The 57,671-nt window shown below is 51.5% G+C and carries 58 protein-coding genes and 1 pseudogene (1 of these 59 running past the window's edge); 15 read left to right on the plus strand and 44 right to left on the minus strand.

Translation table 11 applies throughout. The features are described 5' to 3' along the window. Positions 1-155, plus strand: a pseudogene (locus tag CCB157_RS18480) (IS256 family transposase); the annotation flags it as partial. A 956-nt stretch (positions 156-1,111) separates the two neighbouring features. On the opposite strand, the gene CCB157_RS12785 reads toward CCB157_RS18480, so the two are convergent. Continuing rightward, positions 1,112-1,555 carry a GNAT family N-acetyltransferase gene (locus CCB157_RS12785; protein ID WP_077616270.1) on the minus strand — a complete coding sequence of 148 codons (444 nt, stop codon included), beginning with the start codon at positions 1,553-1,555 and terminating at the stop codon, positions 1,112-1,114. Between the two features lie 20 nt (positions 1,556-1,575). Next, complete coding sequence (locus CCB157_RS12790; protein WP_158077312.1) at positions 1,576-2,766, minus strand: YbfB/YjiJ family MFS transporter; 1,191 nt, start codon at positions 2,764-2,766, stop codon at positions 1,576-1,578. Positions 2,767-2,886: 120 nt separating this feature from the next. On the opposite strand from CCB157_RS12790, the gene CCB157_RS12795 reads away from it, so the two are divergent. Next, entirely contained in the window at positions 2,887-3,771 is an 885-nt protein-coding gene (locus tag CCB157_RS12795; protein ID WP_077616272.1) for a LysR family transcriptional regulator, read from the plus strand. Positions 3,772-3,925: 154 nt separating this feature from the next. Here CCB157_RS12795 and CCB157_RS12800 read toward each other — a convergent pair whose 3' ends face one another. From CCB157_RS12800 to CCB157_RS12810, 3 genes are all read right to left on the minus strand, one after another. Then, positions 3,926-4,432, minus strand: coding sequence for a GNAT family N-acetyltransferase (locus CCB157_RS12800; protein ID WP_077616273.1), 507 nt, complete (start codon positions 4,430-4,432; stop codon positions 3,926-3,928). Positions 4,433-4,580: 148 nt separating this feature from the next. Next, positions 4,581-5,366: a PhzF family phenazine biosynthesis protein gene (locus CCB157_RS12805; protein ID WP_077616274.1), complete on the minus strand. Its 786-nt coding sequence runs from the start codon at positions 5,364-5,366 to the stop codon at positions 4,581-4,583. Positions 5,367-5,612: 246 nt separating this feature from the next. Next, on the minus strand, positions 5,613-6,251 hold the full coding sequence (locus CCB157_RS12810) for a hypothetical protein (protein WP_077616275.1): 639 nt from the start codon (positions 6,249-6,251) through the stop codon (positions 5,613-5,615). 453 nt (positions 6,252-6,704) lie between these two features. On the opposite strand from CCB157_RS12810, the gene CCB157_RS12815 reads away from it, so the two are divergent. Both CCB157_RS12815 and CCB157_RS12820 read left to right on the plus strand, forming a co-directional pair. Next, positions 6,705-7,124 carry a MarR family winged helix-turn-helix transcriptional regulator gene (locus tag CCB157_RS12815; protein ID WP_077616346.1) on the plus strand — a complete coding sequence of 140 codons (420 nt, stop codon included), beginning with the start codon at positions 6,705-6,707 and terminating at the stop codon, positions 7,122-7,124. 21 nt (positions 7,125-7,145) lie between these two features. Then, positions 7,146-8,126, plus strand: a complete 981-nt coding sequence (locus tag CCB157_RS12820; protein WP_077616276.1) for a ring-cleaving dioxygenase — start codon at positions 7,146-7,148, stop codon at positions 8,124-8,126. A gap of 454 nt (positions 8,127-8,580) precedes the next feature. Here the strand turns inward: CCB157_RS12820 and CCB157_RS12825 are convergent, their stop codons facing one another. From CCB157_RS12825 to CCB157_RS12860, 8 genes are all read right to left on the minus strand, one after another. Beyond that, positions 8,581-9,420, minus strand: a complete 840-nt coding sequence (locus CCB157_RS12825) for an alpha/beta hydrolase (protein WP_158077313.1) — start codon at positions 9,418-9,420, stop codon at positions 8,581-8,583. Between the two features lie 439 nt (positions 9,421-9,859). Then, positions 9,860-10,318: a ferritin-like domain-containing protein gene (locus CCB157_RS12830; protein WP_077616278.1), complete on the minus strand. Its 459-nt coding sequence runs from the start codon at positions 10,316-10,318 to the stop codon at positions 9,860-9,862. A 289-nt stretch (positions 10,319-10,607) separates the two neighbouring features. Further along, on the minus strand, positions 10,608-11,627 hold the full coding sequence (locus CCB157_RS12835; protein ID WP_238594709.1) for a C45 family autoproteolytic acyltransferase/hydrolase: 1,020 nt from the start codon (positions 11,625-11,627) through the stop codon (positions 10,608-10,610). Then, positions 11,627-12,418: a MerR family transcriptional regulator gene (locus CCB157_RS12840; protein ID WP_077616280.1), complete on the minus strand. Its 792-nt coding sequence runs from the start codon at positions 12,416-12,418 to the stop codon at positions 11,627-11,629. The genes CCB157_RS12835 and CCB157_RS12840 overlap by 1 nt, the downstream gene beginning before the upstream one ends. A 405-nt stretch (positions 12,419-12,823) precedes the next feature. Next, positions 12,824-15,301, minus strand: coding sequence for a hypothetical protein (locus tag CCB157_RS12845; protein ID WP_077616281.1), 2,478 nt, complete (start codon positions 15,299-15,301; stop codon positions 12,824-12,826). Further along, a complete protein-coding gene (locus CCB157_RS12850) occupies positions 15,298-15,966 on the minus strand; it encodes an ABC transporter ATP-binding protein (protein WP_077616282.1) in 669 nt (222 codons plus the stop codon). The genes CCB157_RS12845 and CCB157_RS12850 overlap by 4 nt, the downstream gene beginning before the upstream one ends. Before the next feature lie 224 nt (positions 15,967-16,190). Beyond that, on the minus strand, positions 16,191-17,165 hold the full coding sequence (locus CCB157_RS12855) for an ABC-2 transporter permease family protein (RefSeq protein ID WP_077616283.1): 975 nt from the start codon (positions 17,163-17,165) through the stop codon (positions 16,191-16,193). Next, positions 17,137-17,802 carry an ATP-binding cassette domain-containing protein gene (locus tag CCB157_RS12860; protein ID WP_077616284.1) on the minus strand — a complete coding sequence of 222 codons (666 nt, stop codon included), beginning with the start codon at positions 17,800-17,802 and terminating at the stop codon, positions 17,137-17,139. Before CCB157_RS12860 ends, CCB157_RS12855 begins: the two co-directional genes overlap by 29 nt. Before the next feature lie 161 nt (positions 17,803-17,963). On the opposite strand from CCB157_RS12860, the gene CCB157_RS12865 reads away from it, so the two are divergent. Beyond that, on the plus strand, positions 17,964-18,623 hold the full coding sequence (locus tag CCB157_RS12865) for a histidine phosphatase family protein (protein WP_077616285.1): 660 nt from the start codon (positions 17,964-17,966) through the stop codon (positions 18,621-18,623). A 212-nt stretch (positions 18,624-18,835) separates the two neighbouring features. On the opposite strand, the gene CCB157_RS12870 is transcribed toward CCB157_RS12865, so the two are convergent. From CCB157_RS12870 to CCB157_RS12880, 3 genes are read right to left on the minus strand one after another with little or no spacing between them, the layout of a single operon-like run. After that, positions 18,836-20,056: a DUF4129 domain-containing protein gene (locus CCB157_RS12870; protein ID WP_077616286.1), complete on the minus strand. Its 1,221-nt coding sequence runs from the start codon at positions 20,054-20,056 to the stop codon at positions 18,836-18,838. Next, positions 20,046-21,230 carry a DUF58 domain-containing protein gene (locus tag CCB157_RS12875; RefSeq protein WP_077616287.1) on the minus strand — a complete coding sequence of 395 codons (1,185 nt, stop codon included), beginning with the start codon at positions 21,228-21,230 and terminating at the stop codon, positions 20,046-20,048. Before CCB157_RS12875 ends, CCB157_RS12870 begins: the two co-directional genes overlap by 11 nt. After that, entirely contained in the window at positions 21,227-22,171 is a 945-nt protein-coding gene (locus CCB157_RS12880) for an AAA family ATPase (protein WP_077616288.1), read from the minus strand. The genes CCB157_RS12875 and CCB157_RS12880 overlap by 4 nt, the downstream gene beginning before the upstream one ends. A 595-nt stretch (positions 22,172-22,766) precedes the next feature. Here CCB157_RS12880 and CCB157_RS12890 point away from each other — a divergent pair. Beyond that, on the plus strand, positions 22,767-23,594 hold the full coding sequence (locus CCB157_RS12890) for a MerR family transcriptional regulator (RefSeq protein ID WP_158077314.1): 828 nt from the start codon (positions 22,767-22,769) through the stop codon (positions 23,592-23,594). Between the two features lie 242 nt (positions 23,595-23,836). Here CCB157_RS12890 and CCB157_RS12895 read toward each other — a convergent pair whose 3' ends face one another. After that, a complete protein-coding gene (locus tag CCB157_RS12895; RefSeq protein ID WP_077616291.1) occupies positions 23,837-24,778 on the minus strand; it encodes a ketopantoate reductase family protein in 942 nt (313 codons plus the stop codon). Positions 24,779-25,513: 735 nt separating this feature from the next. On the opposite strand from CCB157_RS12895, the gene CCB157_RS12905 reads away from it, so the two are divergent. Then, entirely contained in the window at positions 25,514-25,957 is a 444-nt protein-coding gene (locus CCB157_RS12905; RefSeq protein ID WP_077616293.1) for a DUF4395 domain-containing protein, read from the plus strand. A gap of 77 nt (positions 25,958-26,034) precedes the next feature. Further along, on the plus strand, positions 26,035-26,691 hold the full coding sequence (locus tag CCB157_RS12910; RefSeq protein WP_077616294.1) for a type 1 glutamine amidotransferase domain-containing protein: 657 nt from the start codon (positions 26,035-26,037) through the stop codon (positions 26,689-26,691). A gap of 265 nt (positions 26,692-26,956) precedes the next feature. On the opposite strand, the gene CCB157_RS12915 is transcribed toward CCB157_RS12910, so the two are convergent. The 13 genes from CCB157_RS12915 to CCB157_RS12985 form a co-directional block, all read right to left on the minus strand. Continuing rightward, positions 26,957-27,733, minus strand: coding sequence for an SDR family oxidoreductase (locus CCB157_RS12915; protein WP_077616295.1), 777 nt, complete (start codon positions 27,731-27,733; stop codon positions 26,957-26,959). 72 nt (positions 27,734-27,805) lie between these two features. Next, positions 27,806-28,216 carry a MaoC/PaaZ C-terminal domain-containing protein gene (locus tag CCB157_RS12920; RefSeq protein WP_077616296.1) on the minus strand — a complete coding sequence of 137 codons (411 nt, stop codon included), beginning with the start codon at positions 28,214-28,216 and terminating at the stop codon, positions 27,806-27,808. Further along, entirely contained in the window at positions 28,213-28,665 is a 453-nt protein-coding gene (locus tag CCB157_RS12925) for an FAS1-like dehydratase domain-containing protein (protein WP_077616297.1), read from the minus strand. Before CCB157_RS12925 ends, CCB157_RS12920 begins: the two co-directional genes overlap by 4 nt. Positions 28,666-28,682: 17 nt before the next feature. Beyond that, entirely contained in the window at positions 28,683-29,444 is a 762-nt protein-coding gene (locus tag CCB157_RS12930; protein WP_077616298.1) for an SDR family NAD(P)-dependent oxidoreductase, read from the minus strand. A gap of 535 nt (positions 29,445-29,979) precedes the next feature. Then, positions 29,980-31,644 (minus strand): hypothetical protein, encoded by a 1,665-nt coding sequence (locus CCB157_RS12935; RefSeq protein WP_077616299.1) that lies wholly within the window; start codon positions 31,642-31,644, stop codon positions 29,980-29,982. A gap of 260 nt (positions 31,645-31,904) precedes the next feature. Continuing rightward, the gene (locus CCB157_RS12940) at positions 31,905-32,618 is read right to left on the minus strand and encodes an MBL fold metallo-hydrolase (RefSeq protein ID WP_077616347.1); all 714 of its coding nucleotides are present in this window, start codon (positions 32,616-32,618) and stop codon (positions 31,905-31,907) included. A 252-nt stretch (positions 32,619-32,870) separates the two neighbouring features. Then, positions 32,871-33,359 carry a hypothetical protein gene (locus CCB157_RS12950; protein WP_143287045.1) on the minus strand — a complete coding sequence of 163 codons (489 nt, stop codon included), beginning with the start codon at positions 33,357-33,359 and terminating at the stop codon, positions 32,871-32,873. A gap of 369 nt (positions 33,360-33,728) precedes the next feature. Next, on the minus strand, positions 33,729-35,147 hold the full coding sequence (pnpS, locus tag CCB157_RS12955; RefSeq protein WP_077616302.1) for a two-component system histidine kinase PnpS: 1,419 nt from the start codon (positions 35,145-35,147) through the stop codon (positions 33,729-33,731). Next, positions 35,144-35,836, minus strand: coding sequence for a winged helix-turn-helix domain-containing protein (locus CCB157_RS12960; RefSeq protein ID WP_077616303.1), 693 nt, complete (start codon positions 35,834-35,836; stop codon positions 35,144-35,146). The genes pnpS and CCB157_RS12960 overlap by 4 nt, the downstream gene beginning before the upstream one ends. Before the next feature lie 170 nt (positions 35,837-36,006). Then, positions 36,007-36,819, minus strand: a complete 813-nt coding sequence (gene pstB, locus CCB157_RS12970) for a phosphate ABC transporter ATP-binding protein PstB (RefSeq protein WP_077616305.1) — start codon at positions 36,817-36,819, stop codon at positions 36,007-36,009. Between the two features lie 12 nt (positions 36,820-36,831). Then, positions 36,832-37,716 carry a phosphate ABC transporter permease PstA gene (gene pstA, locus CCB157_RS12975; protein ID WP_077616306.1) on the minus strand — a complete coding sequence of 295 codons (885 nt, stop codon included), beginning with the start codon at positions 37,714-37,716 and terminating at the stop codon, positions 36,832-36,834. After that, positions 37,713-38,669, minus strand: coding sequence for a phosphate ABC transporter permease subunit PstC (gene pstC, locus CCB157_RS12980; RefSeq protein WP_439951329.1), 957 nt, complete (start codon positions 38,667-38,669; stop codon positions 37,713-37,715). Before pstC ends, pstA begins: the two co-directional genes overlap by 4 nt. Before the next feature lie 73 nt (positions 38,670-38,742). Continuing rightward, positions 38,743-39,648, minus strand: coding sequence for a phosphate ABC transporter substrate-binding protein (locus CCB157_RS12985; RefSeq protein WP_077616307.1), 906 nt, complete (start codon positions 39,646-39,648; stop codon positions 38,743-38,745). Between the two features lie 257 nt (positions 39,649-39,905). On the opposite strand from CCB157_RS12985, the gene putP reads away from it, so the two are divergent. Then, positions 39,906-41,414, plus strand: coding sequence for a sodium/proline symporter PutP (gene putP, locus CCB157_RS12990; RefSeq protein WP_077616308.1), 1,509 nt, complete (start codon positions 39,906-39,908; stop codon positions 41,412-41,414). A 65-nt stretch (positions 41,415-41,479) separates the two neighbouring features. On the opposite strand, the gene wrbA is transcribed toward putP, so the two are convergent. Next, a complete protein-coding gene (wrbA, locus tag CCB157_RS12995; RefSeq protein WP_077616309.1) occupies positions 41,480-42,097 on the minus strand; it encodes an NAD(P)H:quinone oxidoreductase in 618 nt (205 codons plus the stop codon). 221 nt (positions 42,098-42,318) lie between these two features. Beyond that, complete coding sequence (locus CCB157_RS13000; protein WP_077616349.1) at positions 42,319-42,750, minus strand: MarR family winged helix-turn-helix transcriptional regulator; 432 nt, start codon at positions 42,748-42,750, stop codon at positions 42,319-42,321. Positions 42,751-42,958: 208 nt separating this feature from the next. On the opposite strand from CCB157_RS13000, the gene CCB157_RS13005 reads away from it, so the two are divergent. From CCB157_RS13005 to CCB157_RS13015, 3 genes are read left to right on the plus strand one after another with little or no spacing between them, the layout of a single operon-like run. Beyond that, positions 42,959-43,216 carry a DNA alkylation repair protein gene (locus CCB157_RS13005; protein WP_077616310.1) on the plus strand — a complete coding sequence of 86 codons (258 nt, stop codon included), beginning with the start codon at positions 42,959-42,961 and terminating at the stop codon, positions 43,214-43,216. Positions 43,217-43,256: 40 nt separating this feature from the next. Then, positions 43,257-43,691, plus strand: a complete 435-nt coding sequence (locus tag CCB157_RS13010; RefSeq protein WP_077616311.1) for an Hsp20/alpha crystallin family protein — start codon at positions 43,257-43,259, stop codon at positions 43,689-43,691. A 5-nt stretch (positions 43,692-43,696) separates the two neighbouring features. Beyond that, a complete protein-coding gene (locus CCB157_RS13015; protein WP_077616312.1) occupies positions 43,697-44,242 on the plus strand; it encodes a hypothetical protein in 546 nt (181 codons plus the stop codon). 102 nt (positions 44,243-44,344) lie between these two features. Here the strand turns inward: CCB157_RS13015 and CCB157_RS13020 are convergent, their stop codons facing one another. Together CCB157_RS13020 and CCB157_RS13025 are read right to left on the minus strand one after the other, a co-directional pair. Continuing rightward, positions 44,345-44,548, minus strand: coding sequence for a hypothetical protein (locus CCB157_RS13020; protein ID WP_077616313.1), 204 nt, complete (start codon positions 44,546-44,548; stop codon positions 44,345-44,347). A 236-nt stretch (positions 44,549-44,784) separates the two neighbouring features. Beyond that, positions 44,785-45,645 carry a DUF421 domain-containing protein gene (locus CCB157_RS13025; protein ID WP_077616314.1) on the minus strand — a complete coding sequence of 287 codons (861 nt, stop codon included), beginning with the start codon at positions 45,643-45,645 and terminating at the stop codon, positions 44,785-44,787. Positions 45,646-45,730: 85 nt separating this feature from the next. On the opposite strand from CCB157_RS13025, the gene CCB157_RS13030 reads away from it, so the two are divergent. Next, entirely contained in the window at positions 45,731-46,078 is a 348-nt protein-coding gene (locus CCB157_RS13030) for a DUF4363 family protein (protein ID WP_158077315.1), read from the plus strand. Between the two features lie 223 nt (positions 46,079-46,301). Here CCB157_RS13030 and CCB157_RS13035 read toward each other — a convergent pair whose 3' ends face one another. The 4 genes from CCB157_RS13035 to CCB157_RS13050 form a co-directional block, all read right to left on the minus strand. Then, positions 46,302-46,532: a DUF1657 domain-containing protein gene (locus CCB157_RS13035; protein ID WP_077616316.1), complete on the minus strand. Its 231-nt coding sequence runs from the start codon at positions 46,530-46,532 to the stop codon at positions 46,302-46,304. A gap of 50 nt (positions 46,533-46,582) precedes the next feature. After that, positions 46,583-46,960 (minus strand): YppE family protein, encoded by a 378-nt coding sequence (locus CCB157_RS13040; protein ID WP_143287047.1) that lies wholly within the window; start codon positions 46,958-46,960, stop codon positions 46,583-46,585. 63 nt (positions 46,961-47,023) lie between these two features. Next, positions 47,024-47,329, minus strand: coding sequence for a hypothetical protein (locus tag CCB157_RS13045; protein ID WP_077616317.1), 306 nt, complete (start codon positions 47,327-47,329; stop codon positions 47,024-47,026). Positions 47,330-47,472: 143 nt separating this feature from the next. Continuing rightward, a complete protein-coding gene (locus CCB157_RS13050) occupies positions 47,473-48,462 on the minus strand; it encodes a DUF2515 family protein (protein ID WP_077616318.1) in 990 nt (329 codons plus the stop codon). A gap of 239 nt (positions 48,463-48,701) precedes the next feature. Between CCB157_RS13050 and recU the strand changes: the two genes are divergently transcribed. Continuing rightward, a complete protein-coding gene (gene recU, locus CCB157_RS13060) occupies positions 48,702-49,301 on the plus strand; it encodes a Holliday junction resolvase RecU (protein WP_077616320.1) in 600 nt (199 codons plus the stop codon). Positions 49,302-49,377: 76 nt separating this feature from the next. Further along, positions 49,378-52,101: a penicillin-binding protein 1A gene (locus CCB157_RS13065; RefSeq protein ID WP_077616321.1), complete on the plus strand. Its 2,724-nt coding sequence runs from the start codon at positions 49,378-49,380 to the stop codon at positions 52,099-52,101. 68 nt (positions 52,102-52,169) lie between these two features. On the opposite strand, the gene CCB157_RS13070 is transcribed toward CCB157_RS13065, so the two are convergent. From CCB157_RS13070 to CCB157_RS13095, 6 genes are all read right to left on the minus strand, one after another. Next, the gene (locus CCB157_RS13070) at positions 52,170-52,979 is read right to left on the minus strand and encodes a DODA-type extradiol aromatic ring-opening family dioxygenase (RefSeq protein ID WP_238594711.1); all 810 of its coding nucleotides are present in this window, start codon (positions 52,977-52,979) and stop codon (positions 52,170-52,172) included. Between the two features lie 151 nt (positions 52,980-53,130). After that, entirely contained in the window at positions 53,131-54,411 is a 1,281-nt protein-coding gene (locus CCB157_RS13075; protein WP_077616323.1) for a glycoside hydrolase family 18 protein, read from the minus strand. A 233-nt stretch (positions 54,412-54,644) separates the two neighbouring features. Continuing rightward, positions 54,645-55,295, minus strand: coding sequence for an endonuclease III (gene nth / locus CCB157_RS13080; RefSeq protein ID WP_077616324.1), 651 nt, complete (start codon positions 55,293-55,295; stop codon positions 54,645-54,647). 37 nt (positions 55,296-55,332) lie between these two features. Beyond that, a complete protein-coding gene (locus CCB157_RS13085) occupies positions 55,333-56,028 on the minus strand; it encodes a DnaD domain-containing protein (RefSeq protein WP_077616325.1) in 696 nt (231 codons plus the stop codon). Between the two features lie 196 nt (positions 56,029-56,224). Then, positions 56,225-57,517 (minus strand): asparagine--tRNA ligase, encoded by a 1,293-nt coding sequence (gene asnS, locus CCB157_RS13090; protein ID WP_077616326.1) that lies wholly within the window; start codon positions 57,515-57,517, stop codon positions 56,225-56,227. Between the two features lie 24 nt (positions 57,518-57,541). Next, positions 57,542-57,671 carry the end of a pyridoxal phosphate-dependent aminotransferase gene (locus CCB157_RS13095; RefSeq protein ID WP_077616327.1) on the minus strand. It continues 1,055 nt past the right edge of the window, so 130 of the gene's 1,185 nt are visible here — the last part of the coding sequence; the start codon falls outside the window, past its right edge; it ends in the stop codon at positions 57,542-57,544.

Below are 57,671 nucleotides of genomic sequence, written 5' to 3' on the forward strand. Positions count from 1 at the left end.
GCCTCGTAGGCGCCGTGTTGATCGAAATGGACGAAAAATGGATATCGGGACGCAAATACCTGGATATGTCCGACTATTGGCAGTGGCGGAAAACGAAAAGTCAAGAAGTTCAAACGATGAACGAGGAAGTTTCCACGATCAAGAAAGTGGGATAATGACTTTGTCGTGTCAAGGGGAACGTGGAATACCGCAGCGAAGCGAGGATATGCCGCGAAAGCGCCTTGACACGCCTGTTCATTGACAACATGATTGTTTGTCCGGCAAGTCTCCCTGCCGGTCGCCTTGCCGGACTTACCTGCCATCCATCAAGTCATCAGGTCCATGTTTCTATCAAAGGGAAATTTACACAATAAAATGGACTTGACCATCGTTGGGCGGGATGGTAAAAATCCGTTTGTTGCGAGTTTATGTACATGGTTTAATAGATCTTTTCATCACTGGAATCAGTTTTATTAATTTTACCATTTTACCGTCTATTCTTTAATAACAATTTTCCCCTTTGATAAGGAAATATTCAAACAGACCATTTATGTTGTCCAACGGAACCATTCATGAATCCGTTCAGTTTAAATAGAACCAATATTCTCTTATTCAAAAGTAATCCGGTTAAATTTTCTGAACCAACTGGTTGCCTTCATCTTCACAAATAAACAACTTACGTATGCTGTTCTCTAAGTTCTCTTGAACGGTTCATTACGGCTTCTGCAAGCACATAATAATCCGATATTTTAAATTCATTTAAAAACAGTTACCCATCTATGTAACATGGAAGAAGAGATGCGAAATTGATCCATGATTTCACGCTTAGTCCATCCCTCATACAAATATTTCTTCACCACGTCTAATTTATATTCTTTACTGTAAGTTTTTCTGATATTGCCCATAAAAATATCCCCTCCATAGTAGACGGTACATCCCTTTCTTTTTTCTGTCTACTATAAGGGGATAATATCACTCTTCAAGTCCTTTTTACCGCGAAAATTCTCTTTAAAAATCGTTTGTCCATCGCTTGAAGACTGGGTTGATTTTGATATAAAAAACACCTGCCGGTTACTTTTACCTTCACTGATTGCGAAAGAATTTTTGTACTCACTTATATATTAAAAACACTTTACAACTTCTTGCCCATCACCATTCGATTGTGATGCACGGCATATCCGTTTTTTCGATAAAAGCTTTCGGCGGGCCCGCCATGGGAAGTCAAGAGATAAAGGCTCTTGACGTTGTTCTTCCTTAATTGTTCCTCTAAAAACCGGAGAAGTTGGGATCCATAACCTTTCCCTTGAATGGCATTATTGATGCATAACTCCGCTAAATAAAACGCCGGGCCTTGATCAGTGACTTTACGGTGGCCGGCGATAAAACCAATCGGCGTGCCATGGTTTTCCCAAAAAAACCCCATGAAATGAGGCGTATGCATCAGATCCGCAAGCCTTTCTTTGGCCGTTTCAGGCGTCCAGCTTTCATTCCAAGGCTCGCTATTAAATACTTTCATATAAAGTTCAACGCATGGCTCCAAATGTTCTGTGGACATGGGCACGATGGATTCTGCCATGCCAAAATGCCTCCTTTATGTCATGCATCCACGATTCTGTCTTTGCTGTTGGCGGTGATGATCTGGCCCGCGCCTAAAAGCAACATGCCGCAAACCAATACGGCGGTGGCGAAGATCAGGGAAGAATGATAGTTTCCCGACTTGGCAATCAAAACCCCTGCAACGGCAGGGCCGATCATTTGACCGATGCCATACACGCCGGTCAAATAGCCGATGGCTTGACTGCTTTGATGCGGCGCCAGATTGCGCCCCTCTGAGACGGTCAACGTCGTGATGCCCATGAATGTGGCCCCGAATAATAAGGCTCCGATTAAAGCGCCATAAGAATTAAAAAAGAAGATAGGAAGGATCACACCGACGATTTGGGTGAAAAAAGCGAGCTGCAAAGCCACAAGATGACGAAATGTTTTCGCGGCCAAGGCCCACACGATGCAAGATGGAATCGCCGCAACGCCGACAAACACCCAACTTAAAGCTGGATGATGTCCTAAAGAAGGGATTTTCTGGACGAGAGCCACCAAAAACGTGGCGCTCACGCTATACCCCATTCCTTCACAGCCGTAGGAAGCGATCAGCCACGGCAACATCCTTTGTTTCCGAGCGTTCCGGGGACGGGGTGATGAAGGCGATGGTTTGCCGGGTGACGCATGCTCTTTTAACCACAAGAATGGGAATATCCCTATAAATAGCGAAAGGAGGCCTAATCCGATCCAAGCCCCGCGCCAACTAAAATGGTGCTCCAAAACGGGAACGATAAGCCCCGTGAGGAATATCCCGATTCCAACTCCGCTGTAATACACGCCTGACCAAAGCGATGGCTTGGCGGCGGCGAGAACATCCAATACCATGCTTGAAGCAAGCACAAAGACGATCCCGCTTGTTAAACCGGAAATAAAGCGATAGAAACACCAAAGCCAGTCGTGCTCGGTCAAGCCCATGGCCAGCGTGGCCAAGATGTTGAGGACGAGAAAACTCCTTAAATAAAAGGTTTTGCCGTTCTTCCATTTGGAAAATCCTGCCCCCAAAGCGCCCAGCAAGTACCCGAGGTAATTGACCGAGGCGAGGAAGCCGGCCATCACATCGCTCAGGCGCACGGCTTTTTGAAAGTCCGGCAAAATCGGCGTGTAGGCGAACCGCCCGATCCCCATGACGACAATTAAAGCCGCCATGCCTCCCATAACCACGTTGATCGGCGATGATTTGTTGATCATAAGCCCCCCACCTAAAATTTCTTTTAGCTTTATCATACTGTTGATCTGATATTTGTTAATAATGATAAAAAACTATGGTTCATATTTAAAAAAACGATATCTGAAAAAGGGGAAAGCCGAATGGATATCGAGGATTTAAACGTGTTTCGGGTGGTAGCGAAACACGGGAATATTTCCAAAGCCGCTGAAGAGCTGAATTTTGTTCAATCGAGCGTCACATCCAAGATCCAAAAGTTGGAGGCCCATTTTCAAACCCCGTTGTTTCACCGGCACCGCTATGGCGTTTCATTGACGGCTGCGGGAAAAACGCTCCTCACGTACGCCGAGAACATCTTGCATTGCTTTGCGGAAGCCGAAAAGGCCATCATCTACTCCGGCACTCCCAAGGGGCCATTAGCCATCGGTTCCATGGAAACCACCGCGGCTGTCCGGCTGCCTTTGCCTTTATATTTCTTCAGCATGAATTATCCCGACGTCGATATATCATTAAAGACGGGGCCGACGGATGAACTCGTCGCATCGGTCCTTGCCTATGAAATCGATGGCGCCTTTGTCGCCGGACCGGTGCATCATAAAGAGCTCTCACAACAAGCCGTTTTTGAGGAAGAATTGGTGCTTGTTGCCCAGAAGAAGGGAGCGGCCGTAAACGATCGGCCAGATCTGAGCCGAAGCAGTTTATTGGTGTTTAAACAAGGGTGCACGTATCGAAAAAGATTGGAAGAATGGCTTCGTTCCGAAAAAATCATGCCCCACAAGATCATGGAGTTCGGTTCGTTGGATGCCATTTTAGGATGCGTCCATGCGGGATTGGGTATTACCCTGTTGCCCAAAAGCGTCGTCGATCGTTTTCAAGATCGCTATGCATTGGCCTGTTATGAAATACCTGAACAATTTGCGAAAGTCACGACTTTTTTCATTCAACGCAAAAACGCCGCCGCGACGCCCGCCATGCAAAAATTTCTGGAAACCGTGAAGGATGGTGCGGCCATGCGCCGTGCCGGATAAGCGGATATGTCATAGACGCAAGTTTTTGGAAGCCGGCGATGAGAAAGCGGCGCGAGCCCGTGCCGCTTTTTCTTTTCTCTTCATCGAAACCGGTTAATGCGGAAGCAGGCCGCTTTATCGGCCCGCCGATTTTCCCCGCTCGCCATTTCACCGCTTAACCTTCTTTAACGCCTGAGTAGATCGCATGGTTTTTGCCGAAAATAAAGACTTCTTTTTCCTTCGTGAAACCGATCTTCTCGGCCACGCGAATGGATGGCGCATTTTTCGGATCAATAATGCTGATCAGCTTATTTAAACCCAATTGATTAAACCCGTATGCCTTGCACGCCTTGGCCGCTTCCGTTGCGTACCCTTTCGACCAGTATTGTTTATTTATATGGTAACCGATCTCCACTTCGATCCGATCATCGACCATTTGTTTTACAAGACCGCAATCCCCTATGCATTCATTCGTTTCCTTCAAACAAACCGCCCATAAGCCAAAACCGTCTTTCCGATATCGCTCTTGATTCCGTTTTATCCAGTCACGGGTTTTCTGAAGGCTAAATGGGGCCGGATAATACTTCATGGTTTCCGGATCGGAAAAAATGCGATGCAGCGGGTCAAGATCTGCCTCTTCATACTCTCTTAAGATCAATCGCTCGGTTTCAATAACAAACATTACCACGCCTCCTTCCCCATTGGTGTCATCTCATTTTTAAATTAGATGTAAGACGAACAAAAGGCTGTTTCTTTCTGTCCCGTTCACCCACCATAAAATGCGCCTCGCCGCGAAAGATGGAAGCCCATTCGTTCTTCCGCGGAAGTTATTAAACTAATAGATTGCCTTCAAAGAGGATGACCGCTTTTCCTGACAACAAAACGATGTCATCCAAAACCTTGACTTTCAATATTCCCCCTCTTTCCGAAGCCTGGTACGCAGTCAAATCGCTTTTCTTCAACTTCCTTTTCCAATATGGACCTAAGCAGCAATGGGCTGAACCGGTGACATAATCCTCATCGAGACCTTGAGCCGGCGAAAAGAAACGGGAAATAAAGTCATATTTTGTTGAATTCGAACGGCTCGTCACGATCACGCCCCGGACCGGCAATTTTGCAATCAGGTTGATCGTGGGTTTTAAGTTTTTTACCGTGTCTTCTGATTTTACTTCAACTAAATAATCGAGTTGGCTTTTTCCAACATAAGCAGGCTCAACGCCTAAAGCTTCCATCAGTAAATCAGGAGCAACGGTCGCCTCCTGGTGAATGGAAGGAAACTCCAATTGAACCCATCCATCGACCAACCGGGATTTGAGAACACCGCTTTTGGTATGGTAGACGATGGCCTTCTCCCTGTCAACATATCCTTTTTCCCACAAAAAAAACGAACTGGCCAGCGTTCCGTGTCCGCAAATCGGGATTTCGGACAAAGGGGTGAACCAGCGCAAATGGTATTCATTTTTAAAGCCCGTTATAAACGCCGTCACCGGCACATTGATTTCTTTCGCAACACTCTGCATCCAACGATGATCTTTTTCCTCGCTTAACAAACAGACGGCGGCAGGATTGCCCTTAAAGGCTTGATCCGTAAAAGTGTTTAAAATGGAAAAATGCATTTTACTCCCCCCTTAAGCCACATTTTTCGCATTGATGATGATTGCCTGAGTACTTCATAAATCGCTAATCGTATTCCGGCCCTTTAGACAGCTATGAAGTACGCTTCATTACAAATGATGAAAACAAATTCATCCTCCGGGAAACTAAACGAACGGGTTGGTCTCATCAAGAACAAGGGAAATAAGTTATTTATGTATATTTGTTAAGGGAAGTACCAACTTTAAACAAATAGGAGCAGTAATTATTTACATACTTTCTATTCTCACTAAAAGAAATTTAAACTTTCCATAACGCTCCCCATCGAAATCGGAAAAATCATTCCACTCCAACCGATATGTACCTAAAATATTTAAAGCAGATTCTCTTCCTTTCTTTGTCCCTTCCCCGGTATTTGGCCCCCAATCCAACTTCCCTTGAAGAACTCGCCCTTCATGAATGCGAAAATGGATATCATTAGGTATTTTGTTCCGTTTTACGGCAGGACGCCATAATGAGCTTTCATTTGCTAATAAAAGGGCATAGCCGTTCAAATTTGCTTGATTTGCAACCACTTTTTCCAAACGCGTGATATCTTTTATAAAGTCGTACCTAGCTAAATCCAATGCATCATGACTCTTTAATTCAAACTTTTCTCCATCAACATCTACATGTATTTTTTTCGTAATATACTTGAGTTCAATAGCTGTATAGTAATGGTTATTTGAAACCCATAAATCCAGGTACATTCTGTCATTGACAAATGGGGGATTATATTCGAGTCTAATTTGACAGTTCGGATATTTAAGATGGATTTCCCACGCCAGAGCATGTTGGAAATCTGCCTCCGAATGAAAAATCGGCCGTTTGCTTGATAGTTCCCTCATGACGTTATGAATATCAATCAATACAATCCTCTCCCGCTATCATGCCAAGGAATTTAGACGCGAAAATTGGTTAAAGCCCTCAAATCCTTATTAGGAAAAAATGAAATACGAACGCATCCCTAAATGGTAATAAAAATTGGATGAGACGATCGCCGATTCTGCAATCCGGTTTGTAAAATTGACCGCCGACGTCAGGTGAAATCAACATTCATTCATAGCCTTTTAACCGCCTGATGTATTTCCTCAGCTCATTTGAACGCGTTACATTCAAAATATTCAACGCGATATTCTGTTATCCCCCTCCTGCCAATACGATCGGACAAATCCCTAGCATACATTTGTAATATACAATATTTTCATGAACCTACGACAGATGCTTCTTGATTGACAAACCGACACTTTAGTTCTAAAGTATAGGAAACCTTGGAAGGGGGCATGAGATTGGCGCAACCAAACGGCGAAAAGACGCAACACATGAAAGGCGTTCAGAAAACCGGGCTTTTGATTTGGTTTCGTTTGGCCCGCGTCTACAACCACCAATTGCGAAAATCTGCGGATCATCTAAAAAAGTGGCATTTGAGCGTTTCCCAATTCGACGTTTTAGCGCAAATCGGTTCCAAAGAAGGGCTCACACAAAAACAACTCGCTGACCGCCTTTTCGTCACCCAAGGCAATATCACGCAGCTCCTCGATAAAATGGCGGCACAAGGCTTGATCGCTAAAACGAAAGAAGGGCGGTGCAATTACCTTTTTCTCACCCCTAAAGGACGGGAATTATACTTAGAAGTCGTCCCGAAACAGGAACAATTCCAGTCTGAACAATTTGATGCGCTCACAGATGACGAGAAACACCAATTGCTCAAACTGCTCAGGAAGCTCGATCGTCAAAAATAAACGATTTAGGAGGAAAACAGGATGGAATTAAAAGGCATCCATCACGTCTCGGCGATCACCGCAAACGCCGAAAAAAACGTCCATTTTTACACCAAGACGCTCGGTTTGCGGTTGGTCAAAAAAACGGTGAACCAAGATGATACGTCTTCCTATCACCTTTTTTATGGGGATGAAATGGGAAACCCCGGAACCGAACTCACGTTTTTTGATATACCGTTTGCCGCACGCACATACCCCGGCGTAAGCAGTATTTCAAATCTTTCTTTGCGCGTCCCGTCCGATCGCGCTCTCGAATATTGGCAAATGCGTTTCGAAGACTTGGGCGTCGAGCATGATCCGATCCAAGTACGCGCAGGCAGAAAAACCTTGCCATTTCGGGATTTTGAAGGCACCCGCTTCGTCCTTGTTTCCGATGAAGGCGTGCAAGGCGTTGCTGGCGGGCGCCCATGGGCGAAAAGCCCCGTCCCCTTTGAATACGGGATTCGCGGCTTAGGGCCGGTGACCTTAACCGTCCGCCATGCGGAGAAAACGGCCCGCGTGCTGACGGATATCCTCGGTTTTCGCGAAGAAGGCCATTATGCCTCATATGTTGAAGGGCAACCGGATATTCTAGTTTTTGCAACGGGTGAAGGCGGTACGGGAGCTGAAGTGCATATCGAAGAACGCCATGATCTCCCTCCGGAACGCCTGGGCCGCGGCGGCGTGCACCACGTCGCTTTTCGGGTCCCTAACGAGGAAGAATACCTTGCATGGCACGATCGCTTGGAAAGCGCGGGATTCCGTACGTCCGGCCTGGTGGATCGCTATTATTTCAAATCGATTTACTTCCGCGAGGCGAACGGCATTTTATTTGAACTGGCGACCGACGGCCCGGGTTTTGCCACGGACGAAGACCCGGAACATCTCGGCGAAACATTGGCGCTTCCGCCCTTTTTAGAGCCGCTACGCGCAAGCATTGAAGCGAAATTAAAACCGCTGGATACGTCCAATTTATACGGATGAAAACGCGCGCAGAACAGCTCCGAAAGAATCGCAAAGAGTCGTCGCTCGCCCTGTTCCGGCAGCGGCGGGAAATTGAACGACCATTAAAGAAATTTTAGCGGCTTTCACGGCTTGGCGGGCAAAAACTCCTTTAGTGCAGCAGGCTTTTCGCCGGCGGGTAAAGAAGCATGACTCACCAAAAGAGGGACGGCCTCGATTTATCAAGGCCGTTCCGCTTTTTATTTATGAGGCCCTAAAAAATTTACTCAGGTTTAATTAGGGATTGAACTTCTCTTGATCCAGCTGCATCCGCCGATGTTTTTTGTCATCGACTCTTGCCCTTGCCACTCTCCTTTGTACCGCTCTGAAAAGGAGCGCTAGAAACCAGGCCGTCTCCGATCGGGGAATACGGATCATTGGTTCAGCGATCAGTCTCATAATTAAGCCTGGCGGCGGAGATGGCGAACCCATGATATTAATGGATGGATGGAGCCTTTTCATTTGAGGAGGAAATAGTACCCCGCAAAAATTCTTTAATCTTTTCTATACAACGCTCATCCGCCCAATGAACATAATGATGGCTATTGATCGCGCAAAGCGACAATCCGTCTCTCTTTTTTAATCTAAGAATCGCCTTTTTCGTTTTATGCGCTTCCTTCGGATCCACACGCTCATACGAGGCATAAATCAAAAGACACGGGACGGACAAACGGTTGAGCAGCTTAGGCAAATTTAAACGATAATAGCCGAACATCAACCGAAGACCCTCTTTAGTAATCTCCACATTTTCCTCGAAAGCCCTTTTTATGTAATCGGTTGCTTTCAAACCGTATTTTTCACAAAAAACCTTTACTTGCTTCTCAATGTTTGCTTCAGGGGCTTCACCGTCGGATGACAGCAAAAACCTTTCAATCCTTTTCACGAATGAATGGCCCCATATATATTCCAGTCCATTGATCAGCGGCGCCGCATACCCTAAAGGTCCAAATTCGCTTGTGGGAAAACGCGGAATGCGCTTATGCCCTTGATCCAATAACACCAACTTTTCAACATGATTCGGAAAGAGAGAGGCAAAACACAAGGCCAGCCCGCCGCCCATCGAATGCCCAACGAGCGTGACCTTCTCCATTTCATTCCTCTCAATGTATGCCTTCACCCATGCGGCGATCTTGCTTAAAGTGACTCTCCCTTTAATCCCTTCACTTCTGCCCATTCCCGGCAAGTCCAATAGATGGCATTCATAATGATCGGCCAAGGCTTCCGCAATATTTAACCCTTCTAGCCCCGAGAAACCGCCGGCTGGAAGAAAAATCAAGGGCCTGCCCTTCCCGACAATGACCGCATGATACTTTCCCAATGGATCGTCACCGCCCCATTTCTTGTTTTCCGAATCGTCGAGGATACGCTTGACCTTACTGATAAGCGAAAAATAACTGATTAATAATATATTAGCAAAAAATCGCTCTTGGGTGGGAATCCGCTCTTCTGAAAATGAATCAACAAAGGACGGGGCAATATTCCCCTAAAATGATGGCTTAAAGATGATTGTCGGCGTTTAACCAAAGAAGAATCAGAAGGCTTTGACAAGAATCGAAGAAGCGCACCGAACTCGCTTCAAGACCCAAAATCGGGGTTTAACCCGAACGACGGCAAAAGAACGGGGTCCACAGTAAATAGCGTGTGCCCCCCTTCTTTTTGGCCGTGAAAAAAGGCACCGCAACCAGCGCGTGCCCCTTTTAACGGTCTATGGCGACCTACCTCTTGTTCCTGGTGAATATCCAATTAAAGTATCCGGCGTGCTTGATTTCATCGGTCATGATTTCAAACAGCAAATTTTTATACATGGGAGAGATGCGAAGGTAAAGGTCGCGATATTTTTCAAATGCCATCAGCTCGCCCAATATGGCTTTTTCAACACCTTCAAGATAGCTCCGGGGCCGGTTCTCCGTAACTTGGTTCGACGCAGGCGGCTGATAACCGGTCGATTTCACATACATTTGCCGGAACATGATTGCGTGTTTCCGTTCATCATCGCGAATTTTGGCAATGATTTGCCGTTCGAGCGAAGTGGGAGCGAGCGCCGCCAAAGCGTCATAGAATCGCGCATCTTCCTGTTCATCCGCGATGCTCTCTTGAATGGCGCGCAGCATCGCGTCTTGACCATACATGCCCATGTCAGCGGGCATGGTGCTGGCATATTGGCCGTAATCCATGCCAAACCCTCCTGCGGATAAAGTCTCTTCCATGGCAGGATATTCATCACAGCGGCAAACGGAAACACCTCAAACATCATTTTTGTAAAAAATATAAATTAACAGAAATAAAAAGGCATAAAATCCGTACAACATGGCTGATCACACTCGTTTTCTTGCCAAATCATTAAACGTTTCAACGCGCAAAGATTTCATGATCAAAACGGCACCGCCACAACGGGGACCTTGGACGATCGGTCACCCCTTTAGAGTTGAGACAGCATAAGCCGTGTGGCCGCGCTTTTCTACATCAAATCGAATCCTCATATGAGATCGTGCCGGCGATCGTTTTCGGCAGAGGCAATCCACCGCGCAGCCATTCTTTAAAAGAAAAGATTCGCGGCGTGCTGTTTTGGCCGACGCCGATGATGACGGTCAAATCTTTCGGCGAATAGACGACCGTGTGCAAAGTGCCGAAATACTCTCTGTAACGATGGAAGAACAACGGGGAAGCTTCGTTATTGAATCGCTGAAAAAGGGCCAACGGATCCAAGCTTTCCTCCGATAAGCTTTGCAAATATTGCTTGCGGGCCACGGAACCTTGGATATTCGTCCGATTTTTCCTCTTCAGCTCTTCGGCCTCAAAATGATTGGTGCATCGCAGCGGTGCACTGCGTTGGATGACTTGTTGCTCCGGCGAGGCCTCGACCACGGCGCGATTCCCGTTCGCATCCAGCATGGAATAATTGTAACAATAGCCGTGCGGCACTTGAGCGATGAATGCAACCGCTTCTTCCGTGGTGGCGCACTGGTCGAGCAACATGCGGACGATGATCGTGGCCAAAAACCCTTCTTGGCGGTGCCCGTCATTCACAAAATGCAAGCCGATGACCAAGCCCTTTTCGTTCATACCATCAAGCCGACCGACAAGATGTTGGCTAAAACCGACGCTCGCATACCCTTCCTTGTTCTTGGGCCGGATCCATACGAGCCTGGAGTCGTATAATTCAGGGCTAAAATCATAATTCCGGACATAATAGGCGTCATTGGCGAATGCCGTACACCCCATCTCATGAAACAAGACGTCATAACCGCTATAGCTTGCCAAAACTTCCTCGAGCGGCCGATCCAACCCTTTGGCCAAGCCTTTTAACTCGTTGAATAAATGCGATGAGAACTTTTCCAAAAGATTTGCTGCTCTGTGATACGGGAAGTCTCGTCTCCTAGGCCGATTTAACCCATTCCCGTCTGCAATTATTGTTGATGTTAACCGGCGTCCCTGCTCCAAACCGATTTGAAAACGGCTGCCTTTCAACTCGACCACGTCCACTACAAGTCTCTCCCGGCGTGCCAAAAAAATCCCTCCCTTTCCATGTTTCCGATATGAGCGACCGGCATGATCAAATCCACATCTTTAAAGCGTTCTCCGCGATACCATTCCATGATGGGTCCGGCCGGAATGAACTGATGATCGATCGCGTAATTCATCAATTGCACGTAGCCTTTTCGTATTTCCGTGATCGGTGAGGTGTACGGCAAAGCGATGCAGAGACAGGCCGGCAGCGTCTCAATGGCGGCGCCTTTGGATAAACCTTCTAAGTCCGCATCATCCGCGACGCCAAAACCGGTTTGCGCCCTGATGGTTTCCCTGCCGGATAAGTACCTGAAGTAGCCGCTGTGAATGCGAATAGCCAAACGGTCGAGCTCCTTTTTTCTTTGTTCGAAGTGCTGCCCGAATCGGCCGGGCTGCGCTTCGGCAACAAACCAAACCACCTTCTCCGCTTTCTTTTCCAACAGGTACACTCGGTCGTCTTTTTGGTAACCTTCCAGAAAACGCAAGCCGATTTCTAAAAGGCGGCGTTTTTCCCGCAATGTTTTCAGCCAATGGTCAATCATTTTCCGGCGGGCGGTTTCGCCTTCTTCCAAGAATCGTTGAATATCCCTTATGGACACACCGGCCAGGCGCAGGCCGGAAATCATTTTCGCCGTTGTGATTTGACCCTCCGAATAAAGCCGGTAACCGTTTTCCTTTCGGATCGGCCGCAGCAACTGCACGGATTCGTAATATCTCAAGGCGCTTTTGGCTATCCCGGTTCTTTCGGAAAACGTTTGAATCGTCATGAGCTCCTCTCCATGGCGGCACCTCCCTACAAGAAAAACTACACCTTAAAGCCGCTTGAAGGTCAAGAAGCGTTTTCAAATGAAGGAGGGTTGTTTGCGGTTTCGGACTGTTTTCAGCCACTCATCCATGCGTCGCTTGGCGTTCGTCTCATTCTATCCAATCGTAAAATGCAATCACGGTAAAACGGGGCCAAAACGTTGGCTTCTCCGAAGATGAAAAAAAGGGGCGTGCAACCGATCATCACGCCTCCATGGAGAACGCCAAAAGCATCTTTGCGGCATTCATGTCCAGTCCTTTGTATCAGTCGAACTTCACTCCTTGGCTAAAAATAGAGCGCCGGACTGATCGCGGATATTCATCCCCGCTGCATGGTTGAATCCCATTCAGCGAGTTGGAATCCCCATCTAAAATCTGAACCTTATCGTCAAATAGGAGACAAGAAGCACTAAAACATAAAACGTTGCGCTCATGAAAATGGTGTAGACGGTGAGCGATAAATAAAAGGCGAAAACAAGATGGCAAACCACCAAAGCGATTGCTGTCCCGAGGAGAATAGCGGCGCCGGCCCAAATGGCCATTTCCATGAGATACAACTTTACAATATCCTTAACCGCCCACCCAATTGAAATGAAGTTCCGCGTCTCGGTGCTCCGGACCTTCAGCAACGTCATCTGGCCTTCCATCATCGTGAGCACGGCCAATAAATACGCCCCGAGTATAAAGATGATGTGATAGGTTGAGGCATGGAGGTTGATGTATTGCCCCAAACTCGTTAAGTTCGTTTTCTTGACGGTGGCGACGATGACCAGGAAGGAAAAAGCGGAAACAAAAGTCGTCATTAGAATCTGCACAAAAGGCAGCCGAATGTACGCTTTATAATAATGGAGGTTTTTGCGAAGCAAACGGCTGCTTTTGATTTTGGCGGACGGCTTCCTTTTTCCAAGTTTGAATGGTGAAAACAAGATAATAAAAAGCGTGACCAAAAGGATGGCTGATTGTACCGCCAGAGCTTGGATGATCGAACCGAAAAGGATTTCTCGAATAATCATCGTCACCAGCACACTCAAAACAAAAGCGGCGAACGTCAAAACGACCAATTCAAACTTGGCCTTCTTTTGTATATCCTTTTCTTCCCATCCCAGTTGGGTCAATAATAAATTCTCTTTTTGTTTATCGACTCTCCAAAACGCCAACCTCGTAAACAGGTAAAGGCCCCCAATGATGGCAAAGGATATCATTAACATTACGGCAAGGCCATTCCAAGAATTGTGGATGGTGACGGCCGCTCCAAGTGTCGTCCACGGTTCCAAGACATGACCGGTCCCTTCCACATCGACATCCATTTTTTGATAAGAAGCCCCCGCGACGATATCCACATCAAACCCTAAACTGGCGATTTTACCCGCCACATCCCGAATTTTCTTTTCTGCCGCTTCATTATAATCATGAATGCCGCCCACCCGAATCCTGATCGCGTCGATCGGCTTTTCGCCTTTTATGAGCTGAGCGGCTGCCAATGTCGTGACTCCGCTTGCCGGCGAAGAAACATAACTGCCCGGCAAAATGGTGGGATGGACGGTTTTGCCCGTTTCTTTGGATACCGTGGGCGTTAAACCATAAATGCCCAGCGGACTGGCGGTCAGTTTGTTGATCTTCATTTTCTCGGAGTAGGATCCCACGGGATTAAGGACGAAAGGAACTTTATCGGATTCGCTTCTTGCGACACCCATTTTTTTCGTTTCACGATAAACCGGAATTTGGCCGATCTTTCCGAGCTCACGAACGGCTAACAGCCTCTGAATTGCGTTTTCTATTTCATAGCTGATATCGCTGGTTTTGTAATAGACGGAGGTGTTCCCTGCATCTTGTAATATAGCAACTTCGGTATTCGTTTTAATATGATCATTTTTGTCAATCATTAACGGATTGGATAAAAATGGATCTAAATATTTCGATAAATCAACCGTGTAAGTCCGCTTGTTTCCTGAAACATAATGATCAAAGTCGTTCAACAACTTTTTATAGGTGTCTTCCCCTTGTTTCAATACTTTCGCAAAACGTTGGTCTTCTTTTATCCCATACTTTTGTTTTAAAGCAGAAACGGTCGATGGGTCCGTCCGAAGATCTTCCACCTCAATGTTTGCCGATAAAGGGACGACGGCATCCGTCAATTTCATAACCGGGAAAATCGGAACATTTCCAAATGTGAGCTTATCATAATAAAAAGGGCGATTTTTCGTTTTCAGTTTTTTAAATGAAATGCCCGTCAATTTTTCTTCGCTATCCGGATCTATGGCAACCAATAAATGATAGGTTTGAGGTATTAAAACCGAGGGATTCCTCGTGCTCATAAAGGCGTTGAAAATATGAAAATCCGCAAGTTTGTCAAAGGAATCCGAACTGCTATCTTTGATAAAATAACCCGTCCCCTTCGGGCCAACAGGGTAACGGTGGATGCCATCCGATGTGTAAAACTGGACACGGATTCGCTCGGAACGATCCGGCATGGGCAATACGATGGCTCGCGAGATACCGGTAAAATATCCTAATGAGGCAATCGGCGCGGCGATGTCTACGCCGTCAAGGCTTTTGATTTTTTCGTAATCGCGGATGGATATGCCGCCTTGGCCGATCCCCAAATAGTTTTCTTCAACCAAACCGTATTTCTTTTCTATGTCGTTTCGGCTCCCCGCGGGGCGCACCAAAATGTCATACGTCCCCCGATAATTCTTTTGTATATCTGAATCGATCAGCGTTTGCGTTTTGATCAGCGTTCCGTATAAAAACGGTATCATGGTAAAAATGACGCCAAGGGCTACAATAAACATGGCCGCCAGTTTTTTCCGTCTTAACAAACCGCTTGTCATCAACGGTTTCATCATCTTGGAACCGACTCCCGCAGCACCCCATCCCGCAAGTCATACCGCTTATGCCCGTTTTTCGCCAGTACGGGATCATGGGTCACTAAGAGAATGGTTTTGCCTCTTTTTGAAAGGTCATTGAGAATTTCGACAATGATGTCTCTGTTTCCGGCGTCCAAGTTTCCGGTCGGTTCATCGCAGAGCAAAATCGGCGGGTCGTTGATCAGCGCTCGGGCGATAGCAGTCCTCTGCTTTTCCCCGCCCGAGAGTTGTTCGGGCGTTTGGTTTAAACGATGTTCCAAGCCCAAGTTTTTAAGAATTTGCATCGCTTTTTCCTTTAGTCCATGAGGTTGATACGGAATTAACGGCAGCATCGTATTTTCTAAAACCGTATATTGAGGGAGCAGGCGGAAATCTTGAAAAATATACCCTATATAGTTGCGTCGATACCGTCTTTTCTCTTTTTCGGACAGTTGAGCCAAATCAAATTCTCCGACCGTGATCATACCCGCAGTCGGCGCGTCCATGCCGCCGATCAGATTCAGCAAGGTCGTTTTCCCCGATCCGCTCGGACCTAAAATATTGATCCATTCACCTTTTTCAATGAAAAGGTTGATGTCTCTTAGAGCAATAATTTCATCCTTATTCTGATTAAATTTTTTCGTTATGTTGTGTAACCGGATCATTGTTTTCCTCCAAAATTTGCATAAACTCCTCTAACTTTTTTAGAGGAGTTTATGCAACCCCAAAGTCTTTGAAAAGCCGCTCGTATTAAGGCAGCGAAGCGTCTCGCTAAAATATTTTATGGCGGTGACAAGGAAGAGCATTGAAAAACCCAAACCCACAAACACGGCAGCCAATCCTCTTCCCCCTTTATGAACCTTTCCTCTTTATATCTCTCAAAACCCTTTTAGAAATGGCCTTTCACGTATTTGCTCTGCTTCATCGCGATCCCATAAGCGGCAAGGGTGCACACGATCACGAAGACGATCGGAAGAACAATCGCCAAAGGAACCGGAACCGCCACCGGTTTAACCAATTGAAAATTGCCATAAAAGGAAAACACCTTGTGTCCCAAGACGGCGACCATATTCCGCAAATCATATTTCCCCAAAAAGGGAATGAGGAAATGATAAACGACAAAGAGGATGGCCGGCGCCGAAAAACGTTGAAAGACCACGCCGGCACAAAAACCAAGGGTGGAGAATAAAAAACAAATAAATAGGCTCAGCAAAAATTGCCAGAGCACATGGTGCTCCATCGGCACATTAAGATGAAAGTCGTGAATGGGAATGTTCCCGGAAATCCGACGGTAAAAGAACAGGCCGACGGGATAGGAAAGTGCCAAGGTGACGACGACGACAGCCAAGATGGACAAATAGACGGTCAATTGTTTGGCGAGCAAAAGATGATACCACGCGGTTTGCACGGCTTTTATCCGGTATGTTTTGTATTTAAAGTCATAGGTGGCCACATACAGCCCGTAAATCGTAAATATCAACGGGAAAAAGAAAAAGGACAGCCATTCCAATGTTTGCGTGAGGATTCGGTTCGCCCTCATAATCGTTAAAGCCTTCGAGACATTGTCATAATCATATTTAAGGACATTATCGACAAATTCAATTTCACTTCCGTTTCCATTTTCCTGTTTTTGCACATCTGACGGAGCATGCAAGGCTTTCTCAATATCCATGCCTTGTTTTTCATATTCCGCTCGGCTATGGAGATACTCCTGATAGTTGTTCTCCGCTTGTTTCATCTGAAGATATAAATTCCATACGGAAAGCGCCAAAACGGCGGTGAAGATCAAAAGCAAGGCATAAGAGTAAACGAGATATTTGAATTCCTTTCCGATGTTATTTAATATACTTTTTATAAGCTTCAATCAAATCACCGCCTTCTTCTTTAAAACGCTTCAAATGAATCAAGGATTTTTCTTTCAGTATGAAAAGTTCGTCAATGATGGGTGCATAAAACTCAAATTGATGGCCTGTGGCAATGATCGTCATTTGTTTAGCCCAATTTAACAATGTTTTCCGAAAATCTTCCATTGTATCATAATCCAAACCGTTTGAGGCTTCATCCAAAAATAAATATTTCGGTTTTGAAAGAACGGCCAGAATCAGGCCCAACTTTTTCTTTTGACCATAGGAATAGGTTTTGACTTTGGCTTTTAACACCTCGTCGGGCAGAAACGCATGCGCCGTTTCTTTGATTTGTTCGGTTTTCACGGGTCGGGCCAACAACAATTCAATATTTTTATAACCGCTGAGATTCAGATATAAGGGCACATCATCGTAAAGAATATGGACATCCCGGCGCACATCCTGTAACGGCTTCCCGTCATACCGTATTTCTCCGCGGTAGCTTTCCAGATTGAGCAAACACTTTAGCAGCGTGGTTTTCCCGGCGCCGTTTTCCCCCATAACAAAAGCAATCTTTCCATTCGGTATTTCGAAATGAACGTCCTTGAACACCACATGGTTTCCGTAAGATTTAGTCAGATGTTTCACGGTAATCATCGAAACGGCCCTTTCTCTTAAAAAAGTAAAATTCAAACTTTGCGTGTCCGCATGAAGCGCCCAAAATTCGTGATGTCAGTCCCTCACGCCATCTTCTCCAAGACGGTCGGCTACAATGTTGACGTTGACCCGCCCGATTCTTCAGCAAGGAGGTTTAAAAAATGGAAGTATGGTTGATCCGGCACGGCGAGTCGGAAGGAAACCGCTATCAAGTTCATCAAGGCTGGGGGGACTTCCCGCTCACCGACAAAGGGAGGCGACAAGCGGCGCTGACCCGAGAAGCGCTGCGGTTCGTCCCTTTCGATCTCGTCTATTCCAGCGATCTCCGAAGGGCTTACGAAACGGCGAGGATCATTTTTCCCGATCACGCCATTCAAACGTCCGATTGGTTAAGAGAAACGCATTGCGGCGCGTTATCAGGTTTAACCAAAGAAGAAGCCGTCCGGCGTTTCGGCGCCCTGTATACCGCCAACCCCGATCCGTTCGACTTGCGCCCTTTCGGCGGGGAACACGTAACGGACATGGAAAATCGCCTCAAACATTTCATGGCGCAACTGGAAAGCGCCGCCTACCGCTATGCCCGCATCGCCGTCGTCACGCACGGCGGGCCGCTCAAAGCGGTGACCGCCAGCCTTCTCGGGACGACGTTCACGGCCGTTTGCGACCGGCTCGTCTTTGACAATTGCGGCCTGACCCAATTGAAATTTCATGATTGCCGCTGGCAAATCGTCAGCCTGAACGGCACGATCCACTTAAAAAGTGCCCTGCCCGACCCGTTGAAGGAAGCGGCACGCGCTCGCGAAGGAGAACAAACTTCCTGAGAATGCAGCCGGCTGTCCACCTTAAAGGATGAATATCGCCGAATCCCGGCCGCCAAAAATACGGCCGATGCCCCCGGATCAAATACAGAACAATTCCCGCTCTGTCGAACGTGGAACCGAGGAACGAGCAACTCTTTAAACCAATAGATAAAATTGATGGCGAGCGGGGAAACCGCCCGCATGGACTGAATGGCGTTCACGCGCTTGATCGCTTAATGGCTCTTTTCGTCTTTCTCCCGCTTTTTCATCGCTTCAATGACGGCGTCGACCGCTTGCTTGTAACGGACCCGCTCGTCACGGCCAACGCTTTGATGGCCGTAGCGGACGGTTTCGTAGACGGACCGGATCAACGCCTTCTCCTCTGCGGCAACCGGAAGGCGCGCAAACCATTCGCCGATGGTTTCCCCCGCTCTTCGTCCTTTCTCCCCTTTCCCCAGCTCCGTTTCCATGCGAAAGAGACCATAACGGACGGGATCCTTCGGCGGCCTCGGCTTGCGCCGGCGTCCGGCGGCAATGCCGCGCCCGAGCGGAGCGGCATACGCTTCCCCCGCGAGTTGCCGGCGAAACGCCATGAGGCTTTTTCGCTCGTTCATCAGGTTGCGCACGTAAATGACGAGAAGCGCGATGATGAACAGCAGCAACCCCATTCCTACCCAAGTCAACCAACCGAAGGAATGATGCGGGTTCACGTCCGACCAATGTCGCTCTTTGGGATGGAAATTTCGATTGCGCAACCGTTCCAACTTTCCAGCATCCAGTGAGTCACCGCGCATCGCTTTTATTAGACCGAGCGCGCCCACATAGACATAGTAAATGACGTAAGCCGCTCCTTCCGCCACATAGAGAAATCCCGTGCGCAAGAAGGGCCCGACCAAAGCAAAGAGCACAACGGCCAAGGCGAGCACGGCAAAAGCCAGCGCATACGAGGCCGGGACTTTGCGCCACGCCTTCCCGCTGCGGGCCGCCTGGGCGAAGCGGAGCGCCAAGACGAGCACGGTTTGCATGGCAAACAACAGCATAAACAACGCCGGGTGCAGAAAGGACAGGTCAAAGAAACCGAAAATAAATGCATAAAAGAAAGCCACGCCGGCGGTGATCAAATAGATCGGCCAAAGATTCCGTTCGGTATGGCCGCGAAGCGCCGCCGCCGTCCGCCAAAAGAGCAGAACGGCAGCCGCCAAATCCAAACCGATCGCCACGCCGAGCAGCTTGCCGATGATAAAAGCGGCGACGGCGGCTCCGTAGTACAGCGGCATTTGGCCCGGTTTTGAAAAGAGGAAACCGGCCGCGATGACGGCCGCCATCGCGGCAAAAGGCTCCGCCAGCCGCCACGGCTGCTCCCCTCCGGCAAACGGAACGAGAAACAGAAAAATGACGAGGCCTTCGATGAGGACCGACAAAACACCGATCCAAACGCGGGCTTCATTTCGCAAGTCTATCACCCTCTGTCCACACCGATTGAAGAAAGCCGTCCGGATGAATGCGGTAAACGGCGTGGCCGTTTCGCCGCCACTTCCGGTAAAACCGCTCGGTTTCCGCCATTGAAGTGTGGTTGATCACCATGATCACGCGCGGGCGGTGAAACCCGCGGTCGATTTCCGCCAGCGCGTATGCCGGCCGGGTTTTTATATGATGAAATTGGATCAACGCCAAAAACTCAAGCGATTTGATGGAATGGGCACGGCCGCTCCCCGCGTCCAACCGGACAACGGAGGAACGTCCCATCGGTTTCGTGTTGGCAAACCATTCGACATCGATGTCCCGCTTGGCCGCTTCGGAACAAAGCGTCGCCGCACAAGCGAGTTCTTCTTCCAGATCGATCCGCCCTTGTTTCGTGATCTCGCGGTCCAATAGAATGATGATGCTCCACGTCATGCCGGACGTTTTTTCAAAAAGCTTCGTCTGCAGGCGGCCGGTGCGCGCGCTCGCCTTCCAATGGATGTGCTTGAACGGATCCGAAGGCGCGTATTCCCGCGTTCCGATCGGAGCTGTCAGATCTTGAAAGATCGAGCGTTGCCGTGGATGCGCGCCTTCGATCTGCAAGAACAGCTCCTCGAGTCCGGCCACCGCTTTTCGCTTCGGGTAGACGACGACTTCCTTCCGGAGGAAATCATAGGAAAGCGTCAAGCTCGCCAGCCGCAGCGGGTCGTACAATTTGACGCGCAAGTTTTTCATTTTTGCCAGCCCGCGGGAGACGGCTTTGACCGGAACGGCGAACGCCTCGGTCGCCCCCGCCCCGAGCGCCATCTCAAACTGATAAACGCCGCCGTACCACTGCCTGACTTCTTCGACCGCCACATAATCGTCCATGGAAAACTCGACTGTCGCAAAGACGACCGGCAGTTTTGCCCGATTGGCAAAAATGAGGTGCAAGCGGCCTTGTTCACCTTGGGACAGATAGATTTTTTCCGTCTCGTTCTGAAAAAAGAGACGGCTGCTTAAATAAGTCAAATACCATCGGGGATAAATGCCGAAGACGAGCAGGACGGCGCCTGCAGAAAACCAGAGGACGCTGCCCGATAACAAACTGAAGAGAACGAGCACGGCGCCGATCGCGGAAAAAAGATCGGTCCAGAGCGAGGCGCCGCGGAAGACGGACCACGTCATTTGTCCACGGCTCCCGCTTCCACCGGCGCTTCAATGCGGTCCATGATGCGGTGGATGAGCTGCGCTTTCGTCGTCCGCATTTCCCCTTCCATCGTCAGGACAAGGCGGTGCGAAAGGATAAAGGGCGCGAGCGCCTTGACGTCATCCGGGGTGACGAAATCGCGGTCGTAAAGGTATGCGCGCGCTTGCACGCCGCGCATGAACGCCAGCGTCCCGCGCGGACTGACGCCGGCTTCGACCCACTCGTCTTCGCGCGTGGCGCGCACGATGCGCAACAAATAATCTTCCACATCCTCGGTGATCCGGACGCTTCTCGCCTCCTCCTGCATGCGCAGGATATCCTGAAGGCTGAAAATCGCCTGAACCGTCTCGAGCGGTTCGCCGTTCCGGTAAAGGCGGAGCATGCGCTTTTCCTCCTCATAATCCGGATAGCCGACGGGGATTTGCATGAAAAAGCGGTCCATTTGCGCTTCCGGAAGCGGAAACGTGCCCTGCTGTTCCACGGGGTTTTGCGTGGCGACGACCATGAAAGGCGATTCGATCGGAATCGTCTCGCCTTCGATGGTGACTTGCCGTTCTTCCATGACTTCCAGCAATGCCGCCTGGGTCCGCGGCGTCGCCCGGTTGATTTCGTCGGCGAGCAAGATGTTCGTCAGAATCGGGCCGGGCTTGATTTCAAAGCGCTGTTCCTTCGGATTAAAAAATTGAATGCCGGTGATATCGCTCGGCAACACGTCGGGCGTCAACTGGACTCTTTTAAAAGTTCCCGCCATCGATTTGGCGAGCGCCTTGGCGAGCATCGTCTTGCCGGTTCCCGGAACGTCTTCCAGAAGGACGTGGCCTTTACCGACCAAAGTGATCATGAGCAGCTCGACGATGCGCTCTTTGCCGATGAGGACACGGCCGATATTGCTTTTTAGCTGTTCAAGTTCTTTTTTCACGATAGGCCCCCCCGCGAATCGATAAAAATATTGTTTTATTTTGTTCAATTATATATATTTTTTAACTATTAGTAAATGGAGATCAAAATTCGCTAAACGGTGTGGCCTTCCATACGCCTGACTGAACGTATTGAGGTATGAATGGATGACGAAAAAAACAAATACGGGCTGTCGAAACAGCCCGCAGTTGATCTAAATGCTTTTTATGGCTTTACTGATGATGTTGACGAGTTCGTTGCTGTATGTTTCCAAGTTGACTTTTTTTCTTAGAGCCCCGTTTCCCATATACTCTCCGCTGGCTCCTTGAACCAAGTTTCCCCTGCCCGCGCTTTGAATGCACGTTTTCCGGGAAAGCGCAAGAAAACGGATTTTGCACGTCTCCCTGGCGCGCATCGGAACATTGATTCATCCCAACAGGTGTCAACCCGAAAGTCCGGATCCCTTTTGTTTTCTTCATTTGGATAGAAACCGAAAAACTTCATCATGATTTTATGGAAATGAATGCACCCAAACCTTTCCCGAAAAAAGTGTTGAAAACCTCTTGAGTCTGACGTTACGTCATACTTTATACTCGCATCAGAAAGGAGGAAACACCTTGGATCAAACGTTTTACACGATCGGGCAATTTGCCCAAAAAGCCGCCGTATCCGTTCGCACCCTGCATTATTACGACCAAGAAGGGCTTCTGCCCCCATCAAAGGTGACGGAGTCGGGTTACCGGCTGTATACGGACCGCGACCTTGTCAAGCTGCAAAACATTCTCGCTTTGAAATATCTCGGCTTCACGCTTGAGGAAATCAAAGCATGTTTGCAAACCGGGCCGTCCCGGCTTCAGGACATGATCGCCCAACAAAAAGCGATGATGTTGGAAAAGCGGGCGCAAATCGATCGCATCCTCAGGGCGATGGAAGAAACCGAAAAACTCCTGCAATCGAACCGATGCGATTGGGAATCCCTCATTAAAGTGATCCGGGTGATGCAAATGGAACAGAAAAAAGATTGGGTGAACAAATATTTCACGCCCGAACAGCAAAAAAAATTGAAAGAGCTGAGCAACAAATCGTACTCCGAAGCGGCCAAACGGAAAATGGCGCAATGGGGAGAATGGACCGAAGAAGACCAAAAGCGGGTCGACGCGCAATACGCGGCGCTCGGCGAGACGTTGAAACGGCTGGTTGCGGAAGACGCCGATCCCGGCGATCCCGAAGCCCAAGCCGCCGCGAAGCTTCAAATCGATCTCCTCGCCCAATTCACCAAAGGGGATCCGGAAATCGAAGCTGGTTTAAAACGATGGTGGGAGCATTTTAACCAATTGCCCGATGGTGAAAAACCGCCGGTCGGCCCGCCGTGGGGCCCTGAAGAAGCCGCCTTTTTGAACCGGGCCATGGCGATTTACAAAGCGCGGAACCAAGAGGCGGAATAAATGAAGAAGGCGGGGGTATTCCCCGCCTTTAAGCAATCGCATTTTACCGATGGTCTTTAAAGCTTTTAACCCCCTCGGCGCACGCCGATCCGCGCGCCCGAGGGGTTATTCTGTCACATCGGCTCGGAAGGTCACCTCTTCGTGAATCGCTTGTTCCTGCCCGCCCGTCACGCCGTCCAAAGGCCTCCCCGGCATCCGCACCCAACCGGCGGAAAAAACGCCAGCCCATCCACGCCGCTTGGTTAGGCTCGGAAATCCCTGCTTAACGGATGAGGCCCTTTTTCATAGGGTTTCAGCAACGCATACAACGTTTCCACATGCGGCACATCGATGCCTTTTTGCGCGGCGATCCGCAAGGCCCCGCCCAGCAAATGATCCACTTCCAGCGGACGTCCATGGATCAAATCTTGATGCATCGAGGAAGTGGCTTCATCCGGAAAGGCGCGGAGCGTATCCAAACCGGCTGCGGACATATCCGGCAGAGGAATCCCAGACGCTTCCGCCAATGAAACCATCTCCTCCAAAACTTTAACGCCGAGCGCGAGCAGCGGTTCGACCTCACGGATCGCTCCGATCGGCAAACGACTCGCCGTTGTTAAACTGGAAAACACGGTGATAAATACATACTTCTGCCACATCGCACGCTGAATGTCATCGCTGTGAACGAGCTCCATCTTCACTTGCCGAGACGCCTCTTTGAGCATGGGGATGACCGGATGGTCGCCGCCGGAAAACGTCCCGTAAATAAAGGTATGCTGTCCGCCGGTATGAACGACGTGGCCCTTGTCATTGAGCGCCGCGACGATATAGGCGACGCCGCCGAACACCGCATCATGGCCGACGGCCGTTTGCAGGCGCGGAATATGTTCCACGCCGTTTAAAACCGGATAAACGGCCGCCCCCTTGTCCGCGAGCGCGCGGACGGAAGCGAGCGCGCCGTCCAGATGGTAGCCTTTCACCGCAAGAAGAACGAGATCGGCCTCTTGCACTTCATCGGGCGTTGTGACCACCTTGGGATTTTCCCATGCGACATTCCCGTGAACGCTTTCGATCTTCAAACCGTTCTTTTTGATTTGTTCGGCTCGTCTTTCCCTGACGAGAAAGGTCACATCATGGCCCGCTTCCCACATCCTTAAGCCAAAATAAGTGCCCAGGGCTCCCGCGCCGACGACAACGAGTTTCATCGTTCATCCCTCCTGTACTATTATCTATTGAAAGGACCGCCGCGAAGTTTTCGCGGATGAGTGGTCGCGGTCCCCCGCGTCTTCATTTAAAAGACCTTCACTATTGTTCTTTTCTGTTTTCAAAAGACTTTCCACCGCTTCTAAGATTCCCACAAGCTTCTTTGATGGTCATTCGCGATTCGCAGCTAAAACTCCTTTTAACATTGATTTTCCGCTCTGATTCGGATGGAGACAATCGGGGTCATCCCCGATGGGCCGGCGCTTCGTGTCCGCCCCTTTTCAAGCGCCAAGGATGAAACCCAAGGCTATGATTTAGGGCCTGCCGTTGATTTTCAGTCTAAGGCATTTTATATGTCTACAAATCTTTTGATGACCCCCATCGCTTTGCGTGGTTCCGTCCACCGCGTCTGTTCTCCCGAATGGGGGACGCCGCCGCCATTGAAAGCCGTTGGAATCTATTTGATGAACCGATTCGCGCGCTGTGAATCGCCCTGGAGGAAAAATTCGACGGCGCCGGGTTGCCGGTTTCGCCGCTTCCGGTCCTGTTTCTCGCCCGCGTTCGCAAGGCGGCAGCGGTCGTTGTCGAATTCGGCCGGACAACCTTTGATCTCCGCTTTCATTTTTCCCGTGTCCGTTGCGGCTCGGTCTTCTTTTAATGCAAATGAATTGTAAACCCCGAACAAAATTCATAAAATGAATTTAACCATAAATCCTATTGGAAAGGTTGGGTTTGGAATGGAAAATACAGCGACACCGGCCTCCATCCCCCGGCCCCTCGTTCGTGCGAACCAGTGGGTGATCGTGTTATCGACGGTGCTTGGGTGGGTGACCGGCTGGGGCTGGCTCTTGCTGATCCCGCTTTTGTCCGGCCTGGGCGGATTGCTTTTTAATTTCAATCCCGTCATGAAGATCGCCCGCTTGTTTTTGCGAAAACCCGCCAACGAATATATTCCCGAAGATGCCGCCCAACAAAGATTTAACCAGATGATCGCGACGATTTGCTTGGCCGGCGGGTTGGCGGGCTATCTGCTTCATTGGACCGCCGCCTATTACGTTTTTACGATTGCGGTCGCCCTCGCCGCCGGCATCGCGATTTGCGGTTTTTGCATCGGCTGCTTCATCCATTATCAATGGCATCAGTACCGTTATCGGCGGAAAATGGCGAAAACCGAACAATAGCGCTTCGCGTGAACGGCACCGCCTCCTCCATTTATAATAAAAATTAACCTTAGGATTTTTTAGAAGGGGGTTTTGGCATGAGCGCCAAAAAAATCTTAATGGTCGTCACGAACCATGCCGTCATCGACGAAGAACACCGCACCGGCATTTGGCTCGAAGAATTTGCCGTTCCTTATCAAGTGTTCAAGGAAAACGGATTTGAAGTGACCGTCGCGAGTCCGAAGGGCGGCGCCGCTCCCGTCGATCCGCGCAGCTTGAACGACGAATGGAAAGACGAAAAAGCGCTGTTGGACGATACGGTGAAATTGGCGGATATCCAAACGGATGCCTATGATGCCCTTTTCTTCCCCGGCGGTCACGGCACGATGTTTGATTTTCCGAACGACCGATCGGTTCAAGACGCCATCCGCCGTTTCGACGATCAACAGAAAGTGATCGCGGCCGTTTGCCACGGCCCTGCCGCCTTGGTCGGCGCAACGCGGAGCGACGGCACGCCGCTCGTCGCCGGCAAGACCGTCACTTCCTTTACGGATGAAGAAGAACGGGCTTCGAAATTGGACGCCTATATGCCGTTTCTCTTGGAATCCAAGCTCCGCGAACTCGGCGCCAAGTTCGTCGCCAAGGAAAAATGGAGCGACCACGTGGAAGTCGACGGCCACCTCGTGACCGGACAAAATCCCCAATCGAGCCGGAGCATCGCGCTGAAGGTCGTCGAACTGCTTAAAGCCGAATAAAGGCTCCTCGGTCTGAGGGTGGTTTGTTGGACCCCCAACTGACGGTTTCGAATGAATCCATAATGAAATGGGTCAAGGCGGGTATGCCCGCCTTTTTCACGTTTTGATGAACCGGTCGGGCGCGGCGATTCGCCCCGCCTTGTGCCTTTTCGTTAACGCTTCATTTGAACCGGGCCGTCTGCCCCTCGGGCACGGCAAAAGCGCGCCGGCGGGACGCACCATACCAATGCTTACCGCCATGAGCGTTTTCTCCCGCCCGATCCGCTCACATGCAGCTTTGGCCGCCGTCGACGACGATCGTTTGCCCGATGACGTAATCGGAAGCGGGTGAAGCGAGGAACAACGCCACCCCCTGGATGTCGCGGGCGGAGCCAAGCCGCCCGGCCGGCGTAAACGCCAATAGCACTTCTTCGATCTGTTCCAAGACGGCCTTGGTCATTTTCGTCGGGAAGAAACCCGGCGCAATCGCGTTCACCTGGATGTTGTGCGGGGCGAGTTTGACGGCGAGATCTCTCGTGAACGACAGGACGGCCCCTTTGCTCGCGCTGTAGGCGACGGCGTCCATCATGCTCGGATGGGTGCCGATCAGGCCGGCCATCGACGCCATATTGATGATTTTTCCGCGCTTTTGTTTGACCATCTCTCTGGCGACGGCCTGGGAAAAAATGAAGGTGCCCGTCGCGTTGACGGCCATGACCTTTTCCCACTTATCAAGGGGCAATTCCAGAGCGGGCGCGCCCCATGTCGTCCCGCTGTTGTTGACCAAAATGTCGATGCTTCCAAAGGCGTCAAGCGTCGACCGCACGACGCGATGCACGTCGTCCGGTTTGGTGACGTCGCACTCGAACGCGAGCGATCCGACACCGTACGTTTCCTTCAATGAATCGCTCACTTCGCGGCAATTTTCAACCTTCCGCGAGCACACGACGACGTTCGCGCCCGCTTCGGCATAGGCGCGGGCGATGTATTCGCCGAGCCCGCGCCCGCCTCCCGTGACGATCGCCGTTTTTCCGGTTAAATCAAACAAAGGATGATGGTTCACACCACCCCCTCCTTCCGTTAAGCCTTTTGAGATGCCGCCCCTTTTACCTCCGCGACGCCCGGGTCCGCCGCCTTAATCCATTGCATCATACAGTTTAAAAACTACCGTCGCACGGGCGGCGGTGTCTCCGGTCTGTTTGACGGCTTCGACCTGGAACGTGAGGACATCATCCGTTTTCGCCACCAGCTTGGCCGTCATGGTGATCTCGTCGTTTAAAAAGACCATCCCGGTGAACCGCGTCGAAAACGACGAAATAAAACCTTCCTCGAAATAAGGGGAAAACAGCTTGCCCATCCGGCCCATCGTCAGCATCCCGTGGGCGATGACGCCGGGCAAGCCGGCCTGTTCGGCGGCTTCATCGATGGTGTGGATCGGATTGTAATCGCCCGAGGCGCCGGCATATTTGATTAAATCCAGGCGCGAAACCGGCGGCCAGCGGAGCGGCGGCAACACGTCGCCGACTTTGAGATCGCCTAGCTTCATGCGTCGGCCATCCCCCTTCGGACGGCCTCCGTAAGAATGATCACGGAACGGCTGTGAAACACTTCTTCGCCTTGAGCATCCTCACCGACGCGTTTCAGCGTCAAAAAGCCAAGTTTTCCCGAGCGCGCGGGTTTTTCCACGTAGCTTTCGACGACGGTGTAACCATACACCGCTTCCCCGACGCGGAGAGGACGTCTGTAAACAAACGACTGCTCGCCGTGAATGAGGCCCGCTTCCGGCAGGCGGAGCCCCTCCACCGTTCCATAATCGAAAACTTGCGGAAAAGTCGGCGGGGTGATGTTGGCCGCGTATCTGGACTTTTTCCCGAATTCAATGTTGAAGTAAAGGGGATGCGGATCGCCGACGGCTTCGGCGAACTTTTTGACCGCGCCGCGTTCAACGATGTTCAAGATTTTTTTCGAACGTTTGCCGATGACCGCTTCAAACATCCTTTTTCCCCTCCCGATTAATTCGTCGGACCGCCGGCGACATAGAGGACTTGGCCGTTGACGAACGAGGACTCTTCCATCGCGAAAAACAGGACGGCGTTCGCGATATCTTCAGGCTTGCCGATGCGGCCGACCGGAATTTGCGCGGCGTTGTAGGCAATGAAATCTTCAAAGGACACGCCGAGCCGCTCGGCGGTCGCTTTCGTCATATCCGTTTCGATAAAGCCCGGCGCCACCGCGTTGGTCGTGATGCCGAATTTACCGAGCTCAATCGCGAGCGTCTTCGTAAAGCCTTGCAACCCGGCTTTAGCGGTCGCATAGTTGGCTTGGCCGCGGTTTCCGAGGGCCGAAGTCGACGAAATGTTGATGATCCGCCCGTAGCGGTTTTCCACCATATATTTTTGAACGGCCCGGGCGGAGAGGAACGCGCCCTTTAAATGAACGTTCATGACCGCGTCCCAATCGTCATCGGTCATTTTATATAAGAGGTTGTCGCGGATGATGCCGGCGTTGTTAACGAGGATATCGATTTTTCCGAAGGTCTGGACGGCGGCGCGAACCGCCGCCTCGACCTGTTCCCGAACGGAAACGTCGGCCGTTTGCCCGATGACGTCGTACCCCTTTGCCTTAAATTCCGAAATCGTCGTTTCCAAGTTTTCACCGTTGACATCGAGGAGACAAACCTTCGCGCCTTCATCCGCAAACCTTTCGGCAATGGTTTTGCCGATGCCGCGGCTGGCTCCCGTGACAAACGCCACTCTTCCCGAAAAACGTTTCATTCAGCATTCCCCCGTTTCTCCCTCATATATGATACGGCTTGTGCAACGCCGCTGATGAAAAACAGCGAACCGCCCAACCCCCCGGATGGGCGGATCCACCAATCGGCGCCGGCGGAAACGGTTTTCTGAACCGCTCCGTTGCGAAACGCCGTCGCTCCCTCCGCGTCCGGATTCCCATAAACATGTACGGCGACAGGAAGCGCTTTCGTCTGCTTTTACACTTTCTTGCAAGCGCTGTCATTTCCATCCGTTTAAAAAGCTCCGTCCACCGCGTTCGTGCGCCCATCGGCCATCGAGGTCTTCACATACACGGATTATAAAAATGGTAACGCATGACATAATCAATGTCAATATTTTCAGTCGTTCGCTAATTATCTGTCCTATTTGGATATTTGCGGGGCGGAAGCAGCCGTTGTGCTTTGTGGAGCCGCCGCCGTTCGCCAAGCTCCCCTTTCAAAAGAAAAAACCCCGCCCCATTTTATGAAGGGGCGAGGCAAGGCGGATCACGGTGGGCGGAATCCCTCTACTCCGCGCTTTATGGCGACATCTTAAAGTCGTCGACGGTCGCCACGACCTCATCGGTGTCGATGTATTTGATTTCGACCTTGACGCCTTTTTCCAGAAAGATCGAATACGGAAAATCGCTCGAAGACACTTCAAAGATTTTGTCAGAGCCCTTAATCATGAATTTCGTGATCGTGCCGTGGTCGCTCTCCGCTTTGTAAACGTGAGTGACGATGCCGCTCAACGTTTTCAGATCGGCGACATCGGTCGGGATCGTGCGATCGTTGCCCATTTTGGTCGCCAAGGCGTATTTATAATCGTCGAACAGCTTGCGTTTGATTTCACCGGCACTGTATACCTTTTCATCCTTGGCGTTGATCAGCATCATTTCACGCAACACATGGTTCGAGTCCATCAGGGGAACGACCCAAGTGAATTGGCCATAAATCATATAAACCGTCGGGGTGCCCGCGACATATTTTTGGGCGCGGAACGTTTTCTCCGCCACGTTCATCGCCGATTTGCCGTTGAGCGTCCCGTTGGCGTCTTTATAATAATACAAGGCCCCGGTACGCGCGTTGATCATGGAAAAGCCGACCATCGAGCCGCTTCCCGACTTCGGTCGGGTGAAATCGGTGAACCAATTCAACGCCAAGCGGTGGTCGAAGACGCCGTTCACTTCATCCTGCCCTTTCCAGTGGGTCGGCAGTTTGACGTCCTCTTGAGAGAAATGGGCGTTCCAAAAGCCGTGGACATAGCGCCCGTACCAATCGTTCCAATCCTCGGCCACTTTCGTCGGAATCACTTGGTCCACGAACGCCGGCACCCGGCCCATGGGATATGATTTCACCGCTCCCGTCTTGGGATCGACGAGATAGATGCCTTTGATGTCCAAGATATTGCGGAATTTATTGTACTTCCCATAAGGAACGACGTAATATGGATGCCCGTTGTCGTCCGGCTCAAAGCTCGGATCGAGCAAAATTTCCGAGGGGTGTCCGGCGCGGACGTGCCTTTTCAGATCTTGCCCGAAATAGGCGGACGGGATGTAGACCATATCGGTTTTGATCCATTCGGGTTCGGCATTTTCATCTTCGGCGTTCATTTTAATGTAACCGGGAACCGCATCCGCTTTGAGCCATTTAAAAAATCCGGTATATTCGATCGGCGTTACCCAATATAACGTGCCGTCGATTTTTTGCAACGTCGAGTCGCCCAAGTCGTAATATGAGGAATGCGGGAGCTCGCCCAACAGTTTTTCGCTGCGGTAACGGGCGTACTCTTCCGGAACGACGGGAATATGTTTTTCGTCGACGGAATCCGTCTTCCCTGAAATGACTTTCGCTTTGGCGTTGACGAACGCATACTTGTCATCCGCGAGGGTCAACGGGTAGACAAAGACCATATAGGCGCCGGCCAGCGCACAGAGAAGCCCGACCAGGGGGGTGGCATAAAAGCGCTTCGCTTTTATGAAAATCCCGTCGGCGAAAAGAAAGATCGCCCAGATAAATAGGCCGTAACTGATCAGCGCTTGAATCGTGTGGTCGACCAAAACAAAATAATTGAAGAAAAATACGATGGCAAGCCCGATGAGCAAGCGGAGCGCTTGGATGATCAAAAACCCCTTGCTCCGGCCGTACGTTCTCCAGATCGCCGGGTTCAATGTCAGCGCCAGCAATGACAACAAATAGACCATTCAAATCCTCCTGACTCCAATGTCTCAACAATGATGTAAAGCCTGAATGCTTTCGGCCGCTTGTGCGGACGCATGCGAAAAAATGCAAATGGATTCGCACCGTTTGCCGTTCCTCTTAATATACGGGCAGCCGGAACGCCCGGTTTCACCTTTGCCTAAAAAAGCCGCTTGACGCGTCCAATAAAAAGGACGACCGGCCAAGGCGTAAAGCCTGCCTAGGCGGTCGTCCGTCTCATTTTCCCACGTTTTAATTTAAGCCATTAGCGGCCTTCCGTCAATGCCTGAATGCGCGCGTTGACATCGCCGCGATAAATGCCGCCGTGACAACAGACAACCGTTTCAATATCGTAGGCCGCCAATTTGCGGAGCGACGCGAGCGCCGTGTCCATATCAGGCGTCACGGCCGGATTGGGGCCGGACAGTTGGCCGTCGGCAACGATCATGGCATCACCCGCGATCAACGTCTTCGACGGTTGATGATACAAGCTGATGTGACCGGGCGTGTGACCGGGCGTGGCGATGACCGTTATCCCGCCCGCAAACGGCAGCACGTCCCCATCAACCAGCGTTTGGTCGACTTTATGGGTAATCTTCCGATCGCTTTCCGGCACCGCCTGCAAGAGTTGCGCCATCCGCTCCGGCGTCATTTTGATCAGAGGTTTTTTGCCTTCTATGTACGGTTGATCATCTTTGTGAGCGAGGACGTCGATTTTATGATCTGACGCGCGTAAAATCGCCGTCAAGCCGCCGATGTGATCGATGTCTTGGTGCGTCAAGATTATTCGATTTAACCGATCAAAAACGACGCCTTCTTTTTCCACGGCTTCACGGAGGGCGGCGAATTGCCCGGGCATCCCGGTATCGATGAGCACGACGTTTTCCTCATCCCATAAAAGGGTCGGATGGATGACGAACTGACGGCCCGCGTTCATTTCCAATTCCAAAACAGCAATACCGTTGGCAATTTTCATCATCATAGAAAGCTCGGCCGTGAGCTTTCCTTCACCTCCATTGAAATGATCGGATCGTTTTCATCATACCAATCCGCTCGATCCGTCGGCAAAAATCGTGATCGGGCGAGTGCATGAACCGGCAGTGTGACGGTCTTCCGTTCACTTATGATTCCGCTCGGCCCCAAACGTCGCAAACGCTTGATGACGCAACCGATGAACATGGGGAGCCGCCCTTAAATAGGTAGGCGGCCGTTTGGGCGCCGATAGTCTCCCCTACTTTTTCTTTCCCTTAACCTTTGTCTTCCGGTTTTGTTTTCGCTCAAGGTAAACAAGCTCTCTTTGCAGTTTTTTATAGCTGATCAAGCGCCCGGCGGGCAACGTACCGTCTTTCAGAGCCGCTTGAACGGCGCAGCCCGGCTCGCCGTCATGGGCGCAATCGCGGAAGCGGCAGCGCGCCGCAAGCGCTTCGATATCCCAAAATTCCGCCTTTAAACCGTCCGCGGAGTCCCATAGCCTCCCTGGCATCACGCCTGACGAGGACGGCGACCCAATCGCCGACAACGGGCCGCGATCCCCCGCTTCCACGCGGGCAAACATGTTGCCGGACAGCCGCGCCGAAAGCTCGCCGTGTGCGCTGTATAAACGATAAAGGCCTTTATGTTCCGTCGCGATCCGGGCCGCTTCCAGTTCAGAACGGCCCAGCGCGTCCAAAGCTTCTTGGAAGCAAGGCTTCCAACCGAGTTGTTCAAGCGTAGCGATCAATGCGTTTCCTCCTGACGATGAATTTGTGATGAAGCGCGGCCGCACGCTTAGGCATGGCGATTCGTGTTGTTGAATTGCCGGATGCCCTTTCGCCCGCGCGGTCGGCGCCAAAATCAAAAAGGGCGTACCGCCCAAAAACTTGGCGCAGCACCGCCCTCTTCATCGTCAAGACGGATTGAACCGTATCGAGTTAAGACGAAAGGAATCGCTCTGTTCGGTCGACGGGCATGAAGGGGCGGTGCGAAGAACGACGACGGTTTTCTATCCATTGAAACAAACCGTTGTTCTTCATCCTGCATCCCTTCTTTCCGTTCGAAAGTAAGATGATTGTATCAAAAACTTAAAGAGTTGTAAATGGTTTCTGAAAAATCAGAGGTGCGTCGCCGCGGCGTGAGCTTCACCTTCACGAGCCGGCGGTTCGGGTCTGTGTTTACGAAAGGAGATCGTAAAGGTCGTCCCGTGGCCTGGCTGGCTTTTGACCGCAATCTTCGCGCGATGCGCTTCCGCCAAATGCTTGACGATCGCCAATCCGAGACCAGTCCCTCCGGAATCGCGGCTTCGCGCTTTGTCCACCCGATAAAACCGCTCGAAAATGCGGGGGATTTCCTCTTCCTCGATGCCGATGCCCTCATCGGCGGTCACCCAATCGACGACATCGCCCTTTTCTTTCAATTCGACGGTGACGGTGCTTTCCGGCGGCGAATAAGCGATCGCGTTGTTGATGACGTTCATGAACATTTGTTTCAGGCGCTCGCTGTCGCCGGCGATTCGCGTGTCGCCCTCCGTTCGGACGGTGAAAGCGATCTGTTTCTTTTCGGCTTTATCTTTTAACAGGATAAGGGTATCGTGCAAAACGTCTTGCAGATCGACCGTTTCCCAGTTCAATCGGAACGACTCCTGCTCAATCTTGGAGAGTTCCAATAAATCCTTGATCAAATGTTGCAAGCGTTCGCTTTCTTTCCAAATGATTTGCAAAAATTGGCGAACGACTTCGGGGTTTTGCCCGTCGTTTTCTAGAAGCGTTTCCGCAAATCCCTTGATGGACGTCACCGGCGTCTTCAATTCGTGGGAAACGTTGGCGACGAAATCTTGGCGCATTTTCTCGAGTTTCTTCAACTCCGTAATATCATGGAGGACGACGACCACGCCTTTTTTTGGCTGGGAGCTCAATTGAATCGGCGCCGTATGGATATCGAAATGGCGCCTTTCAATAGAAAAAGCGAGCACCGCCTGTTTGTTCATTGGCTGGTTATTGGCGAACGTGGCACGAATGATGTCGACGAGCTGCGGATAAGGCAATAAAGCGTCGTAGGGTTGATAAGCCAACTCATCGTCCGACAGCTGGAACATTTTTTTAAAAAGGGTGTTGGCGTGGATGATCCGTTTTTTATCATCGATTAAAATCAGCGGGCTGGCCGCGTTTTCAACAATCGTGTTCAATTGATCGCGCTGGTCTTCGACGGATTGCCTCGTCTTCTCGAGCTTTTGCCCGAGTTCGTTAATGTAGGGCACCAAAACGCCGAACCGGTCCGTGGACGGTTCCACCCGGTACCGATAGTCGCCGTCGGCCAACCGCCGAAGCGCAAACACGACTTTGCCCCAAGGTTCGGTCATGCCGATCATCATCCGATAAACGACGAGGAACGAAATAAGGAAAATCAGGCTGTCGATGCCCAACGCCAGAAGCCAACTTTCAGTGAGAACGAGCAGGATAAAACAGGCGATGCAGGCGGCTGAAGACAAGCACATGCCCAAGGCGAAGCTCAATTGCCGCTCGAATCGTTTCACTTTTTCTTCGGCTCCTCCAATTTGTATCCCAATCCGCGGATGGTTTTAATATAGAGCGGTTTGCGCGTATTTTCTTCGATTTTCTCCCTTAAATGGCTGACGTGCACATCGACGATGCGCGTGTCTCCGGCGAATTCATAATCCCATACTCGCTCCAACAGCTGTTCCCTGGACAGGACGCGCCCTTTATTTCTCGCCAAATATACGAGCAGCTCAAACTCTTTCGGCGTCAGGTCAAGCTCCGTTCCGCGAAGGAAAGCTTCATAACGGCCCGGATAAATTTCCAGCTCGCCGATCGTTATTTTCTCGTCGTTGGATTCCGAAGCGGTTTCCGGCTGAGCGGTGCGCCGCAAAATCGCCTTCACGCGCGCGACGACTTCCCTCGGGCTGAACGGCTTCGTCATATAGTCGTCGGCGCCGAGTTCCAGGCCGAGCACTTTGTCGAATTCCTCATCTTTTGCCGTCAACATGAGGATCGGGGTCATGATTTTCTTAAACCTGAGATCCCGGCAAACATCGAGCCCGTCCTTGCCCGGCAGCATGAGGTCAAGGATGATGAGATCGGGTTGTTCTTTTTCAGCGACTTCGAGCGCAGTCAGCCCATCGCCGGCCGTCACGACGTCGTACCCCGCCTGGGTCAGATTAAATTGCAACAAGGTGACGATGGACGGTTCGTCATCGACGACCATGATTTTTCTTTTCAACCGATTCGCACGCCCCTCAACATTCTTTTTATTTATAATGTACCATATCGGACGGCAAGCATCGAACGATTGAAGAAAAGCGGTTTGCCGTCGGTCCAGCGTTCGCTGCAACGCGGCGTCCCGATCGCCGGCGACGGATGAAGCGCCGGCGAAAATCAGCCGAACTGGCCGCTGATATACGATTTTGTGCGCGTGTGGGTCGGATTTTCAAACAAATCGCGGGTATTTCCGAATTCCACCAAGGTGCCTTCGTAAAAGAAGGCGGTTTGATCGGCAATGCGCGCGGCTTGCTGCATGTTGTGCGTGACGATGACGATCGTGATCCGCTTCTTCAGGGACATTAAAAGTTCCTCAATTTTCGCCGTGGAAACGGGATCAAGCGCGGACGTCGGTTCGTCGAGCAAGAGAACCTTCGGCTTCATGGCGAGCGCTCGCGCCAAACAAAGCCGTTGCTGTTGGCCGCCCGACAAAGACAGAGCGGAATGCTTGAGCCGGTCTTTCGTCTCATCCCATAATCCCGCGAGTTTCAGGCTTTCTTCCACGGCGTTTTCCAGCACATCCTTTTTACGGATGCCCGCGCATTTCAGGCCGTGGGTGACGTTATCAAAAATCGATTTCGGAAAGGGGTTCGGCTTTTGGAAGAGCATACCGATTTCTTTGCGCAAGCTTACAACATCCACGGAGGCATCCAAAAGGTTGATCCCTTCATATAGGATTTCCCCTTTGCAAACCGCGCCCGGTATCAGATCGTTCATGCGGTTGATCGAGCGCAAAAACGTCGATTTGCCGCAACCGGACGGGCCGATCAACGCGGTGATCGCGTGTTTTTTAATCTCCATGGACACGTTTTTCACGGCGTGATTTGAGCCGTAAAAGACGTTGAGGTTGTTCACCTTCAGTTCGGTTTCCATCGCCTCGGGGTTCGGCTGAACAATTCTTTTCTCCTTTTCCAAAGTCAACACGTACATCCCAACCTTTCATTATTTTCCCGACCAACGTTTTTCAATCAAAGCGCCGACGAGGCGGGCGATGATGTTGAAGAGCAAAACGACGATCACGAGGACGGCGGAAGATCCCGCCGCAACGATTTTCGCGTCCGGAATGATGCCGTTCGTGTTCACTGCCCAAATGTGAACGGACAACGTTTCCGCCGAGCGAAACGGGTTGATGGGCGATTGCGGCGACATCGGGTTCCAATCGCCGAAATTTAAATTAGGCGTCGATAAACCCGCGGTAAAGAGAAGCGCCGCCGATTCGCCGAACACGCGGCCGACCGATAAGATGATCCCCGTCAACAATCCCGGGAATGCCGCGGGCAATAGCACGGTTCGAATCGTTTGCCAATGCGTCGCTCCAAGCGCGAAGCTCGCTTCTTTTTGATCCCGGGCCACCGCCGCCAGCGCGTCTTCGGTGACGCGGATGATGACCGGCAGATTAAAAATCGTCAACGCCAACGCCCCGGACAGAACGGAGTATCCCCAATGAAAGGTGTTGACGAACAAAAGCATCCCGAACATCCCGACGATGATGGACGGCAAAGAAGCGAGCACTTCCACGCAGGAACGCAAGAAAGCCGTGATTTTATTCGGGCGCGCATATTCCGCAAGATAGATGCCGCCCGCGATGCCGAGCGGAACGGAAAAGAACATCGTCATCAGCAGCATATAAAATGAATTCCATAATTGGTTTTTTATTCCCCCGCCCGCCTGAAACGTGCTGGCATCAGCTGTGAGAAAATGCCAATCGATGTGGCTGACGCCTTGAAAGACGATATAGCCCAACAGGGAAAAGAGGGTTCCCGCCGTGATGGCGGCACAAAGGATAAAACAAAGCGTGGCGAGGCGATCCGTGACTTTAGCATTCAAGACGATCTCCTCCTATAGGACAAAAAGCGGATGACGAGTATAAAAAGATAAGACATGGCGAGCAGAATGAGACCGAGCGACCAAAGCGCGTCATTTTGGAGGCTCCCGTAAGTCGTCTCGCCGAGGCTCGAAGTGATCATCGTCGTCAACGTCGCCGCCGGTTCCGTCAAAGAATGCGGAATTTGCGCCGTATTGCCGATGACCATTTGAACGGCCAAGGCCTCACCGAATGCTCTGGCCATCCCGAGAATGACAGCGGTGAGTACGGACGGCAGCGCCGCCGGCACGACCACCCTATAAATGGTCTGCCATCGAGTCGCTCCGAGTGCCAGAGAGGCTTCCCTTAAATGATTGGGTACGGATTGAAAAGCGTCGGCAGCGACGGTCGTCACCGTCGGCAAGATCATGATGCCGAGGACGATTCCCGCTGCGAGCAGCCCAAAGCCGATGCCGCCAAGGTGATCGCGAATGAACGGGACGATCACCGTCAATCCGATGAAACCGTAGACGACCGACGGGATGCCGACGAGCAGTTCCATGACGGGCCGCATCAATTTTTGTCCACGTTTTTTCGCGATTTCCGTCATGAAGATCGCCGTGCCCAAGGCAATGGGCGTTGCGATCGCGACGGACAACAACGTCACGGCAAAGGACCCGAACAGCAAGGGGAGAGCGCCGAACGACGGCGGGTTCGCGTTCGGATTCCATTCGCCGGCGACGAACATTTCGATGACACTGATTCCATCAATGAGAAATGAATGCAAGCCTTTCACGATGAGAAAAACAGTCAAGGCGACGGTAGCGGCCATTATGAGAAGGGCCGCCGAAAAAATAAAGATTTTTGCCTTTAAGTCCCGGTCGCTCCACGTCTTTCCTTTTAAAAGATGCTGCGCGCGGGCGGCACGACCGGTCGATGGCATTGTGAGTTCGTTGCGTTCTGACGCCAATCCCATCACTCCTTAAATCAAAAAATCCGGTAGCGGGGGCAAACACCCCCGCTTTCCGATTTTCCGTCGATTCACGGACTTACTTTTTCGTCACGTTCCCGTTGGCATCGCGTTCGACTTTCATCGCCGTGATCGGGATGTAGCCTTGGGACGGGAGAAGTTGGTTTTGAACCGTGTCGCTCATCATGTAGTCGAGAAAAGCCTTCGTCAAGCCTTTCGGTTCGCCTTTCGTGTACATGTGTTCATAGGCCCAGATCGGGAATTTTCCGTTTTCGACGTTTTCGTTGGTCGCTTCGACGCCGTCGATGCTCGCTTTGACGACCGAATCATCGAAGTAGGAGAAGGCGAGATAACCGATGGCTCCAGGCGTTTCGGCGATGATTTTCTTCACCGTGTTCGAGGCGTCTTGCGTAATGCCTTTCGCCGGTTTGGCGCCGTCGAGCGCATATTTTTGGAAGGTTGCGAGCGTTCCCGAACCATCCGGACGGTTGACCAGCGTGATTTTCAAGTTTTTACCGCCCACTTCGGACCAGTTTTTCACTTTCCCGGTGAAGATGGCGATCAAATCTTTTTTGGAAAGATTGGTGACGCCAGCCTCTTTATTGATGGCCGCGGTCATGCCGACAACGGCGACTTTGTAGTCTTTCAATTGATCGGCGGGAATCCCTTCTTTTTCTTCGGCAAACACATCGGACATGCCGATGGCGAAGTTTCCTTTCGCGACTTCGCTCAAGCCCGTGCCGCTGCCGCCGCCTTGGACTTCGATGACCGCGTCAGGATGATCTTGTTGATATTGTTTCGCAGCTGCGGCGGCCAAAGGCTGCAACGCCGTGGAACCGCCGATCGTGATCGATCCGGAAGCGTCCGTCGATTTTTTGCTTTCCGCTTTCGTTCCGCTGCTTGTTTTTTCCGAATGGCCGCAGGCGGCTGCAAAAACGAGAACAAACAACAACAGTAAGGATAATACTGCTTTTTTATACGCCATTCCTTAATCCCCTTTTCCCTGATTTATTTTCCCTTCGTCTATGAGATTAAAGGGAAAAGGTAAAAAGCGTTTGAAGGCCATGTTAATGTTTTGTAAAGGTTAGCGTCCATTCTGGAAACATTTTTGCAAGCGCTTTTTAATTTAAGTCTTTTAATATTAAATATTTTTTGATATTATGTTCCCATCCCCCTTCATCTGGGGACGGATGCAAATGGCAACGGGAAACCTTCAATCCTATTTGTGCGAGGTGAAGCACCGTGGAATGGGGAGTAGGCATTTCTTTAACGATTTATATGGTGGGCATGTTAGCGATTGGCTATTGGTCCTATAAACGGACCCATAACCTATCTGATTATATGTTGGGCGGGCGCGCGCTCGGTCCCGCGGTCACGGCCTTATCCGCCGGCGCATCCGATATGAGCGGTTGGCTGCTCATGGGGCTGCCGGGCGCATTGTACGCCTCAGGGGTTTCCAGCGCTTGGATCGCCATTGGCCTGACGATCGGCGCCTATTTGAATTATTTGCTCCTCGCCCCGCGCTTGCGCGTTTACACGGAATTGGCAGATGATTCGATTACCATTCCCGATTTTTTGGAAAATCGGTTTAAAGATGATTCGAAATTATTGAGGCTCATTTCCGGCCTTGTGATCCTGGTCTTCTTTACGCTTTACGTTTCATCCGGGATGGTCTCAGGCGGCACGCTTTTTGAAAGCACTTTCAACCTCGATTATCGCTTAGGCATGGTGTTGACCGGGGGCGTCGTCGTCGCTTACACGTTGTTCGGCGGCTTTCTCGCCGTCAGCATGACCGATTTCGTCCAGGGGACGATCATGTTCATCGCTTTGATCCTCGTGCCGATCATCACCATTACCGACGTCGGCGGCACGCACAATATGCTGCATGACATTCGCCACATCGATCCATCTCTGCTAGACTTTTTCAAAGGCACGTCGTTCATCGGCATCGTTTCCCTTTTTGCCTGGGGTCTCGGCTACTTCGGCCAGCCGCATATCATCGTTCGGTTCATGGCCATCAAAACCCCGCACGAGCTGAAATCCGCACGGCGCATCGGCATCGGATGGATGATCCTGTCGCTGCTCGGCGCGATGATCAGCGGATTGGCCGGTATTGCTTATTTCGCCCATCACGGGGGGCCTTTGAAAAATCCTGAAACCGTCTATATTAAACTGGCGGACATTTTGTTTAACCCGTTCATCACCGGCTTTTTGCTCGCGGCGGTGTTGGCGGCAGTCATGAGCACGATCTCCTCGCAGCTGCTCGTCACGTCGAGCGCCGTGACCGAAGACTTTTATAAAACGTTCTTCAGGAGAAACGCGACGGACAAGGAGCTCGTCCTCATCGGACGCGGCGCGGTGCTCACCATCGCCGTCATCGCCATGGTCATGGCGTATACGCCGAACGACACGATTTTGAATCTCGTCGGCCATGCCTGGGCCGGATTCGGATCGGCCTTCGGTCCCGTCCTGTTGCTCAGCCTGTATTGGAAACGGATGACGCGCGGAGGGGCGCTCGCCGGCATGCTGGTCGGAGGACTGACCGTGATTTTTTGGCTGAACATCCACAGCTTGAATCATCTGTTCCCGATGCCCCATTCGCTCTTGTGGGCAGCCGACAACGTTTATGAAATGATTCCGGGGTTCTTCCTTTCTCTCGCCGCGGTCGTCATCGCCAGCTTGCTGACGCCCGAGCCGAAGGCAAATGTCCTCGACCGCTTTGATGAGATGAAAAAGCAAATGGCCCAATAAACGAAAAAACCGACGGATTTTTCACCGTCGGTTTTTTATTTAACAGCGCGCCGCGCTTCAGCGGCTTATTCTCCTTTCAAACCGGCTTTCACCCAAGCGGCGACTTGAACGGTGCGTTTCGCCTGATGCTTGATCGCTTCCGTCGCATCGACTTGCCACGTCCCGTCGGCACCAACCGTTACGCTCGTGCCGTAGGGATTGCCGCCGCCGGCGAAAATGGACGGATCGGTGAACCCGGGCGCGACGACGATCGCTCCCCAGTGATACATCGTCGTATAGAGCGACAAAATCGTTTCTTCTTGGCCGCCGTGCGGATTTTGCGCGGACGACATCGCGCTGACGACTTTATTGGCAAGTTTGCCTTGAGCCCACAAGCCTCCGGTGGTGTCGATAAATTGTTTCAATTGGGACGGGACATTGCCGAACCGCGTCGGAACGCTGAAGATGATGGCATCGGCCCATTCGAGATCTTCAAGGGTCGCGGGCGGCACATCTTTCGTTTCTTCGACATGCTTTTTCCAGGCCGGATTGGAAGCGATGGCCGATTCGGGAGCGAGTTCCTGAACCTTCGCCACCTTTACTTCCGCGCCGGCTTCCTTCGCCGCTTCCGCCGCAATTTGCGCCATCTTATAGTTCGTACCGGTCGAGCTGTAGTAAATAACGGCTAATTTGACGTTTTCCACGCCTCTCCACTCCTTCTATTTTTATGGTGTCGTTGATAGGGAATGGCGGTGGGTGACCGCCGCATCCTCAATGGTTGGAAGCACTTTTTCCAAAAAGTGCTTTCAGGCCGATAAAGGGTTGAGCAGATAAAGTTAGGTTTCCCATTCCGGTCGGTTTCAGCACGGGCGTTATTATCCTATATTCATATATCTTTAATTCAAGATATTCGCCTAAAAAAACGTTAAAGGTCGCGGGCGTGATAACCGACTTTTTTCAAAAGCTCGATCAAGCGGTCCTTTTCTTCATCGCTGACGCCGGCGAGGATTTCCGCCAACGCCCTTCGATGCGACGGAAAGATGCGCTCTATGACGCGGGCGCCTTGTTCCGTGATGCAGGCTTTGATGACCCGCCGATCGCGCGCGTTCGGCATCCGCGTGATATAGCCCTTTTGTTCCAGTTTGTCGATGACATAAGTCATGCTGCCGCTCGCGAGCAGAATGCGCTCGCCGATCTTCTGGATCGGTTGCTCGCCTTTATGATAGAGCAATTCCAAGACGGCAAACTCCGTCGGATTCAGCCCGTAGTTGCGAATATCTTTTTCAGCCCGTGCGGCGACCGTCCGATAAGCGCGGGACAAAACGACGAACAATTTCAAAGCCTTATCTTCGCTCAAACCTTTCCATTCCTTTACGGCCTGATCAATATCTTGAATTCGAGACAATTATACCGCTATGTTTTGGGCCTCGTCAAATTCCATGCCTTCATAATTTGTGGTGCCGTCGGGCATCTTATACCATGGGGCGATCCTCCGCTTTTGAACACGGTCGGAAACGCCAGCGAAGCCGGCCTGTCTATTAAAACATCGATGGGAGGTGCGCGGGTTGCCGGATCCTTATCTCTGCCCGAACTGCAAAACCAACAAAACCCGATTCAATTTGATCGAACAAGTCGCCACACCGGTCCGCCTCGATCCCAATACGGGTTCCATCGTCGAGAATTTTGCGGATCGAAGTCCCGATCCTTTTCATTTGCCGTACAGAGGACCGGAGCTGAAAGTTCAATGCGCCGTTTGCGGCGTCATCGATGATGAAATCGCCTTTATCAAACGCGCGCAATCCATGGCCAAGCAAATACCGTGAGATACCGATGCCCGTAATCAGAAAATAGGAGGTTGATGCCATGGCATTCTTTCCTTACGAACCTTCTCGCGGCATCGCGCATTGGCGCCATGCCCTCAATCATACGTTCCCGGAAGATCTTCATCCGTTGTTCCGGGAAAGATGGATCGGCCCGACCATCGACATCCATGAAACCGATAAGGAAGTGGTCGCGACTTGTGATTTGCCGGGGTTGGCAAGCAAAGAAGACGTCGACGTTCACGTTGACGACAACGTATTAACCATTAAAGGAACGATTCGACGCGAAGAAATGTTTCAAGAACACCAGATCCATCACCGCGAGCGCTTCGTCGGCAGCTTCCACCGTTCCGTGACCCTTCCGGCGGCGGTGGATGAAACGAAAACAACGGCGGTTTATAAGAACGGTGTCCTTGAAATTCATATGCCGAAGCGTCAAGGAAACGCCCAACGTCGGATCGACATCGATTTTCATTAAAACACATGGCTAATATTCTGCGAACGCTCCTCGGTTTCTTCCTTATCACCTTCGTTTTTTCGGGAACGGCCGCACAGGCGTTTGATCCACATTCCGACGTGATCCGAACCCAGCGGTTCAGCGACATTCCCGCTTTGGTATCGAGCTCCGACGTGATCGGTGTTTGCCAAGTCGGAGCGATCGTCACGTCGTTTCCGACGCCACACGCTGCCGGCCGCGGAAAACTCGTCAACACCGTGCAACGCGTCCGCTTAGAACGGTTGTTTAAGGGGCGTGCCGGTGCCGTCAACGTGCTGTTGACGGGGGTCGAACCGCTGCCCGTACCGCCCAGCCCTCTCAATGATATCTACACCGGACCGCTGGCCGAGGGCCGCTACATTTGCTTTCTAAAAAAGCTGCCCAATACCCCTTATTACAGTTTAAACGGCGGTTGGGCCGGCGTTTATCCCATCGTGAACGGACGGACGGTCGCCCTTGCAAGCATCGGCATTCCAAGGCTCGGCGGTTTAACGACCGAAGCGTTTTACCGCGCGCTTCAACCCTACTTATAAAAGGAACTTCCCGGCCGCGGCGAAGTTCCTTTTTTAATGAACGCCCTTCGGCACCCATCGCTTCATCGTTTCAACGATGGCGCAAAAAATCCATGGATGGGGTTACGACTTTAGGCTCAAAAACTTAAAAAAGATGTAAATGCAATACGGAACGCCGAAAAACAAAATGATCCGAAACATTACCCCTGTCATATTTTCGACGATGTGTTCGGGATCGATCGCTTTCGCCCTTCCCCACCATTTTTTCACGGCCGCTTCCCATTGATAACGGTGCGCCGCCGTTTCCGTTTGCGCTTTATCTATCATCGCCGTCCCCTCCCGTTTTTTTTAATAGATCATATGCTCGTCCAACCGCCGATATGATCGATCGGCAAAAAACGGCCGGGGACGTTTGCCTTCCGAAAAAATAAAAAAACCGCCCGTCCTCTATTAGCGGAGCGGTTTAGGCTTTGAAGCCGGTGTGAATGGAACGCACGGCGGGCGCGGCCATAGAGGGCAAAATTATTTCATATCCCCCCACAGGCGCGCCTTCGTTTTTAATGCTATTTCAAAAAGGGCGCGACCCGGCGTTCCAACGCTTTCATCTTTTCATACTGTTCCCGGTACATCCGTTTCGCTTCCTCGTTTTCCGTGCTCAAGGCATAGGCGTTGAGGTCGGCGAGGATTTTATGCAATTGCGCCGCGACGAGCGGCCGGGCGCTGCTTGCTTGCGGGGTTTTCTGATCGTCGTAAAGATCGACGTAAAGATTTCCTTTTGAATCCACCTGCGCCACAAAGACGTCTTTAAATTCCTGCGCGCCTTGTTTTTGGATCTCGCCGAACAGCCATTCTTTTGTATATCCGGATTGTTGCAATTGCTTTTCGATGACTTTGCCGTCTTGTATCAGGAGATACGGCCGCCGGTCCGCCTCTAGCTGCATGCCCAAAACCTTCGGGGTAATCGGCTGCTGATCGGTTTTTTTCATGACGCTGACTTCACCGTTGGTCTCAAATACCGCGAGCTCAACCTCCGACAGCTTAAACACGTTTTTTTGTCTTAAATTCAGCATGAGCTGATCCAATGTCAGCTTGGATTTGCGCAAATTTTTTTCGTTGATTTTCCCGTTTTCGATGAGAATCATCGGCGTGCCGGCAAACAACATCGCCATCGCCCGCGATTTGATCGAAAGGAACGCAATGATGACGGGGAGCCCTCCCCAAACGATGAGGCTCATCAGGCCGTTGGTGATTTTGATGTTCTGATCAACGGATAAACTGGAGGCGATCGATCCGATTGTGATGCCGACGATGTAATCGAAAAAGGTGAGCTGGGAAATCTGCTGTTTTCCTAAAATCCGGCAGATGATGAGCAGGATGATAAAAGCGAACAAAGAGCGCATAAAAATCAATTGGTATTCGGCCATGTCTTTTCCTCCAAAATCATTGCAACATCATCTTTTATTATTTGGACAACATAATAAAAAGATGCGGCGAAAGGAGGAAAAAACCATGAAAAAGATGCTTGCCGCGCTCGCACTCACCGCTTGCCTCACGGCGGCTCCGTTGGCTCGCGCGGAGGCCCAAACGCCGAAGCCCGTCAAGATCAAATTGATCCGCATTGAACAAAGCATTGAGCACAACAATTGGCAGAAGGCCTGGCGGCAAACGGCGGATTTTCAAAGGTATTACCGCAAAAACGAGTGGAAATATCAACTCATGGGCGATGAACAGGAATACGAACAACTCGCAGTCGATATCGAACAATTGAAAGCGGCCATCAAGGCGAAAGATCGCGCGGGCGTCCTCAAGCTCACCGCGAACATAAAAGCCACGCTCGATCAGATTTTTCAACTGTAGGTCTTGTACAGAACCGTATGCGCCGCCGAGGGCAGCGGTTCCGGCAGCGGTCAAGCGGACGCAAGACCTGGCCCAAATACAAAAGGGGCGGATGCCAAAAGGATTATTTTTCATCCTTTTAGCACCCGCCCCTTCATTTTTTGAACCTCTAAGCTATATGTTGACGTCGGATTGGGAAGTCAGCCTTTTAAGCGCCGCGATCCGCCCTTCGGAGGCCGCCGCTCTATGAAGACGGCTGTTTCTTTTGCCCCAATGTCTTGTATTGGGGCTCCGCCTTTTCGATTTGCAGAAGGCGCGTCTCCAGCTTTCCGATTACGGATTGCGCGGTTTTAAAGGCGTCTTCAAATATTTTTTTCGCCCGTTCATCCTTCGTCTGATAATAGAACGTCTCGAAACTCGCTTCCGCGCTTTTCAAATCAGCGATGGTTTGTTTGAGCTGTTGGTAAATCGTCATCTTCAACCGCCTTTCCTTCCATCTTTTAAAATGCCCGGAAAGCGCGGCGTTTACTCATCCGAATTTAATGCCTGCAAAATCGTGCGCAACACGTAATCAATCGATTGGATCGTATTCATGAAACGGCGGCGGCGCGTATCTTTTTGAAAAGCGGTAACCGAAACGATCATCAAGTTGTCGTACGTATCTTCAATCTGTTTGATGTGAAGATAAGGCGGATGTTCACTGCGAATCCATTCGATGACCAGCGGTTTCCATTCATCGAGGAGCCGCGACACTTCATCGGCGAACGGTTTGACTTCCCCGTAAAAGTCCGGCGCATAATCCTCACGGGGCGTGCGCTCCACGAATTGGCGCCGGGCCGCATCGTTCTTATCCAAGAGGGTTTGCGTCAGAGTCATGATCCGGCGGTGCTTGTCCGCGTTCACCGCGACCACCTCCGGTTCTATCGTAACAGATGGGAAACGTTGATTTCCACCGCGGAAACGCGGTCAGGACATGATCGGCGCCGTTTTTCCCGCCGCCCGAAACCGCGGGCGTTCCTGTTCCCCCGCTTCTTTCGTTCGGTTCACCCCGTTCAGTTCTTCTTCGATTTTACGAAGCTGCTGATCGATGCGGTCAATCGCTTCGCTGAGGTCGTCGATCTCGCGGCGATGTTGCAGCAGTTCTATGGCGACGATTTCGTCGGCCTTATCTTGGAGTTTGCGCTCGATTTGATCGAGTTTTAATTCCATAAAATCCATCCTGTGTTCGAATTCTTCGCGGGAAATGCCTCGTTTCGTTTGACGCTTCGCCATCCTTATCACCTCGCGTGTGTTTGTTAATCAAAAGAATTCGCGCACGCCGGTTTTCTCCCTGCCGGTATGACAAAAGAAGTGCCGGTTCAACAAAGAAAGAAGCGGACGGCGTCCGTTTGACAAACTTCCCCCGCCGTAAAGGTTCACCCTTTCCACTTCATCCACGCGGCGATCCGGTTGAGGCGCCGCCGCTTTTTTAGATACCAACGCGTGAGATCATACGGCGGCAGCGTCGGTCGATCATACCAATCGCTTCGATAACTCCCGCCAAACCAATCCGGTTTCGTCAAGCGTTTATGGTTCACCCGCTTGTATCGTTCGCGAAACGAAAAATCCCGGACCGAGGAACGGCCGAAGGCACGTTCATAATCGGAGCGGCTGCCCGTATGCGGGACATTTTCGGCAAACGATCGGATTGAGGGAGATTCCGAGACATCGAACAATAGGTGATAAAGCCGTTTGCCCAAAAGGATGCGCGCATCGACCCGTTTAAAATGCACGGCGCTGTACCCGTACAGCCGCCCGCGTTCGGTCGGGAATACGACCGCGTTAAAACGGAGGCGCTCTTGCAGCCAATATAACCAATGATTGAAGACCGCATTGTGAAAAAACGGGTGCCGGATAACTGGGACCTCGATGACGTGCTGTTCATTGACGATTTGGGCATAGACGAGACGGGTCCTATCATGAGAAGTCCAAAAGCGTTCCCACTCCATTTCCATAAAGACGGAGACGCCGAGCGCTTTAAGCAGATGAAAAAGCGGTTTTCCTGTGCGCTTCGCCCGCTCATAAAGGAGAAGTTGCGGAAAGCTGTCGTCAAAAATGAGCCAGTTCGGCCGCTCATAAGCATGAAAAAGATGGGAACGAAAGCGCGGCGACAAAACACGGCAAAACGGTTCACAGGTTAAATCCGCCATATTCCAACCGGCGTTGCGCGAGACCATGCTGGCGAGCAACGCCCAACGGATTTCCGGATGGCGCAAATAAAAATCCAAATACGCCCGCGTCCGTGTCACGTTGTCGCGATTGTGACGGCGGGTCAACCTTTGAATCGCTTGCACGAGGCGGCGCTCCCCCGGCGTCAACACGAGCCGCGCGCGCCTCTCTTGGCAGCGGCGTACCGCATCGTCCATGGCCGCTTTCACCACCTTATGAAAAACCGGTTAAGTTCCGAACGTATCGCCACGTCCATTTTGATAGATAACTCCAAGCAGGCCGCCAAACGGCGAAGCGTCAGCCGGTCTTTCCCTTCCGTATCGCCGAACCGCGGCGAAGCGTTGAACGGAAAAGGGAAATGTCGACCGATGATTAAAAACGGCGATCGGCTATATATGTTATAATAGTGAAAGGCCGTTCAGAAGGAGGAACCATCATGACCGTCCGATATCCGAACGGAAAACCGTACGTCGGGCGCCCGTCCGGCGATGAATTACAGACGATCAACTACGCGAACCGCGGCATGTCGCTTGAAGACGATTTGAACGCGACGAATCTCTATTATCGGGAGCAAGACATCGCCGTCATTTATAAGAAACCGACGCCCGTGCAGATCGTCCGCGTCGATTATCCAAAGCGAAGCGCGGCCAAAATCACCGAAGCCTATTTTAAAAAGCCGTCGACGACCGATTACAACGGCATTTATAAAGGCCGATACATCGATTTTGAAGCGAAAGAAACGATGAACCGCACCGCACTTCCTTTGCAAAACTTTCACGAACATCAAATCCGTCACATGCAACAAGTGAAGGCGCACGGCGGTATCGTTTTTATTATTGTCAAGTTCACCCGCGATGATGATGTGTATTTGCTCGACGCCGACGTCCTTTTCCAATATTGGAAAGAGCAAGCGCGGGGCGGAAGGAAGTCGCTCCCGAAGTCGGTCTTTGAAGAAAAAGGCGACAAAATTCCGTTCGGTTGGGCGCCGCGGCTTGATTATCTTGCCATCGTTGATCGTAAATATATAAAAAATTAAGCTGGACAAAAATCCTTCGTCCCCTTCGAACTGTCTGTTTTGACGAGATTTGCCATCCGAAAGGTTGGAGGAAACCATGTCTGAATATAAATCGCGAATGGAACGACGACAAAAGTCGCTCCAAAACTCCGGAAAGAAAAAGAAAGGGCTATTTAAAAAGATCTTTTTATCCGCACTCTTGGTCTTTCTTTTCATGATGCTTGCCGGAACAATCGCCGTTGCGGTCATCATTTCCAATGCGCCGGCATTAGATCCTTCCAAATTGAAAAACGTTTCGGCGACCCGCATTTATGGAAAAGATGACAGCGGCAAACCGGTGCTCTTGGCAACGATCGGGTCGAAAAACCGCGTGTACGCGCCGATCGATAAAATTCCAAAAGTCGTCCAAGACGCTTTCATCTCGACGGAAGATACGCGTTTTTATCAACATTTCGGCATCGATCCCGTCCGCATCGGCGGCGCGGTGGTGGCGAACATCACGCACGGTTTCGGCGCGGAAGGCGCGAGCACGCTGGATCAACAGCTGATCAAGCTCAGCTATCTCACGCCGAAGAAGACGTTGACGCGGAAAATCCAAGAGGCCTATCTCGCCGTCAAACTGGATCGCGAATACAGCAAAAAGCAGATCCTCGAAATGTACTTGAACAAAATTTATTTCGAGGAACAGGCGTACGGCGTCGCGGCGGCGGCGAAAACGTACTTCGGACTGGACGTCGATCATTTGGACCAAATCACGCTTCCGCAGGCGGCGATGCTCGCGGCCATTCCGAAGTCACCGGCCTACTATGACCCGCTCAAGCATCCGGACAACGCCAAAAAGCGGCGCGATCTCGTCCTTGACTTGATGGTGAAAAACCATAAGATCACGAAAGAAGAAGCGGAAAAAGCGAAACAGGTCTCGATCAAGGAGATGCTGAAAAACCATAAGGAAACGCAAGAAAACGAAAACGAGCACAATTCGACGGCCGTCATCACGATGCTGCAAAAGCTTTACGTCGATACCGGAAAGATCGACAGCACCCAATGGTCCCAAGGCGGCTTAAGAATTTACACGACGATTAACAAAAAAGCCCAGGACACCGTTGAGGAAATTTTAAACAATGACGCCAACTTCAACGGGGTCAAAGCCAACTTCCAAGCGGGCATCTCCATCATCGACACGAAAACCGGCGCGATTCTCGCCGTCGGCGGCGGCCGCCACTATAAATACGGAACGAACTACGCGATCACCGGCGATGCCCGGACCGGTTACGGCAACCAAGTGGGATCGACCGCGAAGCCGATCATCGACTACGGCCCGGCGATCGAATATTTGAAATGGCCGACCAACCATACGCTCGTCGACGAACCGCATGCCTATTCCGACGGCCGGACCGTCACGAACTGGGACAACCGTTACTACGGGAAAATGACGATGAAAGAGGCGCTCGCGCTGTCGCGCAACATTCCCGCCATTGAGACCTTGCAAACGGTCGATAAACAAGCGGGGGTGGACAGCGTCGTCGACTTCGCCAACAAGCTCGGCATACCGATTAAGCGATCCGCCTTCAACGAAACTTACGCGATCGGGTCGTTCGTTTCGAACCCGTTGCAAATGGCCGGGGCATACGCGGCGTTCGGCAATGACGGCAATTATAACGAGCCGTACGCGATCGAATACATCATGTACCCTGACGGGCGCAAAGTGTCGTTCGACCACGATGAACATCCGGCCATGCACGATTACACCGCTTATATGATTACGGATATGCTGAAAGCGGTCATCGATCACGGGACCTACGCCGGTCCGAGCCTCAGCGGTTACGTCGTCGCCGGCAAATCGGGATCGACGAACCCCGATGAATACGCGCAACAACGATACCATTTAACGCCTTATGAAATGGCCCACGGCATTCTCGATTCGTGGTTCGTCGGCTATACGCCGGACATCACGGCGGCGGTGTGGACCGGCTATGACGCCAATTTAAACGTCAAGAACAAGGGCTACATCATGGTCAGCCCCTATGAACAACACATTTCCCACCAGCTGTTCGGGCAAATCATCCGAAGATTGGCGTCGCCAAGCACGCCCGACTGGCAACAGCCGAATTCCGTCGTCCGCAAAGGCTCGGCTTTGTATGTGCGCGGAACGCAGCCGGCGGAAGAGCCTCAAGAAAAACAACAAGCGAAAATCGATGCACCGAGCGGTCTGTCGGCGAAATACAATCCGGCCGATCAATCCGTTACCTTGTCCTGGAATTATTCGGGCAGCAACGTCAGCTTTGAAGTCGCGCAAAGCTTTAACGGCAGCTTCCGGCCGATTACGACGACCCACGACCATCAAGTCGTCGTCCGACAGCTCACGCCGGGAGAAACGTACGTCTTTTCGGTCACGGCCGTGGAAGACGGCACCGACAACCGTAGTGATCCGGTGAAGGTGACCATCAAAATTCCGGGCGCCGATTCTTCGAGCAACGCCAACCAAGGAAACGGCAACAACGGCAGCGTGAATAACGGCAATGGAACCGATCAAAACAACGGCAGCGGCGGCACCGGAACCGATAACAACGGGAACGGTCAAAGCGGAAACGGCGCCGGCAACGGCAATGAAAACAACGGCAATGGAAATAACAACTCCAATGGGCAAAACAGCAATGGCGGTGCGACCAATAACCCTGGAGATCAAAACGGTAGCGGCCAGACGGGTTCCGGACAACAAAACGGAAATGGCGGCAACAAAGGCAGGAACAATGTCAGAGAGCAAGACAACGGCCAATCGCCGGGCGTGCAAACCTCAAAACCGCAAAAAAACTCGGATTAACGAAAAAAGGCTTTCCCGCAAACGGGAAAGCCTTTTTTCATCCTGTTCACACGAGCCCTTTTGCCTTTTTACGCTTTGATTTCGGCGCAAATCAAGCCAAAGTACGTCGGCGCTTCATAAGAAAGCCACTCGACCTTCCGTTCAGCAGGCGGAACGGCGCCCGCGAGGACGAGAGCCTGACTAATACCGTCGGGCTTCGCGTTTTCAATCTCTTCTTCCGAAATCTCTTTAAGCGCTTCGAGCCGCCCCTCTTTGATTCTGCCGACCACTTTTTCATCCACGGTTTTTGCGGCCGGATGATAACCGTAAGGACCGGAAGCCGCGTGCGTGTGCGACCAGTCGCAGCTCGCGATCAAGCCGGCGCGCACACCGCTGTGGTCCACCGCCGTCCGCAACGCTCGTCCGAACGCCATGAGCGCGTTCGCTTGGACAAGCCGCGAAGGCGTGATGATGACGATGGGCACGTCGGGCATAAAGGCAAGCGGCACGATCGCGCCCCAATCCAAAGGCAGCCGAGACAGCGGCCCGTCAGAGGTTCCGAAATTCAGTAAACCGCACGGAATGCCGGCGCGTCCGGCTTCTTCGGCGATCGCGCGGGCGAGGGCGCGTTCGACTTCACGGACCATCGTATACGTCCGCCCGTTTTCTTCAACGGAACCCGCAACGGTTTCGCTATTCACGATCGCGATTTGCCCGTCGATCCTCGTGCCGTGGGGCGTCACGACAATGAGCGCGTCGGGCGTTTTGGCGCGCAGGCGTTCGCCCAGAAGCGCCATGCTCCTCCGCGTTTTCGCCATCCGAGCCTCGTTCTTTCCGGCGAGTTCGGGAATGATTTCGCCGCCGTGCGGCGCAATGCAGGCGTAAATCAACTCTCCCAAGGCCACACCCTCCCGATCGAAACGTTTGACGCTATCTCCTTTATAATAATCCAGGCATTCGACCGGCACCATAAAAAAATGAAACCGTGCAAAAGGCTTTCTCCTTTGAGCGGGGAAAGCCTTTCAGAGCGCTTTTCGATGCGGGTTAGCGTCAGCGCACGGCGAAGCGGTCGGTGATGAGCGGCCATACTTGAGGAAACCGGAACGCCAAATTCCAGAAGCTCATCCCGCGCAGGCCGGAATTGCGGACGAGCGCAAACATCGCCTCCATCGTCTGCAAATCGTTGAAATAGACGATGTGTTGTTTTCCGTTTTCATCGGTATATCGGAAATACGCCGCTTTTTCCCGATCGTCGAATTCGATGCGGGCATGGTAGCGCCACGCCAGATCCACCGCTTGCCTGTAAGTCAAAGCGCGGGCGAATTCCCCGCCCGGTTCGTACGGCAGCATCCAGTCGTATCCGTAAAGCGGAATGCTCATAAGAATTTTGCGGGCGGGTATGACAGAGCGCGCATAGTCGACGACGCGGCGCACTTGGGTGATCGGGCTGACGGGCATAGGCGGCCCGCCGCTCCACCCCCATTCGTACGTCATCAAGATGACGAAATCCATCACTTGCCCGTGGTATTGATAATCGTGGGCTTCGTACCACTCGCCGACTTGTGCGCCGCTCGTTTTCGGAGCGAGCGCCGAAGAAACGAGAAAATTTTCTTGATGCAAGCGTTCGCTCACTTTTCTTACGAACCGGTTGTAAGCCCTTCTCGCCGTCCGGCCGAGAAATTCAAAATCGATATTCAACCCGCGGTAGCCCTTTTCTCTCATCACCCGCAACACGTTATCGATCAGGCGGTTTTGTACGTCATTGCTGCCTAAGATGGCATTGGCCACGTCACGGCTAAACGCGCCGCCGTCAATGTTCGTGATCGCCATAAACGGCGATACCCTTGTGCCCCTCACCGCCTGAAGGAGGGCCGCTTCGCTCGCATCGGGCGCCGTCAAATTGCCGTGCCGATCGACGTGGTAGCTGAAAACCGTGAGATAAGTCAAGGCGCTGGCGGCTTCCTGAAACCGTTCGTTCACGCCTTCATGCGGTTCCAAATAGCCATTGACGATGGCGGGATAGCGTTCCCTGCGGGGAAGCTGCAAAACGGTTCCCGGCCGCAGCGTTTCGGGGGAAACGCCCGGATTCGCGCGGATGAGGGCTTCCGGCTCAATGCCGAATTTGCGGGCGACGGACCAAATGGAATCTCCCGTCTGAACGGTATAACGGTTTACCGTCGGGATGAGCAGCGTCTCCCCGACGACGAGTTGATTCGGACGCGACAAATGATTTAATTCGATGATCTGCCGGGGGGCGACACCATACCTGCGCGCGATTTCGTCGACCGACTCGCCCGGGGACACCACATGAATTTGCATGAAATCCACCATCCGATCTGACCTGCTGTTCAATGATTTTTCCTTGCGTTCATTGCCAGTCCGTCTATACAAACGAACATCGCATATGGGCGTTCACGCTGTATCTTATGCCCAAGTGTGTTGTCCGCGTTCCGCAAACGACGGCTCGAAAGGGGGACCTAACCATTCGCCCGGCGCATTCGATTTCAGGCGCCGGGGACTACCCGAAAATAAAAAAAGCCCCTTCAAGGGCTTCTTTGAAAAAATCAACCGGCTTTCAAGCGTTTTTTGCCTTCACGACAGATATCGAACAACGGGCAGGCGGCGCAGTTCGGGTTTTTCGCGGTGCAATGATAGCGGCCGAAAAAGATCAGCCGGTGGTGCGTGATCGTCCACTCGTCCTTTGGAACGAGGCGCTCCAGCGTTTTCTCGACTTCCAATACCGTATCCTTTTGACGGCATATGCCGAGGCGCTTCGTCACGCGTTCAACGTGGGTGTCCACGGCGATCGCCGGAACATCGAATGCGTTTGAAATGACGACGTTCGCTGTCTTGCGGCCGACGCCGGCAAGCTTGACGAGCTCTTCCCGCCGGCTCGGCACTTCTCCGCCGTGTTCCTCAATCAACGCCCGGCACAACTTTTGAATATTTCTCGCCTTGTTTCGATACAGGCCGATGCGTTTGATGTCGTTTTCCAGCTCTTCAAGCGGCACGTTCACGTAATCCTCCGGCGTCCGGTACTTTTTGAACAAATCGGCGGTGACCTCGTTGACCTTTTTGTCGGTGCATTGCGCGCTCAAAACGACAGCGATCAGCAATTCAAACGGGTTCTCGTGGTTGAGCTCGCACTTGGCGTTTGGAAACATTTCCGCCAAAACGTCAAGGATGTAACGCATCGTCTTTTTTGTAACGCTCATCGCCCATCTCCTTCATCGAATAATAAAAAAACCGTCCTCAGTTCTCAAGCCAGTTGTACATCGGAAATTTCAGCGGTTTTTTCTCGTTGTTCTCCGGCTTGGGAACGGCTTTGCCGTAACGGTTGCGAACTTTTTCGCCATGCGCTTTCGCTTGTTCCAAAGTGCGCACGCCGTTTTTCTTCCAGTCGAAGAGGATCCGATCGATATATCGGAAGTTCAATTTGCCCGACAAAACCGACTCGCGCAGCGCCGCTTTGATGATTTCCGGCGAATGGCCGTCTTCCTCGAGCCACATGCCGAGCGTTTCGCACTCGATCGGCGAAAGCGGGCGCCCGAATTCTTTTTCAAAAATCGTATAAAGCGCCTCTTCCTGTTCGAGGGCATCTTCGGTTTTGGTCGACAGCTCGTAATGCCGGATCAATTTTTCCCATAACCCGTTCAAGGAATAGCTTTCGGAATACAAATCGCGGTCGGTTTCCTGCACGATTTCCAAATATCCCCTTTGCACGAGCCGGCGCAGATGTTCGGCGCATTGCGCGGGGGTACACGTCATCCTTTCCGACAATTGATCCGGCGTCGGGAACGGCTGACCTTCTTTTTGGAAAGCGTGGAGGTGAATGAGCAGCATGCATTCCTCTTCATTCAACCCGATGTCGCGGTAATGTTCCAAGAGAAGCCTCGGAATCGACACCGTGCCGTTGATCACCAAATCCATCCATTTTTGCTTCTCCATCGTTCGACACCTCTGTCGCTATTATACCAGACGTCGCGGCGACCTGCTTGAAATTATCCTCCGATTCAAGCGAATGCCGACGCCCGAGGCGGCCGTTCGAAAACAGGCGACACCGGCCAAAAAAGAGAGCCGCCAACACGCAACCCCGATGGCTTGTACTCATAATGAAACCCCCGTCTACGACGGGGGCTGTGCATTACGGATATAGACGGTTTAACAGGCGCGGGAACGGAATCGTTTCACGGACGTGGTCGAGGCCGCAAATCCACGCCACCGTCCGCTCCAGGCCGAGGCCAAACCCGGAATGGGGGACGCTGCCGTACTGTCTCAATTCCAAATACCATTGATATTCGGGACCGGTGAGACGATGTTCTTCGTAACGGCGTTTCAGCAAATCGTAATCATCGATGCGCTGGCTGCCGCCGATGATTTCGCCATACCCTTCCGGCGCGATGAGGTCGTCGCACAAAACGACTTCTTCGCGTTCGGGATCCGGCTTCATGTAAAAGGCTTTAATCTTGGCCGGATAATGCGTGATGAACACCGGCTTGTCGAAACTTTCAGCGATGGCCGTCTCATGCGGCGCGCCGAAGTCGTCGCCCCATTCGATGTCGTCAAAACCTTTTTCTTTCAAAAGCTTGATCGCTTCATCATAAGTGATGCGCGGGAACGGCGCCTTGACGTTTTCCAATTTCGTCACGTCGCGCCCCAAGGTCTCGAGCTCGGTCCGGCAATGGGCCAAGACCGATTCGACGAGATGGGAGACGTATTGTTCTTGGATTTCCAGGTTTTCTTCATGTTCAACGAACGCCATTTCCGGCTCGATCATCCAAAACTCGATCAAATGGCGGCGCGTCTTCGATTTTTCCGCGCGGAACGTCGGGCCGAACGAAAACACTTTGCCAAACGCCATCGCCGCGGCTTCCATGTAAAGCTGGCCGCTTTGCGAGAGATACGCGTCGCGGTCAAAATATTTGATGTGGAACAGCTCCGTCGTTCCTTCGGCAGAGCTTCCGGTCAAAATCGGCGGATCGATTTTGATAAAGCCTTTTTCATGGAAGAAATTGAAGGTCGCCCGGATGATTTCGTTGCGCACCCGCAAGATGGCATGCTGGCGCCGCGAACGGAGCCACAGATGGCGATGATCCATGAGAAAATCGACGCCGTGTTCTTTAGGTGTGATCGGATAGTCGCGGGCGATTTGGATGATTTCGATATCTTTGACCGTCAATTCGTAACCGGAAGGCGCCCGCCGGTCTTCGCGGACGACGCCGGTCACGTATAATGAGCTCTCTTGCGTCAGCGATTCAGCGGCTTCCCACACGCTTTCCGGCACTTCGTTTTTGACCAATACGCCTTGAATGAACCCGCTGCCGTCGCGGAGCTGCAAAAATTGGATTTTTCCGCTGGAACGCTTGTTGGCCAACCACGCGCCGATGGTCACTTCTTCGCCGACATGCCGATAAACTTGGGATATTGTCGTCTTCATGGCCCATTCCTCCGATCGTTCTGCTTATTTCATATGGCGTTCGACGAACGCGTGAATGCGGTCGAGCGCTTCGTTTATATTCTCCATTGAGGTGGCGTAGGAAAGCCGCACATAGTCCGGCGCGCCGAAGCCGTCGCCGGGAACGAGGGCCACC

The organism is Caenibacillus caldisaponilyticus (assembly GCF_002003465.1).
GTDB classification, from domain to species: domain Bacteria; phylum Bacillota; class Bacilli; order Bacillales; family Sporolactobacillaceae; genus Caenibacillus; species Caenibacillus caldisaponilyticus.

Coding starts and splice junctions, on each gene's coding strand:
- CCB157_RS12800 (WP_077616273.1), bottom strand. CDS start 4,432: ATGTTTGTTATTGAAACCGAGCGATTGATCTTAAGAGAGTATGAAGAG.
- nth (WP_077616324.1), bottom strand. CDS start 55,295: ATGAGCGTTACAAAAAAGACGATGCGTTACATCCTTGACGTTTTGGCG.
- CCB157_RS12860 (WP_077616284.1), bottom strand. CDS start 17,802: ATGATTACCGTGAAACATCTGACTAAATCTTACGGAAACCATGTGGTG.
- pstC (WP_439951329.1), bottom strand. CDS start 38,669: ATGGGATTGGCGTCAGAACGCAACGAACTCACAATGCCATCGACCGGT.
- CCB157_RS12940 (WP_077616347.1), bottom strand. CDS start 32,618: ATGATGAAAATTGCCAACGGTATTGCTGTTTTGGAATTGGAAATGAAC.
- CCB157_RS12830 (WP_077616278.1), bottom strand. CDS start 10,318: ATGGATTACGGCCAATATGCCAGCACCATGCCCGCTGACATGGGCATG.
- CCB157_RS12815 (WP_077616346.1), top strand. CDS start 6,705: ATGAAAGGCGTTCAGAAAACCGGGCTTTTGATTTGGTTTCGTTTGGCC.
- CCB157_RS12905 (WP_077616293.1), top strand. CDS start 25,514: ATGGAAAATACAGCGACACCGGCCTCCATCCCCCGGCCCCTCGTTCGT.
- CCB157_RS12985 (WP_077616307.1), bottom strand. CDS start 39,648: ATGGCGTATAAAAAAGCAGTATTATCCTTACTGTTGTTGTTTGTTCTC.
- CCB157_RS13010 (WP_077616311.1), top strand. CDS start 43,257: ATGGCATTCTTTCCTTACGAACCTTCTCGCGGCATCGCGCATTGGCGC.
- CCB157_RS12790 (WP_158077312.1), bottom strand. CDS start 2,766: ATGATCAACAAATCATCGCCGATCAACGTGGTTATGGGAGGCATGGCG.
- CCB157_RS12785 (WP_077616270.1), bottom strand. CDS start 1,555: ATGGCAGAATCCATCGTGCCCATGTCCACAGAACATTTGGAGCCATGC.
- CCB157_RS12805 (WP_077616274.1), bottom strand. CDS start 5,366: ATGCATTTTTCCATTTTAAACACTTTTACGGATCAAGCCTTTAAGGGC.
- CCB157_RS12820 (WP_077616276.1), top strand. CDS start 7,146: ATGGAATTAAAAGGCATCCATCACGTCTCGGCGATCACCGCAAACGCC.
- pstB (WP_077616305.1), bottom strand. CDS start 36,819: ATGTACGTGTTGACTTTGGAAAAGGAGAAAAGAATTGTTCAGCCGAAC.
- recU (WP_077616320.1), top strand. CDS start 48,702: ATGACCGTCCGATATCCGAACGGAAAACCGTACGTCGGGCGCCCGTCC.
- CCB157_RS13075 (WP_077616323.1), bottom strand. CDS start 54,411: ATGGTGGATTTCATGCAAATTCATGTGGTGTCCCCGGGCGAGTCGGTC.
- CCB157_RS12935 (WP_077616299.1), bottom strand. CDS start 31,644: ATGGTCTATTTGTTGTCATTGCTGGCGCTGACATTGAACCCGGCGATC.
- CCB157_RS13085 (WP_077616325.1), bottom strand. CDS start 56,028: ATGGAGAAGCAAAAATGGATGGATTTGGTGATCAACGGCACGGTGTCG.
- CCB157_RS12845 (WP_077616281.1), bottom strand. CDS start 15,301: ATGATGAAACCGTTGATGACAAGCGGTTTGTTAAGACGGAAAAAACTG.
- CCB157_RS13020 (WP_077616313.1), bottom strand. CDS start 44,548: ATGATAGATAAAGCGCAAACGGAAACGGCGGCGCACCGTTATCAATGG.
- CCB157_RS12930 (WP_077616298.1), bottom strand. CDS start 29,444: ATGAAACGTTTTTCGGGAAGAGTGGCGTTTGTCACGGGAGCCAGCCGC.
- CCB157_RS12875 (WP_077616287.1), bottom strand. CDS start 21,230: ATGACGTGGTCCGTCTTCCGCGGCGCCTCGCTCTGGACCGATCTTTTT.
- CCB157_RS12895 (WP_077616291.1), bottom strand. CDS start 24,778: ATGAAACTCGTTGTCGTCGGCGCGGGAGCCCTGGGCACTTATTTTGGC.
- CCB157_RS12865 (WP_077616285.1), top strand. CDS start 17,964: ATGGAAGTATGGTTGATCCGGCACGGCGAGTCGGAAGGAAACCGCTAT.
- CCB157_RS13045 (WP_077616317.1), bottom strand. CDS start 47,329: ATGGCGAAGCGTCAAACGAAACGAGGCATTTCCCGCGAAGAATTCGAA.
- CCB157_RS13035 (WP_077616316.1), bottom strand. CDS start 46,532: ATGACGATTTACCAACAGCTCAAACAAACCATCGCTGATTTGAAAAGC.
- CCB157_RS12850 (WP_077616282.1), bottom strand. CDS start 15,966: ATGATCCGGTTACACAACATAACGAAAAAATTTAATCAGAATAAGGAT.
- CCB157_RS13065 (WP_077616321.1), top strand. CDS start 49,378: ATGTCTGAATATAAATCGCGAATGGAACGACGACAAAAGTCGCTCCAA.
- CCB157_RS12925 (WP_077616297.1), bottom strand. CDS start 28,665: ATGTTTGAAGCGGTCATCGGCAAACGTTCGAAAAAAATCTTGAACATC.
- CCB157_RS13025 (WP_077616314.1), bottom strand. CDS start 45,645: ATGGCCGAATACCAATTGATTTTTATGCGCTCTTTGTTCGCTTTTATC.
- CCB157_RS12795 (WP_077616272.1), top strand. CDS start 2,887: ATGGATATCGAGGATTTAAACGTGTTTCGGGTGGTAGCGAAACACGGG.
- CCB157_RS12840 (WP_077616280.1), bottom strand. CDS start 12,418: ATGACGATTCAAACGTTTTCCGAAAGAACCGGGATAGCCAAAAGCGCC.
- CCB157_RS12910 (WP_077616294.1), top strand. CDS start 26,035: ATGAGCGCCAAAAAAATCTTAATGGTCGTCACGAACCATGCCGTCATC.
- CCB157_RS13015 (WP_077616312.1), top strand. CDS start 43,697: ATGGCTAATATTCTGCGAACGCTCCTCGGTTTCTTCCTTATCACCTTC.
- CCB157_RS12920 (WP_077616296.1), bottom strand. CDS start 28,216: ATGAAGCTAGGCGATCTCAAAGTCGGCGACGTGTTGCCGCCGCTCCGC.
- CCB157_RS12960 (WP_077616303.1), bottom strand. CDS start 35,836: ATGGTCGTCGATGACGAACCGTCCATCGTCACCTTGTTGCAATTTAAT.
- CCB157_RS13030 (WP_158077315.1), top strand. CDS start 45,731: ATGAAAAAGATGCTTGCCGCGCTCGCACTCACCGCTTGCCTCACGGCG.
- asnS (WP_077616326.1), bottom strand. CDS start 57,517: ATGAAGACGACAATATCCCAAGTTTATCGGCATGTCGGCGAAGAAGTG.
- CCB157_RS13050 (WP_077616318.1), bottom strand. CDS start 48,462: ATGGACGATGCGGTACGCCGCTGCCAAGAGAGGCGCGCGCGGCTCGTG.